The 56,685-nt window shown below is 72.1% G+C and carries 51 protein-coding genes, 1 tRNA gene and 1 riboswitch (2 of these 53 cut by a window edge); of the genes, 20 read left to right on the forward strand and 32 right to left on the reverse strand.

The annotated features are described in order from the left end of the window. Together OG580_RS13855 and OG580_RS13860 are read right to left on the reverse strand one after the other, a co-directional pair. Positions 1-400 carry the 5' portion of an ATP-binding protein gene (locus OG580_RS13855; protein ID WP_267043971.1) on the reverse strand. Its footprint begins 20 nt before the window's first position, so 400 of the gene's 420 nt are visible here — the first part of the coding sequence; its start codon is at positions 398-400; the stop codon falls past the left edge of the window. A 135-nt stretch (positions 401-535) separates the two neighbouring features. Beyond that, on the reverse strand, positions 536-907 hold the full coding sequence (locus OG580_RS13860) for an STAS domain-containing protein (RefSeq protein WP_267043972.1): 372 nt from the start codon (positions 905-907) through the stop codon (positions 536-538). A 221-nt stretch (positions 908-1,128) separates the two neighbouring features. Between OG580_RS13860 and OG580_RS13865 the strand changes: the two genes are divergently transcribed. The 3 genes from OG580_RS13865 to OG580_RS13875 all read left to right on the forward strand — a co-directional run bounded on the left by OG580_RS13865 (position 1,129) and on the right by OG580_RS13875 (position 5,633). Further along, a complete protein-coding gene (locus OG580_RS13865; protein ID WP_267043973.1) occupies positions 1,129-2,004 on the forward strand; it encodes an RNA polymerase sigma factor SigF in 876 nt (291 codons plus the stop codon). Between the two features lie 180 nt (positions 2,005-2,184). Next, positions 2,185-3,399: a DegT/DnrJ/EryC1/StrS family aminotransferase gene (locus OG580_RS13870; RefSeq protein ID WP_267043974.1), complete on the forward strand. Its 1,215-nt coding sequence runs from the start codon at positions 2,185-2,187 to the stop codon at positions 3,397-3,399. A gap of 59 nt (positions 3,400-3,458) precedes the next feature. After that, positions 3,459-5,633, forward strand: a complete 2,175-nt coding sequence (locus tag OG580_RS13875) for a lipopolysaccharide biosynthesis protein (RefSeq protein ID WP_267047998.1) — start codon at positions 3,459-3,461, stop codon at positions 5,631-5,633. Between the two features lie 86 nt (positions 5,634-5,719). On the opposite strand, the gene OG580_RS13880 is transcribed toward OG580_RS13875, so the two are convergent. The 6 genes from OG580_RS13880 to OG580_RS13905 all read right to left on the reverse strand — a co-directional run bounded on the left by OG580_RS13880 (position 5,720) and on the right by OG580_RS13905 (position 12,452). Continuing rightward, on the reverse strand, positions 5,720-6,790 hold the full coding sequence (locus tag OG580_RS13880) for a glycoside hydrolase family 26 protein (protein WP_267043975.1): 1,071 nt from the start codon (positions 6,788-6,790) through the stop codon (positions 5,720-5,722). Next, positions 6,787-7,209: a hypothetical protein gene (locus OG580_RS13885; protein ID WP_267043976.1), complete on the reverse strand. Its 423-nt coding sequence runs from the start codon at positions 7,207-7,209 to the stop codon at positions 6,787-6,789. The genes OG580_RS13880 and OG580_RS13885 overlap by 4 nt, the downstream gene beginning before the upstream one ends. After that, positions 7,206-9,122: a hypothetical protein gene (locus tag OG580_RS13890; RefSeq protein ID WP_267043977.1), complete on the reverse strand. Its 1,917-nt coding sequence runs from the start codon at positions 9,120-9,122 to the stop codon at positions 7,206-7,208. Before OG580_RS13890 ends, OG580_RS13885 begins: the two co-directional genes overlap by 4 nt. Next, positions 9,119-9,928 (reverse strand): polysaccharide deacetylase family protein, encoded by an 810-nt coding sequence (locus OG580_RS13895; protein ID WP_267043978.1) that lies wholly within the window; start codon positions 9,926-9,928, stop codon positions 9,119-9,121. The genes OG580_RS13890 and OG580_RS13895 overlap by 4 nt, the downstream gene beginning before the upstream one ends. After that, positions 9,925-11,265 carry a glycosyltransferase family 2 protein gene (locus tag OG580_RS13900; protein ID WP_267043979.1) on the reverse strand — a complete coding sequence of 447 codons (1,341 nt, stop codon included), beginning with the start codon at positions 11,263-11,265 and terminating at the stop codon, positions 9,925-9,927. Before OG580_RS13900 ends, OG580_RS13895 begins: the two co-directional genes overlap by 4 nt. 95 nt (positions 11,266-11,360) lie before the next feature. Beyond that, on the reverse strand, positions 11,361-12,452 hold the full coding sequence (locus OG580_RS13905) for a GNAT family N-acetyltransferase (RefSeq protein WP_267043980.1): 1,092 nt from the start codon (positions 12,450-12,452) through the stop codon (positions 11,361-11,363). A gap of 157 nt (positions 12,453-12,609) precedes the next feature. On the opposite strand from OG580_RS13905, the gene OG580_RS13910 reads away from it, so the two are divergent. Then, on the forward strand, positions 12,610-13,269 hold the full coding sequence (locus OG580_RS13910; protein ID WP_267043982.1) for a phosphotransferase: 660 nt from the start codon (positions 12,610-12,612) through the stop codon (positions 13,267-13,269). Between the two features lie 90 nt (positions 13,270-13,359). On the opposite strand, the gene OG580_RS13915 is transcribed toward OG580_RS13910, so the two are convergent. After that, on the reverse strand, positions 13,360-14,079 hold the full coding sequence (locus tag OG580_RS13915) for a hypothetical protein (RefSeq protein WP_267043983.1): 720 nt from the start codon (positions 14,077-14,079) through the stop codon (positions 13,360-13,362). A 190-nt stretch (positions 14,080-14,269) separates the two neighbouring features. Between OG580_RS13915 and OG580_RS13920 the strand changes: the two genes are divergently transcribed. After that, a complete protein-coding gene (locus OG580_RS13920) occupies positions 14,270-15,883 on the forward strand; it encodes a phospholipase A2 (protein WP_267043984.1) in 1,614 nt (537 codons plus the stop codon). Between the two features lie 142 nt (positions 15,884-16,025). After that, positions 16,026-18,086, forward strand: a complete 2,061-nt coding sequence (locus OG580_RS13925) for a S8 family serine peptidase (protein WP_267043985.1) — start codon at positions 16,026-16,028, stop codon at positions 18,084-18,086. Between the two features lie 90 nt (positions 18,087-18,176). Here OG580_RS13925 and hutI read toward each other — a convergent pair whose 3' ends face one another. From hutI to hutU, 4 genes are read right to left on the reverse strand one after another with little or no spacing between them, the layout of a single operon-like run. Further along, positions 18,177-19,424: an imidazolonepropionase gene (hutI, locus tag OG580_RS13930; protein ID WP_267043986.1), complete on the reverse strand. Its 1,248-nt coding sequence runs from the start codon at positions 19,422-19,424 to the stop codon at positions 18,177-18,179. A gap of 17 nt (positions 19,425-19,441) precedes the next feature. Next, positions 19,442-20,779, reverse strand: a complete 1,338-nt coding sequence (locus tag OG580_RS13935; RefSeq protein ID WP_267043987.1) for a formimidoylglutamate deiminase — start codon at positions 20,777-20,779, stop codon at positions 19,442-19,444. Then, positions 20,770-21,966, reverse strand: coding sequence for an allantoate amidohydrolase (locus OG580_RS13940; RefSeq protein ID WP_267047999.1), 1,197 nt, complete (start codon positions 21,964-21,966; stop codon positions 20,770-20,772). The genes OG580_RS13935 and OG580_RS13940 overlap by 10 nt, the downstream gene beginning before the upstream one ends. Positions 21,967-21,983: 17 nt before the next feature. Then, complete coding sequence (gene hutU, locus OG580_RS13945; RefSeq protein WP_267043988.1) at positions 21,984-23,666, reverse strand: urocanate hydratase; 1,683 nt, start codon at positions 23,664-23,666, stop codon at positions 21,984-21,986. 105 nt (positions 23,667-23,771) lie between these two features. On the opposite strand from hutU, the gene OG580_RS13950 reads away from it, so the two are divergent. The 6 genes from OG580_RS13950 to OG580_RS13975 all read left to right on the forward strand — a co-directional run bounded on the left by OG580_RS13950 (position 23,772) and on the right by OG580_RS13975 (position 27,931). Next, positions 23,772-25,097 (forward strand): diaminopimelate decarboxylase, encoded by a 1,326-nt coding sequence (locus OG580_RS13950; protein ID WP_267043989.1) that lies wholly within the window; start codon positions 23,772-23,774, stop codon positions 25,095-25,097. Positions 25,098-25,239: 142 nt separating this feature from the next. Then, positions 25,240-25,719: an SRPBCC family protein gene (locus OG580_RS13955; protein ID WP_267043990.1), complete on the forward strand. Its 480-nt coding sequence runs from the start codon at positions 25,240-25,242 to the stop codon at positions 25,717-25,719. A 140-nt stretch (positions 25,720-25,859) separates the two neighbouring features. Next, positions 25,860-26,255, forward strand: a complete 396-nt coding sequence (locus OG580_RS13960) for a hypothetical protein (RefSeq protein ID WP_267043991.1) — start codon at positions 25,860-25,862, stop codon at positions 26,253-26,255. After that, on the forward strand, positions 26,252-27,058 hold the full coding sequence (locus OG580_RS13965) for a transcriptional regulator (RefSeq protein WP_267043992.1): 807 nt from the start codon (positions 26,252-26,254) through the stop codon (positions 27,056-27,058). The genes OG580_RS13960 and OG580_RS13965 overlap by 4 nt, the downstream gene beginning before the upstream one ends. A 41-nt stretch (positions 27,059-27,099) precedes the next feature. Next, positions 27,100-27,492: a roadblock/LC7 domain-containing protein gene (locus OG580_RS13970; RefSeq protein ID WP_267043993.1), complete on the forward strand. Its 393-nt coding sequence runs from the start codon at positions 27,100-27,102 to the stop codon at positions 27,490-27,492. A gap of 67 nt (positions 27,493-27,559) precedes the next feature. Continuing rightward, positions 27,560-27,931 carry a hypothetical protein gene (locus tag OG580_RS13975; protein ID WP_267043994.1) on the forward strand — a complete coding sequence of 124 codons (372 nt, stop codon included), beginning with the start codon at positions 27,560-27,562 and terminating at the stop codon, positions 27,929-27,931. Positions 27,932-28,007: 76 nt separating this feature from the next. Here the strand turns inward: OG580_RS13975 and OG580_RS13980 are convergent, their stop codons facing one another. Further along, a complete protein-coding gene (locus OG580_RS13980) occupies positions 28,008-28,853 on the reverse strand; it encodes a MurR/RpiR family transcriptional regulator (protein ID WP_267043995.1) in 846 nt (281 codons plus the stop codon). Positions 28,854-29,186: 333 nt separating this feature from the next. Continuing rightward, the gene (locus OG580_RS13985) at positions 29,187-30,575 is read right to left on the reverse strand and encodes a cystathionine beta-synthase (RefSeq protein WP_267043996.1); all 1,389 of its coding nucleotides are present in this window, start codon (positions 30,573-30,575) and stop codon (positions 29,187-29,189) included. A 103-nt stretch (positions 30,576-30,678) separates the two neighbouring features. Here OG580_RS13985 and OG580_RS13990 point away from each other — a divergent pair, with 103 nt between their 5' ends. The 3 genes from OG580_RS13990 (at position 30,679) to OG580_RS14000 (ending at position 34,282) form a co-directional block, all read left to right on the forward strand. Continuing rightward, the gene (locus OG580_RS13990) at positions 30,679-31,677 is read left to right on the forward strand and encodes an SGNH/GDSL hydrolase family protein (protein WP_267043997.1); all 999 of its coding nucleotides are present in this window, start codon (positions 30,679-30,681) and stop codon (positions 31,675-31,677) included. A gap of 196 nt (positions 31,678-31,873) precedes the next feature. Further along, positions 31,874-33,094 (forward strand): acetyl-CoA C-acetyltransferase, encoded by a 1,221-nt coding sequence (locus OG580_RS13995; RefSeq protein ID WP_267043998.1) that lies wholly within the window; start codon positions 31,874-31,876, stop codon positions 33,092-33,094. Positions 33,095-33,436: 342 nt separating this feature from the next. Then, positions 33,437-34,282 (forward strand): hypothetical protein, encoded by an 846-nt coding sequence (locus OG580_RS14000; RefSeq protein WP_267043999.1) that lies wholly within the window; start codon positions 33,437-33,439, stop codon positions 34,280-34,282. A 77-nt stretch (positions 34,283-34,359) separates the two neighbouring features. Here the strand turns inward: OG580_RS14000 and OG580_RS14005 are convergent, their stop codons facing one another. Together OG580_RS14005 and OG580_RS14010 are read right to left on the reverse strand one after the other, a co-directional pair. Then, entirely contained in the window at positions 34,360-34,689 is a 330-nt protein-coding gene (locus tag OG580_RS14005; RefSeq protein ID WP_267044000.1) for a hypothetical protein, read from the reverse strand. A 63-nt stretch (positions 34,690-34,752) separates the two neighbouring features. Further along, on the reverse strand, positions 34,753-35,625 hold the full coding sequence (locus OG580_RS14010; RefSeq protein ID WP_267044001.1) for an alpha/beta fold hydrolase: 873 nt from the start codon (positions 35,623-35,625) through the stop codon (positions 34,753-34,755). A 109-nt stretch (positions 35,626-35,734) separates the two neighbouring features. Here OG580_RS14010 and OG580_RS14015 point away from each other — a divergent pair, with 109 nt between their 5' ends. Further along, positions 35,735-36,292 carry a TetR/AcrR family transcriptional regulator gene (locus OG580_RS14015; RefSeq protein ID WP_267044002.1) on the forward strand — a complete coding sequence of 186 codons (558 nt, stop codon included), beginning with the start codon at positions 35,735-35,737 and terminating at the stop codon, positions 36,290-36,292. A 72-nt stretch (positions 36,293-36,364) separates the two neighbouring features. Here the strand turns inward: OG580_RS14015 and OG580_RS14020 are convergent, their stop codons facing one another. Then, positions 36,365-37,267, reverse strand: coding sequence for a Bax inhibitor-1/YccA family protein (locus OG580_RS14020; protein ID WP_267044003.1), 903 nt, complete (start codon positions 37,265-37,267; stop codon positions 36,365-36,367). A 182-nt stretch (positions 37,268-37,449) separates the two neighbouring features. Between OG580_RS14020 and OG580_RS14025 the strand changes: the two genes are divergently transcribed. After that, positions 37,450-38,073, forward strand: coding sequence for a hypothetical protein (locus OG580_RS14025; protein ID WP_267044004.1), 624 nt, complete (start codon positions 37,450-37,452; stop codon positions 38,071-38,073). Between the two features lie 47 nt (positions 38,074-38,120). Here OG580_RS14025 and OG580_RS14030 read toward each other — a convergent pair. Further along, positions 38,121-38,207, reverse strand: a tRNA-Leu gene (locus tag OG580_RS14030). A gap of 390 nt (positions 38,208-38,597) precedes the next feature. On the opposite strand from OG580_RS14030, the gene OG580_RS14035 reads away from it, so the two are divergent. Continuing rightward, a complete protein-coding gene (locus OG580_RS14035; RefSeq protein WP_267044005.1) occupies positions 38,598-39,368 on the forward strand; it encodes an ABC transporter ATP-binding protein in 771 nt (256 codons plus the stop codon). A 59-nt stretch (positions 39,369-39,427) separates the two neighbouring features. After that, positions 39,428-41,959, forward strand: coding sequence for an ABC transporter permease (locus OG580_RS14040; RefSeq protein WP_267044006.1), 2,532 nt, complete (start codon positions 39,428-39,430; stop codon positions 41,957-41,959). Between the two features lie 62 nt (positions 41,960-42,021). Here OG580_RS14040 and OG580_RS14045 read toward each other — a convergent pair whose 3' ends face one another. From OG580_RS14045 to OG580_RS14085, 9 genes are all read right to left on the reverse strand, one after another. After that, positions 42,022-43,335, reverse strand: coding sequence for a cyclopropane-fatty-acyl-phospholipid synthase family protein (locus OG580_RS14045; protein WP_267044007.1), 1,314 nt, complete (start codon positions 43,333-43,335; stop codon positions 42,022-42,024). A 171-nt stretch (positions 43,336-43,506) separates the two neighbouring features. Further along, positions 43,507-44,886, reverse strand: coding sequence for an NAD(P)/FAD-dependent oxidoreductase (locus tag OG580_RS14050; RefSeq protein WP_267044008.1), 1,380 nt, complete (start codon positions 44,884-44,886; stop codon positions 43,507-43,509). Between the two features lie 380 nt (positions 44,887-45,266). Beyond that, positions 45,267-46,205, reverse strand: a complete 939-nt coding sequence (locus tag OG580_RS14055) for a Ppx/GppA phosphatase family protein (RefSeq protein ID WP_267044009.1) — start codon at positions 46,203-46,205, stop codon at positions 45,267-45,269. Further along, positions 46,202-46,747 carry a DUF501 domain-containing protein gene (locus tag OG580_RS14060; protein WP_267044010.1) on the reverse strand — a complete coding sequence of 182 codons (546 nt, stop codon included), beginning with the start codon at positions 46,745-46,747 and terminating at the stop codon, positions 46,202-46,204. Before OG580_RS14060 ends, OG580_RS14055 begins: the two co-directional genes overlap by 4 nt. A 41-nt stretch (positions 46,748-46,788) precedes the next feature. Further along, complete coding sequence (locus OG580_RS14065; RefSeq protein WP_267044011.1) at positions 46,789-47,259, reverse strand: septum formation initiator family protein; 471 nt, start codon at positions 47,257-47,259, stop codon at positions 46,789-46,791. A 106-nt stretch (positions 47,260-47,365) separates the two neighbouring features. Next, a complete protein-coding gene (gene eno / locus OG580_RS14070) occupies positions 47,366-48,652 on the reverse strand; it encodes a phosphopyruvate hydratase (RefSeq protein ID WP_267044012.1) in 1,287 nt (428 codons plus the stop codon). Positions 48,653-48,961: 309 nt separating this feature from the next. After that, complete coding sequence (locus OG580_RS14075; protein ID WP_267044013.1) at positions 48,962-49,687, reverse strand: transglycosylase family protein; 726 nt, start codon at positions 49,685-49,687, stop codon at positions 48,962-48,964. A gap of 2 nt (positions 49,688-49,689) precedes the next feature. Next, positions 49,690-49,863, reverse strand: a riboswitch (cyclic di-AMP (ydaO/yuaA leader). A gap of 258 nt (positions 49,864-50,121) precedes the next feature. Then, a complete protein-coding gene (locus tag OG580_RS14080) occupies positions 50,122-51,267 on the reverse strand; it encodes a transglycosylase family protein (protein WP_267044014.1) in 1,146 nt (381 codons plus the stop codon). A gap of 118 nt (positions 51,268-51,385) precedes the next feature. Beyond that, positions 51,386-52,633: a cytochrome P450 gene (locus OG580_RS14085; RefSeq protein WP_267044015.1), complete on the reverse strand. Its 1,248-nt coding sequence runs from the start codon at positions 52,631-52,633 to the stop codon at positions 51,386-51,388. Between the two features lie 86 nt (positions 52,634-52,719). On the opposite strand from OG580_RS14085, the gene OG580_RS14090 reads away from it, so the two are divergent. Then, entirely contained in the window at positions 52,720-53,931 is a 1,212-nt protein-coding gene (locus OG580_RS14090) for a globin domain-containing protein (protein WP_267044016.1), read from the forward strand. A 9-nt stretch (positions 53,932-53,940) separates the two neighbouring features. On the opposite strand, the gene OG580_RS14095 is transcribed toward OG580_RS14090, so the two are convergent. From OG580_RS14095 to OG580_RS14110, 4 genes are all read right to left on the reverse strand, one after another. Continuing rightward, a complete protein-coding gene (locus OG580_RS14095; protein ID WP_267044017.1) occupies positions 53,941-54,153 on the reverse strand; it encodes a hypothetical protein in 213 nt (70 codons plus the stop codon). Continuing rightward, complete coding sequence (locus tag OG580_RS14100; RefSeq protein WP_267044018.1) at positions 54,150-55,109, reverse strand: nucleoside triphosphate pyrophosphohydrolase; 960 nt, start codon at positions 55,107-55,109, stop codon at positions 54,150-54,152. The genes OG580_RS14095 and OG580_RS14100 overlap by 4 nt, the downstream gene beginning before the upstream one ends. A gap of 37 nt (positions 55,110-55,146) precedes the next feature. After that, entirely contained in the window at positions 55,147-55,797 is a 651-nt protein-coding gene (locus OG580_RS14105; protein ID WP_267044019.1) for a SurA N-terminal domain-containing protein, read from the reverse strand. Positions 55,798-55,877: 80 nt separating this feature from the next. Next, positions 55,878-56,685 carry the 3' portion of a glycosyltransferase family 2 protein gene (locus OG580_RS14110; protein WP_267044020.1) on the reverse strand. It continues 188 nt past the right edge of the window, so only the last 808 of its 996 coding nucleotides appear in the window; its start codon lies off the right edge, out of view; the stop codon is at positions 55,878-55,880.

Here is a 56,685-nt window from a genome sequence, read left to right on the forward strand (position 1 = left end):
CGGCCCAGACCGTCTTTCCGGGGGCGCCGGGGGTGCGGTCGATGCCCCAGTCCAGGCAGAGCCGCTGCACGATGAACATGCCGTGGCCGCCCGGGCGGCCGGACCGGTGCGGGGTGCGGGGCGCGGGCTGTCCGGCGCCGCGGTCGGTGACTTCGAGGCGCAGGACGTGGGGCATCCGCAGGACGCGCAGGCGCTCGGGGCCCTCGGCGTGCAGGCAGGCGTTGGTGACGAGTTCGGACACGACGAGCAGGACGTCCTCGGCGGCGGCCCTGCGGTCGGCGGTGGCGGCCGGCAGCCAGCCCCACTCGTGGAGCGCCGACCGTGTGAAGTCACGGGCGAGCGGGACGGTGCCGCTGGTCTCGCCGAGGGCGAGCGTACGGACGTCGGAAGCTTGGTCCATCAGCGCTTCACCTCACCGATCGACGGGACAGAGGGGCGGGACGTGCGGTCCGCGCGGGGCGGGGCGTTACGGGGCGGGCGGGGCGGGCCCGGGCGGATGCCGGACGGCCGGCTTCGACGCCGGGTCCGGCCGGACTCAACCCGGGAGGGCCGTACCGAGCGTGTCGTGCAGCGTGAAGACGGCGTCCGCCCCGGTGATCCGGAAGACCCGGGCGACCGCGGGCCGCATCCCGACGAGATGGACCCCGCCGCCGGCGGCGTCCGCGCCCAGCCGGGCACCCAGCAGCACGTTGAGCCCGGTCGAGTCGCAGAAGTCGAGCGCCGAGCAGTCGACGACGAGCCGTGCCCGGCCCGCGTCGAGCGCGGCCTCCAGTGGCGTACGCAACAGTTCGGCGGTGTGGTGATCGAGCTCACCCGCCAGAGTGAGGAGTTCGCTTCCCGCGTCCACGGTCCGGACCCCGACCCGCAGCCGCGCGGGCGGCGCGCTGCCGATGTGCTGGCGGTCCATGGCCGTGCCTCTTCTCGCTCTCGCGGATGCCGACTGACGTGCGTCGAACCCTACAAGCGGGGCACCCTCCGACGCACACACGGGCCCTCATAAATAGGTGCAAAGCGGAATATTGGCACTTGCAACCATCGCCGTCGACCAGGTAGGGCTAGAAGGGAACACCCGACACGACCGGCTTGGAGGCGCCGCAAACCGCAGCAGAAGAACGACGAAGGAGACCCATGTCACCCCGGCTCGACGCCCCGCGTACCCCCGACGCGCCGTCGGCAGCAGTCCCCCTCGACCGCCTGCCCGCCCACCCCCTCGACCAACCGCACCGGGCTGGACCGGTCGACGCGCGCGCCCTGTCGAAGCAGCTCTTCGCCCGGCTCGCCGTACTGGAGGAGGGCACCCACGACCACGCCTACGTCCGCAACACCCTCGTCGAACTCAACCTGGCCCTGGTGAGGTTCGCCGCCGCCCGGTTCGGCAGCCGCAGCGAGCCGATGGAGGACATCGTCCAGGTCGGCACCATCGGCCTCATCAAGGCGATCGACCGCTTCGAGCTCTCCCGCGGCGTCGAGTTCCCCACCTTCGCGATGCCGACGATCATCGGCGAGATCAAGCGGTTCTTCCGGGACACCTCGTGGTCCGTGCACGTGCCCCGCAGGCTCCAGGAGCTCCGGCTCGACCTCGCCAAGGCCGGCGACGCGCTCGCCCAGCGCCTCGACCGCTCCCCCACCGTCGCCGAACTCGCGGAGGAGCTCGGGATCTCCGCGGAGGAGGTCGTCGAGGGCATGGCCGCGAGCAACGCGTACACCGCGAGTTCGCTCGACGCCAGGACCGACGAGGACGACGCCGGCAGCGGCGAGAGCACACTCGCCGACCGGCTCGGCTACGAGGACGACGGCCTCACCGGGATCGAGTACGTCGCCTCCCTCAAGCCGATGATCGCCTCACTGCCCGCCCGCGAGCGGCACATCCTCTCCCTCCGCTTCGTCTGCGGCATGACCCAGTCGGAGATCGGCGCGGAGCTCGGCCTCTCGCAGATGCACGTGTCCCGGCTGCTCTCCCGCACCCTCGCCAGGCTGCGCCGGGGCCTCACTCTGGAGGAATGACCTCCGCAGGCTTCCCCGAGCCGCCAAGATGGCTGCGGAAAGGGCCCGTTCACGGTCTCACGACCTGGAACGGGCCCTTCCGCACGAGCGGGCGGACCACCGACCGCGCAGCCGGAAGGCCTTGTTGACGCGCCGTCCGGATTGGGCCACATTGAGCCCGGGGATTCAGGGGGGAATCACATGGTTTCTGCGTACGCGGAACTGGAAGGGCGCATGCGTGACCGGCTCGGGGGCAGAGAGTGCCTCTACGTGCCGTCGTGCCGCCTCGGCCTCTACCTCGCACTGCGCCACTGGTGCGCGCCGGGCGGCCGGGTACTGATGTCGCCGGTCAACGACGACGTCATCTTCTTCGTCGTGCTCGCCGCCGGGCTCCGCCCCGTACAGGCGCCGCTCGACCCCCGGGACGGCTCGATCGACACCGCGGCCGTCCCCGAGTCCGTCTGGCGCGGCCTGTCCGCCGTCCTCACGACCAATCTGTACGGGAACCCCGACCCGGCCCCCGAGCTGCGGGCCCACTGCGACCGGCTCGGCATCCCGCTGATCGAGGACGCGGCCCACGCGATCGGCTCCACCGTCGGCGGGCGCCCGGTCGGCACGTACGGCGAGGCCTCCGTCTTCAGCCTGTCGAAGCACACCGCCGCCAAGACCGGCGGCTTCCTCGCCCTCGCCGACCCGGCGCTGCGCGAGGAACTCGCCGCCGCGCGCGACGCGCTGCTCCTGCCGACCCGGACGGCCGCCGAACTCGCCTATCGCGTACGGCCGTACGCGGAGGCCGCCGTGCGCGGGATGCGCCTGACGCGGGCCGCGCACGCGCTCGCGCGGCGGATCGGCGCGGAGGAGCGGGAGGAGATCCGGATGCCGCTCCGCGCCGAGGAGCTGGCGCGGGCCCTGCCGGCCGCGCCCGCGCTCGCGCCCTTCCACTCCTGGATCCGCGTCGACATGCACGACTACCGGCTCCGGCCGGGACCCGGCCGGCTCCGCCGCACCACCCACAAGCTGGCCCGGCTCGACGACGTCCTCGCCGCCCACCGTGAGGGCACGGCCCGGCTCCTGGCCAGCGAGTACGGCACGCCCGGGGCGCCCACGGAACAGGCGGGCCCCGCGCAGCAGGCGCAGCCGCTGTTCCGGGTGCCGCTGCTCGTCGAGGACCGGGACGCCGCGATCGCCGCCCTCGCCCGGCACCGGATCACCACCGGCTATCTGTACGACCCGCCGCTCGACAGCTACGCGGGCGAGCGCTTCACCGACCTCTCGCCCACGCCGGAGCCGGCCGCCCGGTTCGCCCGGCACGCCCTGCCCGTGGACCCGCGCCGCGCGGAGGAGGTCCTCGCTGTGCTGCGGGCGGCCGGGGCCCGGCCCGCGCGCCTGTCGGAGGCTCCCGGCGGCGCCCGGTGACCGAGACCGTACGGCTGCGGGCGGCGGACCACCCGGCGGCCGAGGAGCCCTCGGCCGCCGTGCCGGAACCCGTCGGCGAGAAGGGCGACTCCGGCGACAGCTCCATGTTCCGCAACGCCTACGCGCTGATGCTCTCCACCGGCGTCTCCGCCGCCCTCGGCCTCGGCTTCTGGCTGGTCGCCGCCCGCTACTACACGGAGGAGGCGGTCGGTCAGGGCTCCGCCGCCATCGCCGCCCAGCGGATGCTCGCCTCCCTGACCGCGACGACGCTGACCGGCGCGGTCGTCCGGTACGTGCCCCGGGCCGGCCGCGCGACCGGGCCGCTCGTGGTGCGCCTCTACGTGGTCAGCACCGTGGTCGTGGCCGTCGCCTGCGGCGTCTTCCTGCTCACGCTGGACTGGTGGGGACCCTCGTACGCCCCGCTCGGCACCGTGTCCGCCGGGATCTTCTTCACCGCCGCCAGCATCGGCTGGGCCCTGCTCACCCTCCAGGACGCGGTCCTCACCGGGCTCAGACGGGCCGTCTGGGTGCCCGTCGGCAACGCCGTCTTCTCGCTCGGCAAGCTCGTCCTGCTCGTCGTCCTCGCCGTCGGCCTGCCGGTGCTCGGCGTCTTCGTCTCCTGGGCGGCGGCCATCGCGCTCTCCGTGCTGCCGGTCGGCTGGCTCGTCTTCCGGCGCCTGATCCCCCGGCAGGCGCACGCCGACCGGGACCGTGAGCCGCCCACCCTGCGCGAGATCGGCCGCTTCCTCGCCGGGGACTCCGTCGGCTCGGTCTTCAGCCTCCTCATGATCAGCCTGCTGCCGATGATGGTCGCCGTCCGCTTCGACGCCGCCCACAACGCCTTCTTCTACACGGCCTACACCGTCGGCGGCACGATGGAGTTCATGGCCATCAACATGGCCTCCTCGCTCACCGCGCACGCCTCGCACAGCCCCGAGTCCCTCGCCGAGGGGGTCAGGGGCGCGCTGCGCCGCATGACGCTGCTGCTCGTCCCGGTCGTCCTCGTCCTCGTCGTGTTCGCACCACTGATCCTCGCGCCCTTCGGCGGGGACTACGCCCGGAACGGCACGACCGTCCTGCGGCTGCTCGCCGCCGCCGCGCTCCCCCGCGTCGCCGTCGAGCTGTACATCGGGGTGCTGCGCGTCCAGGGCCGTACGGGGATGCTCGCCGCCCTCCAGGGCGTGATGTGCGTCCTGGTGCTCGGCAGCGCGGTCTTCCTCCTCGGGCCCTTCGGCATCGCCGGCGCCGGATACGCCGTCCTCGGCTCCATGACCCTGATGGCGGTGGTGTCCGTGCCGGGCCTGCGGGCCACCCTCAAGGGCCGGGTACCGCCCGAGGGGGACCGGGCGGCGGCGCGGGTGAAGGAGCGCGCGGAGGACGGCTACGGCACGAACTGGGCGCGGGAGAGTGCCTATCTGCGCGGCACGCACGACTCGGTGACGCCCGCGTTCGGGATCCCCGTGTACGTACCCCGGCAGCGTGACGACGAGCCCGCGGGCTCCCTCGGGACGCCGGGGCCGGGGCCGAGGCCGGGGTGGGAGTCGGGGCCGGGGTGGGAGTCGGAGCCGGGGTGGGAGTCGGGGCCTGGGACGGGGTCACGCGGCGCGGGCGCGGCCGACAAGAGGGCGGCCGAGGCGGTCGAGGCGGGCTCGGCGCCGAAGGGGGCCGAGCGGTCGGTGATCCTGCTCTGGTCGGCCCTCGGCCTCTCCGCCGGGCTCTTCTGGCTGCCGCTCGCCCGCTCCGGCGCGCTCGACGTGGAGCGGCTCTCCGGCACCGGTCTGCTGACCGCGCTGCCGCCCGTCACGCTCCTCGCCGGGCTGCTGCTCGTCGCCCTCCAGGGCGCAGCCGTCGGACTCCGGCGCTTCCGACGGGCGTTCGCCGGAACGGTCCTGCTCGCCACCTTCCTCGCCCTGCACACCGCGCCGCCCCTGCTGGGCCTGCGGCCGGCGACGGCGGGCGGCCCCGGTGCGGAGCTCCTCGGCGCGCCCGACGGCCCGGCGGCGGTGGTGGTCCCGATCGCGCTCCAGGCGGTGTGCCTGCTGCTCGTGGCCCTGCTGCTGCGGGTGCTCGGCACGGGCGACCGGGTCACGGCCGGGGTGGTGTGGGTGCTGGTCTGGGCCGGTTGGGCGGGGCAGCAGGCCTTCGCCGCCGCCCCGCTCCCGCTCTTCCTCGGCCTGGCCGGGGCGACGATGGCGGCCTGCGCCTACCGCGGACTGACGGCGGGCCGCCGCTGAGACCTCCGGGCGGTCTGGGGCCTGTCCGGCGCCGCGGCCCCGGTCATGATCCGCCGGACACGACCCAGGCGGCCCGGAGCCCCGGTTCAGCGCCCCGGGACGTCCCGTACGTCCTGCCGGAAGTACGGGTCCCGCCCGGCGATCCGGTATCCCTCCAGCCCCGGACCGGAGTCGATCGTGAGGTCGCAGCCCGGCCCGGGCACGGCACGGTTCCAGTGCACGTACGCCTTCGCCTTCGGCAGCGTCGGCGCCACCTCCGGGATCGCGGTGTACCAGTCACGCTGCCGCTCGGGCCGCTTCGGATCGGGAGCGGTGGAGAACTCGGAGAGCATGATCGGCTTGTCGGCGGAGATGTTCTTCCGGAGCCAGTCGTAGCTGGGGCGCTGGCTCTCGTCGAAGTCGAGCCAGTTCGGCGTCCGGTGGCAGAGGTAGTAGTTGTACTGGTCCATGCCGATCCAGTCGACGTAGGCGTCGCCGGGGTAGAGCTGTTTCATCGAGTCCGCGCTGCCCAGATAGCCGGAGACCGTCCACACCCAGACCACGTTGTCCACCCCGAGCCGCCTGAACCGGTCGTGCAGGTGGCGATAGGCGGCGACGTACTCGGCGGGGGTGCCGGCGCCCTCCTTGATCCGGGCGTCGGCCTCCTGGTCGAAGGAGAGGAAGACCCGCTTGCCGTAGGCCTTGATACGGCGGATCTGCGGGTCGAGGATCTCGGCGTCGTACTGCCCGGAGGCGATGTTCTTCCAGCCGAGCTGGGTCTCGGTGTATCCGGCGTGGTGCGGCTCCTTCCACACCGTGGACTCCCAGGCGAGCATCAGCAACCGGTCCCGGCCGAGGGCCTGTTCGTCGGGGGTGAGGAGGGTTCCGTCGAGCTCGTTGCCCGACATGTCGTGGTACGTGTAGACGAGATCGAGGCGGCGGCCGATCTTCTTCTCGAAGGCGTGCACCGGCCGGGTGAGCGAACTGTCGCCGTCGTACGGGATGTACGCGCCCCACCACGCCCCGCAGGGGGCGACGAGCCGGGTGTCGGGGGCGCACGGGTCGTCGCCCTCGGCGACGGTCGCCCACACGCCTATGCCGGCGGTCAGCGCGCCGACGGCGGCGAGCGCGATCACGAGCCGCGTCCAGGGGTCGGCCTTGGAGTGCCGTCCGGTCATCGGCCTCCACCGGGCCCTCGTTTGCGGAAGCGGAAGGATCCGGCGCCCTCGGGTTCGACCGCGCCGCGGGTGGCGGCGGGCAGTGGCAGGCCTGGGAGGAGGGCGACGACGGTGGTGAACACGGCGAGCGGGGCGAGGAACGCGGTCACGGAGAACCCTTCGATCAGGAAGAGGAGGGTGGCGGTGAGCGAGGCGAGGGAGAGGCTGATGGGCGCGGCCAGCGCGAACGCCTCCAGGCGGGCGCCGGGCCGCAGCCCGTGCGGCTGCGGATGGAGCAGGGCGAGGCCGGGGCCGCAGCAGACGAAGAGCAGTACGGGCACCCAGCGCAGGGGCGAGCCGCCGGGCAGCAGGGTGGCCGCGAGGGCCACCCACCCGGAGGCGGCGAGGGCTGCTCTGATCCGGTTCTGGGGCGTGTTCACGGTGTACCGCCTGAGCTGGCCGGGGTCCTTGCGGGAGCCGAGGTGTAGGAGAGGACGATTCCGTACGGATGTTCCTCGACGGTCGTGAAGAGCGGGGAGGCCTTCAGCCGGGTACGCAGGACCGCGAAGCCACCGGGCGGCAGCAGGCCCTCGCCCGCCGTGTAGACGTCCTGGGTGCGGGTGAGGACGACACGGGCCGTGGTGCCGGGCGGGATCCGGTCGGCGAGGTAGCGGGCCGGGTCGACGAGCATCTTCTCGTTCTCGGGCAGCTCCTGCTCGGCGAAGAACCAGTGCTCGACCTGGTCGTAGCGGTGCAGCGCCTGCGGGAAGGAACCGGAGGTGGCGAGGATCAGACCGCCCTCGGGCAGCTGGTCGATGGCCCGGGTGACCAGCTCCGTCTCGGCGGGCGGCGTGTAGTACATCGTCTCCTTGCCGTAGTACGCGGGCAGGAACCCGGCCGTCAGGACGACGAGGACGAGCGGCAGGGCGACGGCCGCGGTACGGCGCCGGGCGACACCGCCGCGGCTCCGGCGGGCGCCCGCGGCGGTGGGCACCAGCGCCGCAGCGGCGAAGAACGCGGCGCCGGGCAGCCCGAACAGGTAGACCCGGAACAGCATTTCGCCGCCGTAGTCGTTGACGGCGAACAGGGGGACCGGGGCGATCGAGACGAGGAGCAGCGGGAGTGCGCTGCGGGTCAGCCGGCGGCGGACGAGTACGGCGATCCCGGCGAGCACGACGGCGGCGAGGGCCATGAGGATGCCGGCCCGGCCGGCCAGCTCGGGCCCGGGGCCGGTGAGCTGTCCCGCGTACCCGGCGCGGGAGTTCTCGGTGAGCTGGCCGATCGACTCGCGCAGCGTGCCGAGCGTCTCCAGGAACAGGGGCCTGCCCATGGTGAGGTCCCAGGCCAGCATCAGCAGCCCGGCGACGACCAGCAGACCGTAGTTGCGGTAGCGGCGGGTGAGGGTGAGGGCGAAGAGGGCGGCGCAGAGCATGACCGGGGTGAGCTGGTGGGCGGCGTTGATCGCGACGATCAGCGGGGCCAGGATCAGCACGCAGACCGCGCGCTGGCGCGGGGTCGTGGGCGGCGGCACGGCGGACGCCGCCGGATCGAGATACGCCCGGTCGCGCAGCCGCCCGGCCGAGCCGGGCCGCACGAAGTGCCGCAGGACGACGGCGAGTACGGTCAGATGCAGGACGTACGCGAAGCCCTGCGGCGCCAGGTAGTCCTGGCCGACCCAGTTGGCGAGCTGGAAGATCCAGACGGCGGTCCACACCAGCCGCCAGTCCTCGGTGAAGGTGCGGTAGATCAGCACGAGCACGGGCAGGGTGATCAGGCCCAGGACGATCGGCGCCCAGTTGAGGTAGACGGCGGTGCTCTCGACGCCGAAGGTCCGGACGAGCGCCGCGTTCAGGGTGAAGAAGCCCGGCCACTGGTCGTACGCGGACATGTTCCCGGACAGGGCGGCGTTCGGGCGGAGTTCGCCGGCGCCGAGGATGGTGTTGACGACGGCGTCGTGCTTGGAGGCCCAGGGGTAGCGCACGGAGTCGTACAGCACGGCCGGCGGTGCCTTGAGCGCGAACAGCAGCGCGACGCAGTGGGCGAGCGGCCAGCCCGGCGAGGTCCCGGCGCGCCGCAGCGACACCAGGAACCCGGCGGTCAGCACCAGCAGGGACCCGTAGAACACGGCGGGCAGCCGGTCCAGGAGGCCGTAGTCGTCCATGGTGCGGATGTCGATCAGGGGCAGGGAGAGCCCCCACAGGCCGAGGCCGAGGACCAGGAGGGCGGGCGGCAGCCAGGTCAGGTCGGGCACGGCGGTGCGTCGCGCGGGCGGCGCGGCGGTGCCGCCGTGGTCCGGGGCGGGGACCGTCCCGGTGCCGCTCGCCGGCGTCGGTGTGAACACGTTCTCCGTCATCCCGCGAACTCCGCTCCGCGCACCAGCGCGCGCGTCCGCCGGTACATGCGCCACCCGACCGTGGGCAGCGAGTCCGGGTACGGAGCGGTCTTCGCGCCCCGCCCCTCCATCCACCGCGCCACGTCGGCGACGGTGTGGGTGCGGCGCACGATGAGCCGGGCGATGCGGTAGACCTCGTCGCTCGCGGAGCTCAGCGCGTGCCGGACGGCGACGGCCGAGGTGTAGCCGGCGGCCTCGGCGGCCCGGCGCACGGCGGGGCTGTTGTAGCCGTGCGGGTAGGCGAGGTGGCGTACCTCGTGGCCGAGGGTGTCCTCCAGGACCGCCTTAGACTCGCGCAGTTCGCGCCGGAGGACGGCCGGGGCGAGCGTGTCGAGCTGTGCGTGGGTGGCGGTGTGGGCGCCGACCTCCATCCCGTACTCCTCCAGGCGCGGGGCCTGCCCGAGGGTCATCATCGGCGCGGGCGGCAGCAGACAGGGCCGGCCCCGGGTGATGGCCCCGGTGGTGAGGTACGCCGTGGCCGGCAGGTCCCGGGCGGCGAGCGCCTCCGCCGTCGGACCGACGAGGTCGGCGAAGCCGTCGTCGAAGGTGACGGCGACGGGCCGGTCCGGCAGCGGGGCCCCGGAGGCGAGGTGCGCGGCCAGGGTGCCGACGGTGACCGGGGTGCGGCCGCTGGCGACGATCGCGTCGAGCTGGGCGGCGAACTCCGTGGGAGTGACGGTGAATTCGGCGATCCAGTCCGGGGGATCCTCCATCACGGCGTGGTAGAGGAGGACGGGGATCCGGGTGTGCGCGGGGGCGCTGCTCATCGGGCGCCCGCCTTCCGGAAGGCGCCGCGCGCCCGCGCTCTGGCGTAGCCGATGGGTCCGTACAACATGCCGCGTCGCTCCAGTCGGGAGAGGTTGCGAGGCCAGGGATGGTGCTGGGCGCCGTGCTCGCCGGGGACGCCGTCGTGCCCGTCGCCGGGGACGCCGTCGTCGCCCTCGCCGCGTCGGGCGGTCATGGTCCTGGCGTGGGCGAGGCCGCGCGGCAGCCGGGTGAGCAGCGCGGGCAGCAGCCGGGGATGGCGCACCAGGGTCGCGGTGAGGTAGGCGGTGAGGCCGGCGCCGTAGCCGTACGCCTGGTTCCGCAGGTCCTGCCAGGTGTCGCGGTGGTGGTGCCAGACGAGCGCCTCGGCGGTGTAGCGGAGCCGGAAGCCGGCGGAGAGGACGGCGACGAAGGCGTACAGGTCGTCGCCGCCCCTGGCCGGGGTCCCGGTGCCGGTCGCCGGGTCGAAGCCGCCGGCCTGCCGGAGGGCGGCGGCCCGGAAGGCCATGTTGGCGCCGGAGCCGAAGCTGCCCGCGGTGAACGGGAAGAGCGGTTCGTCCGCGGGCGGCTGCGCCGGGTCGTACAGGCGGGGCGCGAAGCCCTTGGCGAAGCCGCCGTGCGATTCGAGGAGGATCTGCGCGGAGGTGCCGAGTCGCGCGGGCAGGATCAGTCCGGTGACGCAGCCGAGCCCGGGGTCGGTGGCGAAGGGCTCGGTGAGGGCGGTCAGCCAGTGCGGGTCGGCGATGACGTCGTCGTCGGTGAAGGCGAGGACCTCCCCGTCGGCGGCGGCCGCGCCGGTGTTGTGGGCGACGGCGAGCCCGGGGGTGTCCTCGCGGACGTACCGCACGCGGCCCGCGTACTTCCGGGTGACCAGGTCGTGGGTGTCGGTGGTGCGGGGCGCGTTGTCGACGACGACGAGCTCGTGGTCGGGGTGGTCCTGGACGAGCAGCGAGTCGAGGGCGCGGGCGAGGGATGCGGGGCGCTCGCGGGTGGCGACGATCACGGAGGTACGGGGCGGGGCGGGGGCTGCCCCGGTCGGCGGCAACGGCCTTCCGGCGGCCAGGTGTTCGGCCTCGGTGCGGGGCGCGGCCGCGGCGGCGGCGAGCCGCTCCCGGGCGAGGCCGGCGAGCACCCGGATCGCGTCCTCGCCTTCCGCGACGGTCCCGATGACGGTGGCGGCGGGGCGCCCGTCGACGCGCACGAGCGCGTAGACCTCGCCGCGGGCGATCGCCGGGGCGCCGGGTGCGGGGTGGAGGCCGACGGCGGCGCCGGACGGGTCGAGCTCCAGCTCGGCCACGGACATGGCGCGTGACGGTGCACCGGACTGCTGCTGGTTCATCGGGATCCCCCCGGAGTCGTACGGGTGCGGTCCGGTGGGGTTCGCGCCCACCCGCGTTCCGCCCTTGCGGATCGGCTGCCCACGGAAATCCGCGGCTAGCGGTTGCCCCGCAGTCGGGCGACCGTGTTCAGGGCCTCGCGGGCGCGGGCCGCCAGTGCCGGGCGGCCGCGGACGTAGGCGTGGGCCATCCGCACGGGCTCGCGGCGCAGCCAGTGGAGGGCGGCCCGTGCGCCGGGGACGAAGACGGCCCCCTCGTGCACCGTCAGCTCCCCCGTCTTCAGGGCGTCCTTGTACTCGGCGTCGCCGCGCCCCAGGTCGAGCATCCCGATGCCGGCGGCGGTCGCGGCCTCGGCCATCCGGAGGTGGAGGACGAGACCGGGCGAGTACTTGGCGAACTCGGGGTCGTACGAAGGGAACCAGCAGGACAGCACGGTTCCGGACCGCAGCCCGAAGTGCGCGGCGATCGGCCGCTCGCCCACGTACAGCACGGACAGCACTCCGGAGCAGCCGGGCGTGCGCTGCTCGTGGAGGCGCCGGACGAGGGTGGTGATCCACTCCTTGGCGAAGCGGTCGCCGCGGCCGGTCCTGCGGTACTGGGCGGACTTCCACTCCATGAGGGTGCGCAGGGCCGCCGGGTCGCGCTCGTCGAAGACGAACCGCACCTCGCCGTCGGCCTGGCGGCCGAGCTTGCGCTCCTTGGCCAGGGTGGTCCTGAGGAACTTGGGCGACTGGACGCGCAGAAGCGCCTCGTACGCCGCGTACCCCTCGCCGACGTCGATGACGGGCGAGGCGAAGGACTCGGTGGCGGCGCCCTCGAAGACGGGCTGGCCGTCCTCCAGGTTGTCGAACTCCCACATCGTGATCCCGCAGGCCCGCAGCACGGCGCGGGCGCGGGGCCGCAGCCCGGCGCGCAGAACGGCGCCCTGACTGTCCGAGACGCCGAAGCCGATCGCCCGGCCCTGCCCCAACAGCCCCTTCTCGTACGGGAAGAAGCCGACGGGCTCGCCGTCCTCCGACCACACGGCGACCCGCGAGCGGGGTCGCACCTCGGCGACCGCCCGCGTGAACTCCGGTTCCATGAAGGGGTTCGCGGGCGAGCCGGACTTGGCCCGGAGCTCCCGCCACACCTCGATCTCGCGCTCGCTCAGCTCCCCAGGCTTCACGATCCGCACACGAAAAGCGCTCACCCTGCCGACCCCCCGGTCTGCCCCCAGTACTGCCTGGACAGGACGGTACCGGTCCGAACCCCTCCCCGGCAGGCATACTCGACCATTCCGCGACCTCTCCGCGAAGCCGCGGTCACACGGGGACGAAGATGAACAAGAGGCGGACGGTGCAGTCGAGTTGAAGATCATCGGGCAGGGCAGGACGGCGGACGTCTACGCGCTGGACGAGGTCGGGGAGCGGGTCCTGCGGAGGTACCGGGACGGCTCCGACGCGACCCGCGAGGCCGGGGTGATGACACGGCTGGCGGACCACGGCTATCCGGTGCCGGCGGTGCTGCACGCCGAGGGCGCCGACCTGGTGATGGAGCGCCTCACGGGGCCGTCGCTCCTGGACGCGCTCCTGGACGGTACGTACGAGCCGGAACCGGCCGGCGAGCTGATCGCGGGGCTCCTCGACCGCCTGCACGCGCTGCCGGAGACGCGCCCCATCCGCCCGCACGGCCCGCGCCTCCTGCACCTGGACCTGCATCCGGGGAACGTGGTGCTCACGCCCCGGGGCCCGGTCGTCATCGACTGGCAGACGGCCGAGGAGGGCCCGCCGGGCCTGGACCACGCCATGTCGGCGCTGATCCTCGCGGAGGTCGCGGTCTCCCCGGCCCCGTACGCCCCCGGCGCCCGCACGGGTCTCGCCGCGCTCCTGTCGGCCGTCCACGCCCCGCTGCTCCCCCACCTCCCGGCGGCCCGCACGCGCCGGGCCGCCGACCCGAACCTGACTCCCGGCGAGGTGGCGACCCTGGGTGCGGCGGAGTCCCTCGTGAGGTCCCTGGCCGTCACCTGACGGTCGGGACGTCGGGACGTCGGGACGTCGGGACGTCGGGACGTCGGGACGTCGGGACCGGCCTGATCGGCCTGATCGGCCGGACAGGTCCTAGCGCTTGACGTCCGTGATCTTCAGGTTCGGGTGCGCCACCGCCGCGAACGGCTCGATGGCCAGGGCGCCGGAGGTACCGACGATCTCCAGCGCCGCCTGGGAGTCGATCCGCAGGTCCAGGCGGACGCGCGGCGAGCCGCCCCGGTCGGGCATGGCGTGGACGCGCGACGCCGGGTAGTCCAGCTTCAGCAGCGCCTCGCGCAGGACCTCGGCGCTGGTGGCGCCCTTGCCGCCGAAGCCCTCGCGGATGCGCTCCGCGTGCTTGTCGGCGATGCACCGGTCCTCCGCGTCCAGCGGGACCGCGCCGAAGTCCCGGGGCTCGAGCTCGCGGACGAAGTCCTGCGGAGGGCCCTCGGACGAGTTCGGGTCCGGGCCGATGCCGTCCTTCGTCGGCGGCGGGTTGTCCGGCCCGTACCCCTCCACCGGCTGCTCCTCGTACCCGGGAAGGTCCTCCGGGCGGGGAATCGGCTTGCCGTTCGCGTCGGTCGGCGCCGGCAGCACCTTCCGGCACTCCGCGTTGACGGTGCGCACGAGCTTCGAGAACCGCTTCGTGGACGCGCTGTCGTCCGCGGCGGTCGGGGCGCTCACCGGACGGACGCTGCTGCCCGCGGAGGCGGGGGCGGCGCCGGCGCCGGACTTCTCCGTGCCGCATCCGACGAGGACGAGCGAGCTGAGGCCGGCCGCGATCAGCGCGGCGGAGATACGTGAGATTCGCATGGCCTCATCCTGTCCGGCGCCCGGGCGGGCCCACATGAGTACGCGTACTCACCTACCCCCCTACGGGGTCAACACCCCTGCGACTAGGGGCCCTTGAGTGGTCGGCGAGGCCATTGCCCACCGATCTCGGGCGTCCATAAAGTCCGTGACCATCAAGCACCTCGGACTGACCCGAACGGGAGAGAAAACCGTGCGAAGAACCGTCTTCCCCATCGTCGCCGCCGTTTCCATGGCGCTGCTTCTTCCGCAGCAGGCCTCGGCCGACGAGGCGCCGCCGGAACAGCCTTTGTCCGCCGGTGAATTCAACGCCATCGGCCCCGGCACCTACCAGTCGGAGTACGACCGGTATCAGATCACCGAGAACGACGTTCCGATCAGCCTGATGACCCGCAGCCACGCCGTCACGGGGCAGGGCGCCGGGGTGGCGCAGGCACTGGACGCGCCCGCCGACCGCAGCGACCTCGCCGTGTTCGGGCCGAGTTGGACGGCCGAGTTCCTCGGCGGTCAGCTCAACCGTGAGCTGACCCAGGGCTCCGGCTTCATCAGCACCAAGGACCTCGCGGTCAACGAGTCCGTGCGCTACGACCTGACCGACTCGCTGGAGCGTCCCGACGGCGGCAGCGTCAGCACGTACACCGCCGCCGACGGCTCCACCGTGGTGGCGAACAGCGTCTGGGACGACCTCACGGGCCAGCTGACCACCACGATCACCGAGACGGCCAACGTCGACCTCACCACGGCGCCCGCGGGGGACGACGTCCCCGTGAACGCGCTCGGTGCGGCCTACTCCGCCGCCGACCTGAAGCCGAAGTTCACCTGGAAGCAGGTCGGCACCGGCAGCGACGACTGGCGCGTGACCGGCGTGGGCACCACGGCGTTCAAGGTGACCACGGTCAACTACGACGCCCAGGGCCGCGTCAAGCAGATCAACGAGCCGGCGCGGGGCGAGAACGCGGCGCAGACGGTGAAGGTCGCCTACGCGTCGGCCACCACCGCCGCCGGCAGCACGCTCGGCGACGTGGCCGGCCAGGTCAAGGAGATCAGCGTCACCTCCGGGGCGACGGTGGAGACGCTGGCCCGCTACTCGTACGACGCTTCGGGCCTGCTGCGGAAGGTGGCCAACCCGGCCGCCGGCGCCGACCTGAACACGTACGCCTACGACGCCGCCGACCGCGTGTCCGCGGCCACCACCGACGAAGGCGCCCGCTGGGAGCTGTCCTACGCCGGTGACGAGGTCGCGCCGCAGGCGAGCGAGACCACCGGCACGGTGCCCGAGCCGGGCAGCTCGGTCACGGGCGCCCCGAGCCAGAACGACCCCGAGGGCGTGGCCCCGGCGGCCGAGGACTTCACGGGTTCCGAGATCAACGACCCGTACGCCTACCCGAGTTACTGCAGCAACGCCGGCACGTGGATGTACTACACGTACTCGGGCTGCTCGACGAAGGTCGCGCACTACGGCTGGCGCAACCCGTTCTGGACGAAGACGCCGAACGGCTCGTGGGTGCGGGGCATCTACTACGACCACTGCACCACCGCGCCCGACAAGCCCGCGGGCTTCGACTTCCGCGCGGCCTGCGACTCGCACGACTACAGCTACGGGACGATCGGCAACGCCTACAAGGGCTACCGCTACTACCTGGACAAGTACAAGGGCTGGCAGTCCGACGCCGAGTTCTGGAACATGCTCTACAACAAGACCTGCACCGCCTATTGGTTCAAGGGCACCTGCCGCAAGCTCGCGAATGTCTACTACGGGGCCGTGGCGATAGTGGGCCGCGCCAAGAACGGCGCCAACGCGACCTGATCGGTTAATCCACCGGGCCGCCCATGAAATACGGGGGCAGGTGGCGGTAATGCACCGCCACCCGCCCCCATTCTGCTTAATTCCGCTTGATTTCCCGTTCGATTCCTGGCTGATTCCTGCCTGATTCTTCTTGGAGCATGAAGTGAAGAGACCCGTATGGGGTGCGGTGATCGCTGCCGCGGCAGCCCTGGTGATCACCGCCCTGCCGACACCCGGCGGCCTGCTCCCCGGCACCGCCGAGGCGTCAGCGGCGGAGCCCGGCCCCGTCGCACCGGCCCTGTTCGACGAGGTCCCGGCCGGCACCGGCACCACCCTCCGCGTCAACGTCCTCACCGACCAGCGCGCCGACCTGGCCTCCGCGTCCGAAGCGGGCTCGACCCTCGTCTCCTACGACACCCTGCCCCTGGTCACCCTCCGCGTGGACAGCGCGGGCCTCCAGGAACTCAACTCCACGCCGGGCGTCGTCAGCGTCACCGAGGACGTTCCGGTGCCCCCCACCCTGAACGAGTCCACCGTCACGATCGGCAGCGACAAGACCGCGGTCGCCGGGAAGACCGGCGCCGGCACCTCCGTGGCGATCCTCGACACCGGCGTCGCCACCCAGCACCCCTTCCTCGCGGGCCGCGTCACGACCGAGGCGTGCTTCTCCGTCAACGACGAGACCTACGAGGCCACCAGCCTCTGCCCCAACGGCACCCCCCAGCAGGAAGGCACCGGCAGCGCCGACGCCGGATCCGGCCCCTGCGCCACCCTGGGCGCCGCGTGCTCCCACGGAACGCACGTCGCCGGCATCGCCGCCGGCAACGGAGCCGGCGTCAGCGGCGCACCCACCCGGGGCGTCGCCCCCGGGGCGAACGTCATCGCCCTCCAGGTGTTCTCCCGCGTCGACTCGGAGACCTACTGCGGGTCGGCCGCGAACACCCCGTGCGTGCTCAGCTTCACCAGCTCCCAGATCAAGGCACTGGAGAAGGTCCACGCGCTGAAGAAGGCCGGCACCAACATCGTCGCCGCCAACATGAGCCTGGGCGCGGGCCGTTACTACACCGCCTGCGCCGGCGACCTCCGCAAGCCGATCATCGACAGCCTGCTCGCCGAGGGCGTCGCCACGGTCGTCGCGGCCGGCAACAGCGGCTTCGCCGACTCGGTCAGCACCCCCGGCTGCATACCCTCGGCCCTCACGGTGGGCTCCACGACCGACGACGACCAGCTGTCCACCTTCTCCAACCGCGGCGCGCTGCTCGACGTCCTCGCCCCCGGCACCGGCATCGTGTCCTCCGTGCCCGGCGGCGGCTTCGCCTCGAAGAACGGCACCTCGATGGCCGCCCCGCACGTGACCGGCGCGCTGGCGGTCCTCCGTCAGACGTTCCCGGAGAAGTCGGTGACGGAGCTCGAAGCGCTCCTGAAGTCCACCGGCAAGCCCGTCTCGTACGGCACGACCGTCACGACCACCACCCCGCGGATCCAGCTCGACACGGCGGCGCTCGGCGGCGGCGGGGGCGGCACGGAGCCCGACCCGGAGCTGGTCGAGTGGAACAACTGGACCAACGTCCCCATCCCCGACTCCGGCATCGCCGAGTCGTCGATCGACATCAACCAGAACCGGCCCGCACCCTCCCGGGTCCAGGTGTACATCTCCGTCTACCACGAGTGGACCGGCGACCTGGAGATCGACCTCGTCTTCCCCGACGGCACCTCGACCCCGCTGCGACGGGTCCCCGGGTCCGACAACGTCACGAACATCCGCCAGCTGTACGAGGTGGACGCGAGCGCCAAGCACGCGCTGGGCGTGTGGAAGCTCCGCGTCAACGACACCTCGCCCGGTTCGGACGGCGAGATCGTCGGCTGGGACCTGCGCTTCCCCTGGTTCGACAACTGGACCGAGACGCAGATCCCCGACCTGGGAACGGTCGAGTCGCCGGTCGTCGTCGGCAGCGACCTCCCCGGCAACGCCCCGAGGCTGACCCGGGTCTACGCCGACATCCACCACGCCTGGCGCGGTGACCTGAAGCTGGACCTGGTCGCCCCGGACGGCCGGGTGTACCCGCTGCGCGCGGCGGCGCCCAAGGACTCGGGCGACACCATCCACGAGAGCTACGTGGTGGACGCGAGCGCCTCGCTCGCGAGGGGCACCTGGAAGCTCCGCGTCCAGGACACGGCGGCGGAGAGCACGGGCTCGATCAGCGGCTGGATGCTGACGCTCTGACGGTCCTCCGCGTCCGACCCTGCTCCGGACGGCCCGAAGGCCGGTCCGCCTGAACCTCGGCGGACCGGCCTTCGGGCGTGGTGCGCACGCTCAGGCCACGCGGACACCCTTGCGCCAGACCTCCGTCACCAGCGGGACGCCCGGGCGGTACGCCAGGTGGACGTGGGACGGGGCGTCCAGGAAGGTCAGGTCCGCGCGGGCGCCGACCGTCAGGCGGCCGACGTCCGTGCGGCGGAGGGCCGCGGCACCGCCGGCCGTGGCGGACCAGACGGCTTCGTCGGGGGTCATGCCCATGTCCCGTACCGCGAGGGCGATGCAGAACGGGACGGAGGACGTGAAGGACGAGCCCGGGTTGCAGTCCGTGGAGAGGGCGACGGTCACGCCCGCGTCCAGGAGGCGGCGGGCGTTCGGCCACTGGGCGCGGGTGGAGAACTCGGCGCCGGGAAGGAGCGTGGCGACCGTGTTGCCGGAGGCCAGGGCGTCGACGTCCGCGTCCGTGAGGTGCGTGCAGTGGTCGGCGCTCGCCGCGTCGAGCTCGACCGCCAGCTGGACGCCGGGGCCGTACGTGAGCTGGTTGGCGTGCACCCGGGGGTGCAGGCCCTTCGCCTTGCCGGCGGTGAGGATCGCGCGGGCCTGGTCGCCGTCGAAGGCGCCCTTCTCGCAGAAGACGTCGACCCAACGGGCGTACGGGGCGCAGGCGTCCAGCATCTCGCCGGTCACCAGCTCCACGTACGCCGCCGGGTCGTCCGCGTAGTCCGGGGAGACGATGTGCGCGCCGAGGTACGTCACCTCGTCGGTGTGCTCGGCCGCGATCCGCAGGGCGCGGGCCTCGTCCTCGACCGTCAGGCCGTAGCCGGACTTCGTCTCGAAGGTGGTCGTGCCCTGGCGGAGGGCCTCCGCCATGAAACGGGCCACGTTCGCGGACAGCGCCTCGTCGGAGGCGGCGCGGGTCGCCGCGACCGTGGTGCGGATGCCGCCCGCCGCGTACGCCTGGCCCGACATGCGGGCGTTGAACTCGGCGGTGCGGTCGCCGGCGAAGACGAGGTGCGAGTGGGAGTCGACGAAGCCGGGGACGACCGCCCGGCCGGCCGCGTCGACCCGGTTGTCAGTGGCGGGTGTTTTGCTGGATTCACCGACCCAGACGACACGGTCGCCTTCGATGACGACGGCCGCGTCCTGGATCAGGCCCAGGGGGGTTCCATCACCGAGAGAGGGGTCATTGGTGACGAGACTGGCGATGTTGACGATGGCGGTGGCGGCCGTCGCCACGGCGCTGTTCGCGCTCGTGGGGGCCGAGGTCGCCGCCGGGTTGTTCGTCGCCGCGGGGCCGGTGTTCATGATGAGGGGTGTCTCCTTCAGCCGCGCAGGGCGGCGATCGAGTCCGCGAGGGCGCCGGCCACGTCCGGTACGGAGTGGTGGACCCCGTCCCGTACGACATGGCGGCCGGCCACGACCGTATGACGCACGTCCGCGGCCGACGCGGCGAATACCGCCGTCTCGACTGCCAGACGCGGTACCGGTCCCGCTGTCCTGACGGTGTCCAGGGCGATCGTCGTGAAGTCGGCGAGGGCGCCCGTCTCCAGGGTGCCCGCGTCCGCCCAGCCGAGGGCCGCGTGGCCGTCGGCGGTGGCGGCCCGGAGCAGCGCGGCGGCCGTCCAGTGGCCGCGGGTGCGGGTGCGCAGGCGCTCGTTCAGCTCCATGGCCCGCGCCTCCTCCAGGAGGTCGATGACCGCGTGGCTGTCGCTGCCCAGGGAGAGCGGCGAGCCCGCGCCCTGGAGGGCGACGGCCGGGCCGATGCCGTCCGCGAGGTCGCGTTCGGTCGTCGGGCACATGCAGGTGCCGGTGGTCGAGGAGCCGAGGAGCGTGATGTCGCCGGCCGTCAGATGGGTGTTGTGGACGCCCGTCGTGCGGGGGCCCAGGACGCCGTGCTCGGCGAGGAGCTGCGTCGGGGTGAGGCCGTGCGCCGCGAGGCAGGCGTCGTTCTCGGCGGTCTGCTCCGAGAGGTGGACGTGGAGGGGGGCCTCCCTGTCCTGCGCCCACCGGGCGACCGTGGCGAGCTGGTCCGCCGGGACGGCCCGTACGGAGTGGATCGCCGCTCCGACGCGTACGCCGTCCCGCTCCTTGAGCGCCGACACCCGCTCGGCCCACCGCTCGGCGGTGCCGTCGGTGAAGCGGAGCTGGTGCTGCTCGGGGGCCGCGCCGAAACCGGCGGAGAGGTAGGCGGTGTCGAGGAGGGTGATGCGGATGCCCGCCTCGGCCGCCGCCGCGATGAGCGCCTCGCCCATCGCGTTGGGGTCGGCGTACGGCGTGCCGCCGGGTGCGTGGTGGAGGTAGTGGAACTCGCCCACGGAGGTGATGCCGGCGAGCGCCATCTCCGCGTACACGGCACGGGCGAGCGTGAAGTAGCTGTCGGGGGTCAGGCGTTGGGCGACGGTGTACATCACCTCGCGCCAGGTCCAGAAGGTGCCCGAGCCGACCTGGACCGTGCCGCGCAGGGCGCGGTGGAAGGCGTGCGAGTGGGCGTTGGAGAGGCCGGGGATCGTCAGGCCGCGCAGGACGACCGCGCCCGGGGGCGGGGTGTCGACCCCGGTGCGGACGGCGGTGATGCGGCCGTCGCTCACCTCCAGGGCCACGCCCGGCTCGACGTTCGTGTCGAGCCAGGCGTGCTCCAGCCAGTACGTCGTCAGCGACACGCCAGGCCCTCCAGTACGTCGGCGAGTGCGAGGACACCGGCAGCGCAGTCGTCCTCGGCCGCGAACTCGGCCGGGGAGTGCGAGACACCGGTGGGGTTCCGCACGAACAGCATGGCGGTCGGGATCGACTCGGAGAGGATTCCGGCGTCGTGTCCCGCGCCCGTGCCGAGGACCGGCACCTTCCCCGACGGGCCCAGGAGCCGGGACAGCTCGTCGCGCAGGGCGTGCGAGAAGTCCACGATCGGGGTGAAGGACTCCTGGACGACGGTGAGGTCGATGCCGTGGCGGTCGGCGTAGGCGCGGGCCTCCGCCTCGATGCCGGTGACGACCTTGTCCAGGGCGCCCTGGTCGGCGGCGCGGGCGTCGAGCCAGCCGCGGACGAGGGACGGGATGGCGTTGACGCCGTTCGGCTCGACCGCGATCTTGCCGAAGGTGGCGACTGCGCCCGCGAGTTCGGCCTCGCGGCGAGCCGCGAGCACCGTCTCCGCGTAGGTGAGCATCGGGTCGCGGCGGTCGACCAGCCGGGTGGTGCCGGCGTGGTTGGCCTCGCCGGCGAAGTCGTACCGCCAGCGGCCGTGCGGCCAGATCGCGGAGGCGAGGCCGACGGCGTCCCCGGACAGGTCCAGGGCGCGGCCCTGCTCGACGTGGAGCTCGACGAAGGCGCCGATCCGGGAGAGCCGCTCCGGGTCCGGACCGATGGCGTCCGGGTCGTAGCCGGCGGCCTCCATGGCCTGCGGGAGGCTGATGCCGTCGGCGTCGCGGAGCTCGTACGCCTGCTCCTTCGTCAGCCGGCCCGCGGTGAGGCGGGAGCCGACGCAGGCCAGGCCGAAGCGGGCTCCCTCCTCGTCGCCGAAGTTGACGATGGCGAGCGGCTTCTTGAACACCACGCCACGGGAGCGCAGTTCGTCGAGCGCGGCGAAGGCCGAGACGACGCCGAGGGGGCCGTCGAAGGCGCCGCCGTCCGGGACGGAGTCCAGGTGCGAGCCGGTGACGACCGCGTCACCGGCGGTCGGGTCGCCGAGCCAGGCCCACTGGTTGCCGTTCCGGTCGGTCTCGACGTCGAGGCGGCGGGCCTCGGCCTGCATCCGGAACCAGAGGCGGCAGTCCGCGTCGGCGTCGGTCCAGGCGTAGCGGCGGTAGCCGCCCGAGGCGTCGCTGCGGCCGATGGGCCGCAGCGACTGCCACATGGCGTGGAAGCGGGCACTCACGCGGAGTCGCCCTGGCTCGCGTCGTCGCCCTCGCGCATCGGGACGCGGACGCCCTTCTCGTCCGCGACCCGCTCCGCGATGTCGTAGCCCGCGTCGACGTGGCGGATGACGCCCATGCCCGGGTCGTTCGTGAGCACGCGGCGGATCTTCTCGCCGGCGAGCGGGGTGCCGTCGGCGACCGTGACCTGGCCCGCGTGGATGGAGCGGCCCATGCCGACGCCGCCACCGTGGTGGATCGAGACCCAGGAGGCGCCGGAGGCGACGTTGACCATGGCGTTGAGGAGCGGCCAGTCGGCGATGGCGTCGGAGCCGTCGAGCATGGCCTCGGTCTCGCGGTACGGGGAGGCCACCGAGCCGCAGTCGAGGTGGTCGCGGCCGATCGCGAGCGGCGCGGCGAGGGTGCCGTTGCCGACCATGTCGTTGAACATGTCGCCGGCCTTGTCGCGCTCGCCCTGGCCGAGCCAGCAGATGCGCGCCGGGAGGCCCTGGAAGTGGACGCGCTCGCCCGCCATCTTGATCCAGCGGTGCAGGGACTCGTTCTCCGGGAAGAGGTCGAGGAGCGCCTTGTCCGTCTTGTGGATGTCGCTCGCCTCGCCGGAGAGCGCGGCCCAGCGGAAGGGGCCCTTGCCCTCGCAGAAGAGCGGGCGGATGTAGGCGGGGACGAAGCCGGGGAAGGCGAAGGCGCGGTCGTAGCCGGCGAGCTGCGCCTCGCCGCGGATCGAGTTGCCGTAGTCGAAGACCTCGGCGCCGGCGTCCATGAAGCCGACCATGGCCTCGACGTGCTTCGCCATCGACTCGCGGGCGCGGGTGGTGAAGCCGGCCGGGTCCTTGGCGGCGGCGTCGGCCATGTCCTCGAAGGCGACACCGACGGGCAGGTAGGCGAGCGGGTCGTGGGCCGAGGTCTGGTCGGTCACGATGTCGATCGGGGCGCCCTCGGCGAGCATCTGCGGGAGCAGTTCGGCCGCGTTGCCGAGGAGGCCGATGGAGAGCGGGCGGCGGGCGTCGCGGGCCTCGGTCGCCAGGGCGAGGGCGTGGGCGAGGTTGTCGGCCTTCACGTCCAGGTAGCGGTGCTCGATGCGGCGCTCGATGGCGCGCGGGTCGACGTCGATGCAGATCGCGACGCCGTCGTTCATCGTCACGGCGAGCGGCTGGGCGCCGCCCATGCCGCCGAGGCCGGCGGTGAGGGTGATGGTGCCGGCCAGGGTGCCGCCGAACTTCTTGGCGGCGACGGCGGCGAAGGTCTCGTACGTGCCCTGGAGGATGCCCTGGGTGCCGATGTAGATCCAGGAGCCGGCGGTCATCTGGCCGTACATGGTGAGGCCGAGCTGCTCCAGGCGCCGGAACTCCTCCCAGTTCGCCCAGTCGCCGACCAGGTTGGAGTTGGCGATGAGGACGCGCGGGGCCCACTCGTGGGTCTGCATGACGCCGACGGGGCGGCCGGACTGGACGAGCATCGTCTCGTCCTGCTTCAGGGTCCGCAGCGTGCGGACCATGGCGTCGTACGAGCGCCAGTCGCGGGCGGCCTTGCCGGTGCCGCCGTAGACGACGAGCTTGTCGGGGTGCTCGGCGACCTCGGGGTCGAGGTTGTTCTGGAGCATCCGGAGGGCGGCTTCCTGCTGCCATCCCAGGGCGCTCAGTTCCGTACCGCGTGCTGCTCGGACGGGGCGGGGTCCTGACATGGGGGTGCCTCCTCGAATGTCGATCAGATATTCACATCTTGGCGCGCTGAATAGTTGTAGTCAACAGGGCGGGTGTCCCCCGTCCAAGTGAGCCGGAATGGTGGGATGGGCCGTATGGCCTCCTACCGTCGTGATCTCGCCGTCCGAGCCTCCGTCGACCAAGGACTCCTCTCGCCCGCCGAGCCGGTCGTCGCACTCCTCGACACCACCGGCATCCGCGCCTCCGCCGCCGCTCTGACCAGCGCTTTCGCCGCCGTCACCGATGCCCACGTCCTCCACGCCTTCGCCGTCAAGGCCGCCCCGCTCGTCCCCGTCCTGCGCCTCCTCCACGACGCGGGGCTCGGCGTCGAGGTCGCCAGCCCCGGCGAGCTCGCCCTCGCCCGCGCCGCCGGAATCCCGCCCACCCACACCGTGCTCGACTCCCCCGCCAAGACCCCGGCCGAACTCCGCCAGGCCCTCGCGCTGGGCATCGCCGTCAACGCCGACAACCTCCAGGAACTGGACCGCCTCGACGCGCTCGTCGCCTCCGCGCCCACCGCCTCCCCCCTCGGGATCCGGGTGAACCCGCAGGTCGGAGCCGGTTCCATCGGCGCCCTCTCGACCGCGACCGCCACCTCCAAGTTCGGCGTGGCACTCCGCGACGAGGGCGCCCGCGAGAGCGTCGTCCAGGCCTACCTGGACCGCCCCTGGCTCACCCGGCTGCACACCCACACCGGCTCCCAGGGCGTCCCCCTCGCCCTGATGGCGGACGGCGTCGGAGAGACCTACGCGCTCGCCGAGGAGATCAACCACAAGGCGGGCCGGCAGCAGATCGACACCGTCGACATCGGCGGCGGCCTGCCGGTCAACTTCACCTCCGACGAGGAGACGCCGACGTACGCCGAGTACGCCCGGCTGCTCGCCGACACCGCCCCCGGGCTCCTCGACGGCCGCTACCGCCTCGTCACCGAGTTCGGCCGCTCCCTGCTCGCCAAGCACGGCACGGTCCTCGCCCGGGTGGAGTACACGAAGACCTCCGGGGGCCGCCCGATCGCCGTCACCCACGCGGGCGTCCAGCTCGCCACCCGTACGGTCTACGCCCCCGACTCCTGGCCGCTGCGGATCCTCGCGTACGACGCCGAGGGCCGCCCCCGCGCCGGGGACGTCACCGTCCAGGACGTGGCCGGGCCCGCCTGCTTCGCCGGGGACCTGCTCGCCACCGGCCGGGCGCTGCCACTGCTGCACCCGGGCGACGTCGTGGCCGTCCCGGACACCGGCGCGTACTACTTCGCCCACCACTACGGGTACAACAGCCTGCCCCGGCCCGGGATCCACGGCTTCACGGTGGCCGAGGACGGCGCGGTGACGTTCTCGACGGTACGGAAGGCGCAGACGCTCGCCGAGATCGTCGCGGAGGCGGGCGGGGCACAGGCGAACGCGCTCGTCGGGTAGCGCGGGAGCGGCGGCCGGTCAGCGCGGGAGCGCCCGCCGGTCAGCGCGGGAGCGGCGGCCGGGTAGCGCGGGAGCGGCGGCCGGGTAGCGCGTGCGGGCCCTCTGGGTAGCGCGGGAGCGGCGGCCCGGCTTCGATGAGGACATGACTGGAACGGGTACGGACACCACCTCCGTCGTCGTCGAGCGCCGGGTCGCCGCCTCCCCCGGGCGCGTCTGGGAGGCGATCACCGACCTGCGGGACATGCCCCGCGTCCTCTCGGGCGTCGAGAAGGTCGAGGTGCTCACCGAGGGCGGCTTCGCGGTCGGCACGCGCTGGCGCGAGACGCGCCGGATGCTGGGCAAGGAGGCCACGGAGGAGATGACCGTGACCGAGTGCGAGCCGCCCGACCGGTACGTCACGGTCGCCGACTCGCACGGCATGCACTACGTCTCCGAGCTCACCCTGACGGCCTACGGCGAGGGAGGCACGACCCTGCGGATGACCTTCTCCGCCACCCCCGCGAGCGGCCGCACCCCCGGCTTCGTCACCCGGCTGCTCGCCCGCTTCGGCGCGAAGGCCGTCGCCAGGGCGCTCGCGAAGGACCTGGCCGAGATCGCGACCGCCGTGGAGTCACGCGCCTGAGGGCAACGGATCGGTCAATTCCCGCCACCCTCTGGCATGTTCCGATGGAAAATGCCAGAACGCCTCCCCAGAGCCGGAACGTTCAGTAGCGTCACCGTCACTGCCGTTCGCTCGCGCACCGTATCGGGAGGGGAACCCGCGTGCCCGGAATCGACGAGTGCCTACTGGAGGCCATGGCCCTGCCAGGCGCTCGCGGAGCCTCCCTGGTCGACTGGACCAGTGGGCTCGCCCTCGGGACGGCGGGCGAGTCCCCGACCGGCGACCACGAGACGACGGCCGCCGAGACCGCCGAACTCGCCCGCGCCGCAGCGGAGTTCGACTCCTTCGCGGCGGCGGGGGAACCGGAATCCCCGGAGGGCCCGCCCGTCGAGGACCTGATCGTCACCACCCGCGCCGGCTACCACGTCCTCCGCTTCGTCGAGACCTCCTTCGACAGCAGCGTCTTCCTCCATCTCTGGCTCGACCGCGACACCGGAAACCTCGCCCTCGCCCGCATCCGCCTCCGCGACCTCGCCGAGAGGCTGATCCTGGGATGAGCCCCACCGCCACCGCTCCCGCCACCGCCAACGCACCGGTCTCCCCGATGCTGGTCCGGCTCGCCGCCGAGAAGGCGACCGGCGCACTGCTGCGCGACCACGGCACGCTCTACCTGGTCGACGGCCGGGTCGTCCACGCCGAGAGCCCCGCCGCCCCGGGCGTCGACGTCCTCCTGACCACCGGCGGACGACTGCCCCGCGAGGGCTGGGACGAGGCCGTCGACCGGGCCGGTGCCCACCGCGCGGTCGGCCGCTTCCTCGTCGACAGCGGCCGGCTGCACGACGGCGAGCTGGAGATCTGCCACCTCGGCGCCGTCTTCGACGCGGCCTTCTTCGCCCTCTCCCCCACCAGCGGGCCGACCCGCTTCCGGTACGGGGTCGGCCACTGGTTCGGCACGGTGCGGCCGGTCTCCGCCGAGGCCGTCGAGCGCGAGACCGTCCGCCGCCGCGAACTCCTCGACGCCGTCTGGCCGTACGCCTCCGTCGACACCGCCCCCGTCGTGCCCCGGCCCGCCGCACCCGGCCAGACCGTCGGGGCCCGGCAGCGCGCCCTGCTCGGCGCCGCCGACGGGGAGCGGACCCCGGCGGAGCTCGCCCGGCTGCTCGGCCGCCCCGCCTTCCACACGCTCCTCGACATCCGGCGGCTCGCGGCCGCGGGACTCGTCGAGACCCCACCGGAGCCCCACCCCGACTCCGTACCGCCCTCCCCGCCACCGCTGCCGCTGCTCGCGGCCCCCGAGGTGGCCGACCCCGACATCGCCCTGCTGCGCCGGCTCCGTGACGCCCTGGAGGCACATCTGTGATGAGGCGTGCCCTGCGCCTGCGCGCCGAAAGGAAACAGCTCATGACCGCAGAAACCGAGGTGCTCGGCGAACTCAGACGGCTGCGAGCCCGGTTGCCCCAGCTGACCGGAGCCCTCGCGGCCAGCGCCGACGGCCTCGTCCTCGCCCACGACACCGTGGACGGCGAGGCGGAGAGCGTGGCCGCGCTGACGGCGGCGGCACTCGGCGTCGGCCAGCGGCTCACCGACTGCACGGGCCAGGGCCGCTTCCGCGAGCTGCTCGTCCGCGGCGAGAGCGGTTACGTGGCCACGTACGCGGCGGGCGGCGCTGCTGTCCTGACGCTGCTCGCGGAGCCCCGGATCAACGTGGGCCGGCTCCACCTGGAGGCCCGCAGGTCCAGCGCCCGGATAGGCGAGCTCGTCGACGGGGCGCTGGAGCGCAAGGACCTGAACTGACCTGAACCGAAGTCCGTAAAGAAGATCACGAAGAGCACGCAGAACACGAAAAGGAAGTGCGACACCCATGGCGAACACCGAGACCTCCCTCAAGGAAGCCGCCTCGATCGAAGGCGCCATCGGCGCGGCACTCGTCGACTACACGAGCGGCATGGCCCTCGGCACCGTCGGCGGTGGCAAGGAGCTCGACCTGAACGTGGCCGCGGCGGGCAACACCGACGTGGTCCGGGCCAAGGTCCGGGCGATGGAGATGCTCGGCCTCGGCGACGAGATCGAGGACATCCTGATCACCCTCGGCCGGCAGTACCACCTGATCCGGCTACTCAGGGCCCAGGGCACGAACGGCCTGTTCATGTACCTGGCCCTGGACAAGGAACGCGCGAACCTGGCGATGGCCCGCCACCAGCTCAAGAAGATCGCGACCGACCTCCAGGTCTGACCCAGGCCCCGCGAGCCCGGCCTGATCGGCAAGACACCCCCCAGGGCCCGTCCGGCGGATCAAGGCCGGACAGGCCCTACCCGACGAACAGCCCCCGCGCGACCGCCTTCGCGTCGAACTCCTCCAGGCGCGCCTGCGCGTCCGGGAGTTCGTCCGCCATGGCCTCCAGGAGGACCCGGCCGAGCATCATCGGCGCGCAGGCGGTGTCGAAGGCGAGCCCGGTGCCGACGGCGGCCGGGATCAGCAGGTCGCTGTGGGCGGCGACGGGCGCGAACGCCGAGTCGGCGACGGCCACGACCGTGAGCCCGGCCGCCCGCGCGTACTCCAGGGCCTCGACGACCTCCCGGGGGTGCCGGGGCAGGGCGAAGCAGAGCAGCGCCGTGGCCCCGGCCCGTACGGCCGCGTCGACGCGGTCCGTGAGCATCGAGCCGCCCTCGTCGAGGAGCCGGACGTCGGGGTGCACCTTCGCGGCGAAGTAGGCGAAGCCGCGCGCCTGCGAGGAGGCGGCCCGCAGGCCGAGCACGAGGAGTGGACGCGAGGAGGCGAGGAGGCGGCCCGCCCGTTCGACGGGCTTCGGGTCGGCGAGCAGCCCTGCGAGGTGCCGGAGGTTCTCGATCTCGGCGAGCACGGCCTGCTGGTACTCGTTGTGCCCCTCGCTCTCGCCCTCGGCACCGCCGGGCTCCGGGGGCGCGACCTCCCGCAGGTGCCGGCGCAGCGCCGGGTACCCGTCGAAGCCGAGGGCGACGGCGAAGCGGGTGACGGAGGGCTGGCTGACCCCGGCGAGCTCGGCGAGCTCGACACTGGACAGGAACGGCACGTCGGCGGCGCGCCGCACCATGCAGTGCGCGATCCGCCGCTGCGTCGGCGTCAGCCGGTGCCCCTCGAAGAGCGCCTGCAGCCGACCGGCCGGGCTGTCGCTCATGCCGTCCCCCTTCCACTTATTCACCCATGACTATCTCTGCATAAGGATATGCAGCCGGGTGGAGCGAGGGAACGGGGGAGGCCGGGAAGAGTAGCGCGGGGACCGCCGCACCCCCGGTGAAGGGGGGCGGGACGACGGCGGTCCCCGCGAGGGACACGGGCCCGGGTCAGGACCGGTCTCCGCGTCCGCGACGTCTGTGGAGGCCCGGGAGCCGCTCCGGAAGTCCGTGACGCCGACAACCACCAATGTGCCGGACGCGTGTTAAGTCGGTGCTGCGCGAACGTGTCGCCCTCGTACCAGTTGCACGAACGACTCCACGCGCCCGGCCGCGTCCTACTTGGTGCCGCCGTTGGCCAGGAAGGCCAGCAGGTCCTGGCGGCTGACGACACCGGTCGGCTTGCCCTCGACCAGCACGATCGCCGCGTCGGAGGCCTCGCCGAGGACGGACATCAGGTCGGCGACGGGCTCGCCGGATCCGACCTGCGGAAGCGGCGTGCTCATGTGGTGCTCCAGCGAGTCCTCCAGGGAGGCGCGCTTCGTGAAGAGCGCGTCGAGGAGCTCGCGCTCGACGACCGAGCCGACGACCTCGGCGGCCATGACGTCGGGGTGGCCGGCGCCGGGCTTGACGATGGGCATCTGGGAGACGCCGTACTCGCGCAGCACCTCGATGGCCTGGCCGACGGTCTCGTCCGGGTGCATGTGGACGAGCGAGGGCATGACGCCCTCCTTGTGGCGCAGGACGTCGGCGACGGTGGCCGTGGAGGTGTCCTCCAGGAAGCCGTGGCCGGCCATCCACTCGTCGCTGAAGATCTTGGACATGTAGCCGCGTCCGGAGTCCGGAAGCAGCACGACCACGACGTCCTCGGGGCCGAGGTCCTTGGCGACCTCCAGGGCGGCCACGACCGCCATGCCGCAGGAACCGCCGACGAGGAGGCCCTCCTCCTTGGCGAGGCGGCGGGTCATCTGGAACGAGTCCTTGTCGGACACGGCGACGATCCGGTCCGTGACGTTCTGGTCGTAAGCGGTCGGCCAGAAGTCCTCGCCGACGCCCTCGACCAGGTACGGGCGGCCGGAGCCGCCGGAGTAGACGGAGCCCTCGGGGTCGGCGCCGACGACCTTCACGGAGCCGCCGCTGACCTCCTTGAGGTAGTTGCCGGTGCCGGAGATGGTGCCGCCGGTGCCGACGCCCGCCACGAAGTGGGTGATCTTCCCGTCCGTCTGCTCCCAGAGCTCGGGACCGGTGGTCTCGTAGTGGGAGCGCGGGTTGTTCGGGTTGGAGTACTGGTCGGGCTTCCAGGCTCCGGGCGTCTCCCGCACGAGCCGGTCCGAGACGTTGTAGTACGAGTCCGGGTGCTCGGGATCCACGGCGGTGGGGCAGACGACGACCTCCGCGCCGTACGCCCGCAGCACGTTGATCTTGTCGAGGGACACCTTGTCGGGGCAGACGAAGATGCACTTGTAGCCCTTCGTCTGGGCCACGATCGCGAGGCCGACGCCGGTGTTGCCGGACGTGGGCTCGACGATGGTGCCGCCGGGCTTGAGCTCGCCGCTCTGCTCGGCCGCCTCGATCATGCGGAGGGCGATGCGGTCCTTGACCGAGCCCCCCGGGTTGAAGTACTCGACCTTGGCCAGGACGGTTGCCTGGATTCCCGCCGTGACGCTGTTGAGCTTCACCAGCGGGGTGTTGCCGACGAGGCTGATCATCGAGTCGTGGAATTGCACCGTAATCTCCGGGGTCTCCGTAATGGTGTGGCCAGCGTATGCGTAGTCGGAGCGGCTTACGGGGCAGTTAGACCCTGAACGGCTTGAAGGAGGTGACGGCCTCATGTCGAGGGCGAGGGTGGCGCGGCGGATCGCGGCGGGCGCGGCGTACGGCGGCGGGAGCATCGGGCTGCTGGGCGTGGCGGCGGTCGGGCTCCTGCTGACCGAGATGCAGTTGGCGAAGAGGACGGTGGGGAACGGGACGGCGCCCCTGCCACCGGTGACGGACGGCCTCTACGGCCGGTCCTTCGGTACGGAGGCCCCGCTGCGGCTGGCCCTTCTGGGTGATTCCACGGCGGCGGGCCAGGGGGTGCGCCGTGCGGGTCAGACGCCGGGCGCGCTGCTCGCCTCGGGGCTCGCGGCGGTGGCGGAGCGGCCGGTGGTCCTGCGGAACGTGGCGCTGTCGGGGGCGCGCTCGGACGACCTGGAGCGCCAGGTGTCGCTCCTGCTCGCCCAGCCGGTGGGGCCGCCGGACGTGTGCGTGATCATGATCGGGGCGAACGACGTGACGCACCGGATGTCGCCCACGGAGTCGGTACGGCTCCTGGCGGCGGCGGTGCGCCGACTGCGGACGGCGGGCGCGGAGGTGGTCGTCGGGACCTGCCCGGACCTGGGCACGATCGAGCCGGTCTACCAGCCGCTGCGCTGGCTGGCCCGGCGGGCCTCGCGGCAGCTGGCGGCGGCGCAGACGATCGTGGCGGTGGAGCAGGGCGGGCGGACGGTGTCGCTCGGCGACCTGCTCGGCCCGGAGTTCGCGGCGAATCCGCGCGAGATGTTCGGGGTGGACAACTTCCACCCGTCGGCGGAGGGGTACGCGACGGCGGCGATGGCGGTCCTGCCGACGCTGTGCGTGTCGCTGGGCGTGTGGCCGGAAACGGACCGGCTGGAGCCCTCGGGACGGGAGAACATCCTGCCGGTGGCGAAGGCGGCGGCCGAGGCGGTGAAGGAGGCGGGCACGGAGGTGACGGGCGCGCGGGCGCCGTGGGCGCTGCTCAAGTACCGGCGGAGACGGCGGCTGCCGGTCGACGCGGAGACCCCGGCCCCGGAGGACGCCCAGGCGTGACCCACCCCGGTGTGGGCATTCGTTCCGCTGGGCTGAGGGTCCCCCTCTGCGGGACGATTGCCCACACGGGAGGGGTGCCGACTGAGCGTACGCTTAGAAAAGAGGTCCGCGTCACACCGTCAGGGCGGTGACCCCTGCGGTACGTACGGGTAACTTCCCTTTCAGTCCGCTCACTCCGCACCCTCATGGAGCCGTGATGCCCGAAGCCGTGATCGTCTCGACCGCCCGCTCGCCCATCGGCCGGGCCTTCAAGGGCTCCCTCAAGGACCTGCGGCCGGACGACCTCACCGCGACCATCATCCAGGCCGCCCTGGCCAAGGTGCCCGAGCTCGACCCCCGGGACATCGACGACCTGATGCTGGGCTGTGGTCTGCCCGGCGGCGAGCAGGGCAACAACCTGGGCCGGATCGTCGCCGTGCAGATGGGCATGGACCACCTGCCGGGCTGCACGGTCACCCGCTACTGCTCCTCCTCGCTCCAGACCTCCCGCATGGCGCTGCACGCCATCAAGGCCGGCGAGGGCGACGTCTTCATCTCGGCCGGTGTCGAGATGGTCTCCAGCTTCGCGAAGGGCAACTCGGACTCCTGGCCCGACACGCACAACCCGTTCTTCGCCGAGGCCGAGGCCCGTACCGCCGAGGTCGCCGCCTCCGAGGGCTCGACGTGGCACGACCCGCGCGAGGACGGCATCGTCCCGGACGCGTACATCGCGATGGGCCAGACCGCCGAGAACCTGGCCCGCTGGAAGGGCATCAGCCGCCAGGAGATGGACGAGTTCGGCGTACGCTCGCAGAACCTCGCCGAGCAGGCCATCAAGAACGGCTTCTGGGAGCGCGAGATCACCCCGGTGACGCTGCCGGACGGCACCGTCGTCTCCACCGACGACGGCCCGCGCGCCGGCGTCACCCTGGAGGGCGTGCAGGGCCTCAAGCCGGTCTTCCGCCCCGACGGTCTGGTCACCGCCGCCAACTGCTGCCCGCTGAACGACGGCGCCGCCGCCCTCGTGATCATGTCGGACACGAAGGCCCGCGAGCTCGGCCTGACCCCGCTCGCCCGCATCGTCTCCACCGGCGTCTCCGGCCTCTCGCCCGAGATCATGGGCCTCGGCCCGGTCGAGGCGTCGAAGCAGGCCCTCAAGCGCGCCGGCCTGACCATCGGCGACATCGACCTGGCCGAGATCAACGAGGCCTTCGCCGCCCAGGTCATCCCCTCCTACCAGGACCTCGGCCTGGACCTGGACAAGGTGAACGTCAACGGTGGCGCCATCGCCGTCGGCCACCCCTTCGGCATGACGGGCGCCCGGATCACCGGCACCCTGATCAACGGCCTCCAGTTCCACGACAAGCAGTTCGGCCTGGAGACCATGTGCGTCGGCGGCGGCCAGGGCATGGCCATGGTGATCGAGCGGCTGAGCTGAGCCGTAGCGGAGGGTAGGGGTCGCCTGAGGAACGAAGGCGGCACCTGCCCGCAGCGGTGGCGAGGCTCAGCGCGACCAAAAGAGCGAGCGGCTGAGCTGATGCGGCGCCTGTCCTGACAGGCCCTGGCTAACCCCACCGCGTCCGAGCCGTGACCGAATCTCCCCCAGGATGTGACCTACGTCCCGGGGGAGTTCGTTTTCGCAGGTCAGGGCCGCCTTGGGACTAAACACCCGGCCGAAATACCTGTCCAATTCGTGACGTAATGCACTGACAGCGAGCACCACCCCAGGACAAGCTGATGTAGGAAGTCGGGGGATCGACTCGGAATCGGGAGTACGTCAGTGAGCGCCATGTCTCTTGCCCTGCTGCTGACCACGGCCGCTGCCACGGCCGTGGGCGCTGCTGCCCTGCACGCCGTCCACGGTCTTCGCAAGGAGGTCACGTCCCTCCGCGGCGAGCTGGCGGCCGCCCGCGGCGTCACGGTCCCCGCGGCCCGCGCCACTCCGGCCGCGGAGATACGAGCCGCGGTCGCCGAGGCGCTGGCCGAGGAGCGCGAGCGCGAGCTCGCGGAGGCCCGTGCCTTCTGGGCCGCGCAGGAGGCCCGTGACGCGGCCGACGCCCCGTCCCTGCTCGGCGGGCTCGGCTCCCCGGTCGAGGACGGCACGTTCTTCGTCCCGCGCCAGGCCGACTTCGCCGGCCTGGAGGCGATGGCCCTGGAGGCCATGGAGGCGGAGGCGGCCGCGCTCGACGGCGTCGCCGACCTCGGTGACCTGGCCGACGCGCTGGACGAGTACCCGGAGGACTCGGCGGAGCTGGCCGCGGCCCGTCGCCGCCACCCCTCGCACCCGGACTTCGTGCCGGTGCAGACCCCGGTCGTCACCGACCACGAGCGGACGGTGGCCCGCCTGGAGGAGCTCGCGGACACCCGTACGGCACTGACCGACGTGCGCCCCGGCCCGCTCGGCACCCTGGACGTGTACGTCTTCGCGGACGGTACGACGCTCTGCATGACCCCCGGTCACCGCGAGACCGCGGAGCGCCTCGCGGAGGCCCTGCGCTCCGGCCGCACCCCGGTGCTGCTCGGCGGCTCGGGCGTCTCGGGCGCCTTCGCGCTCACCTTCTCGTACGGCGACACGGACGAGGAGAACGTCTACATCCTGGCGGACCGCGTCATCGCCTCGCTGTAACCCACACCGCACAGCGGGGGCGTGCGACCCCCACAGCAAGGCGGCGTAGGCCACTGGAGCGCCACAGCCCAGAGGCCTCAGAGCCCCGAGCGCTCCGCCGCCTCCCGTACCAGTCTCACGGCCTCGCCCAGTTCCCCCTCGCGGGAATCGGCCGGGGCCGTTCGCAGAATCTCCGCCAGGTCGTTCCCGGCGACGACGAGCTGGTCGGCGACGGTGAAGACGCCCGCGTCCGGGATGGTCAGCGGCTCCCGCTCCGGGTTCTCGGCGCGCTGGGCGCGCACCGCGAGCTCCCGGGCGAGCGCGAGCCCCTCGGTCGCGGCCCCGCGCTGGAGGCGGCTCTGCGGGGCGGCCCGCAGCCGGTCGGCGAACCGCTCGACGGCGGCGGTCAGGTCACTCGTATCAAGCACCCCGCGACCCTACGCGCCGCCCGGCGGCCCTGACCAACGAGCCGTCCCGCCCCGGCCCCCGCCTCACGTCGCGTTCCGCCCGAGGAAGTCGCGGACGAGCGCGGCGATCTCCTCGCCGTGCGTCTCCAGGGCGAAGTGGCCCGCGTCCAGGAGGTGGATCTCGGCGTCCGGCAGGTCCCGCGCGAAGGCCTCCGCGCCCGCGGGCCCGAAGATCTCGTCACCGCGGCCCCAGGCCGCGAGGAGCGGCGGCCGGTGGGTCCGGAAGTACTCCTGGAAGGCCGGGTAGCCGTCCAGGTTGAACTGGTAGTCCCAGAAGAGCTGGAGCTGGATCTCCTTGTTGCCGGGCCGGTCCAGGCCCGCCTGGTCCAGGGTCCAGGCCTCCGGGCCGATCCGGTCGAGCCGGTCCGCCGGCACGCCGTGGGTGTACTGCCAGCGGGTGGCCTCGGCGGTCAGCAGCTCGCGTACCCCGGCCTCGTGGGTCTCGCGGTCCTTGGCATGGGCGAAGAGCACGTCCCAGAAGGGCGTGAAGCCCTCCAGGTAGGCGTTGCCGCTCTGGCTGACGATCGCGGTGACCCGCTCGGGGTGGCGGGAGGCGATCCGCAGTCCGATGGGCGCCCCGTAGTCCTGGATGTAGAGCGCGAACCGCTCGACGCCGAGCTCGTCGAGCAGCCCCAGGGTGACCTCGGTGAGCTTCTCGAAGCCGTAGGGGAAGTCCTCGACGGCCGGCGCGGCCGAGGCGCCGAAGCCGATGTGGTCGGGGGCGACGAGGTGGTACGAGTCGGCCAGCTCGGCCATGAGCCCGCGGTACATGTGCGAGCTGGACGGGAAGCCGTGCAGCAGGACGAGGGTGGGGTTCGCCGGGTCACCGGCCTCCCGGTAGAAGACGTCGAGTCCGTCGACGGTGACGGTGCGGGCGCGCAGGGCGAAGGCGGACATGGGAACTCCCCGTTTCCGGTGTCAGGTTTCCGACCGGGAGAACGATCGTTCCCCCGATGCCTTGTAGACTACGAGAACGATGGTTCTCTACGCAAGGGGTGATCGGTCGATGGACGCGGAAACCGCCGAACTGAAGCTGCTCGACACCGCCGAACGGCTCTTCGACGAGCGCGGGGTGCAGGCGGTCGGCATGGACGCGATCCGCACCGCTTCCGGGGTCTCGCTCAAGCGGCTCTACCAGGTCTTCCCCTCCAAGGACCTCCTCGTCGAGGCGGTCCTGCGGCGCCGCGACAGCGCCGTACGGGAGGCCCTGGCGGCCCACGGCGCACGGGTCGCCGACGGGCCGTACGAGCGGGCGCTCGCGGTCTTCGACTGGCTCGCCGGCTGGTTCGCCGAGCCCGCGTTCCGGGGGTGCGCGTTCATCAACGCCTTCGGCGAGCTCGGCGGGGTCTCCCCGAACGTCGCCGCCCTCGCCCGCGACCACAAGGAGGCCCTGCGGGCGTACTTCGCCGAGCAGACGGACGCCCTGGACGCACCTGCCCTCCTCGCCGACCAGCTCGCCCTCCTCGCCAACGGGGCCATGGCCGTCGCGGGCATCACCGGCTCCCCCGAGCCCGCCGCGCAGGCGAAGGCCGCGGCCCGCGTCCTGATCGACGCGGCACGGTAGCGGGGTCCGGGAACGCGGAAAGGGCCCGCCCGGCACGAAGCCGGACGGGCCCTTCCCCCGAGCTCGGAGGCGTCAGTCGTCGCCCTGCAGGATCGACAGCAGACGCAGCATCTCCAGGTAGATCCACACCAGGGTCATGGTGAGACCGAAGGCGGCCAGCCAGGCCTCCTCGCGCGGCGCGCCGTAGTTCACGCCGTCCTCGACCTGCTTGAAGTCGAGGGCGAGGAAGCAGGCGCCCAGGATGACGCCGATGACGCCGAAGAGGATGCCGAGGCCACCGCTGCGGAAGCCCAGGCCGTCACCGCCGGCGAAGACGGCGAACAGCATGTTGACCACCATGAGCAGCATGAAGCCCATGGCCGCGGCCATCACGAAGCCGTAGAAGCGTCGGTTGACGCGGATCCAGCCCATCTTGTAGGCGATCAGGACACCGGCGAAGACCGCCATCGTGCCCAGGACCGCCTGGATGACCACGCCGTCGGCGATGTACGTCGAGACGGCGGCCGAGATCACGCCGAGGAAGACGCCCTCGAAGGCCGCGTAGCCCAGGATCAGCGCGGGAGACGGCTTGCGCTTGAAGGACTGCACCATCGCCAGGACGAACGCGACCAGCGCGGCGCCGATGGCGATGCCGTAGGACTTGCCCAGGTTGGCCGAGTCGACCGGCAGCAGGAACCAGGACAGGACGGCGGTGAGCACGACCGTGCCGAGCGTCATGGCCGTACGGCTCACGACGTCGTCGATCGTCATCACGTTGCCGCGGACCTGCTGCGGGGCGCCGAGCTGCGCGTCCTGCGGGGCGTACGGGTTGGTGGCGTACGGATTCGTCGCACCCTCGGCGGCATACGGGTTGCCGGTGGCGTACGGGTTGGTTCCGACGGCGGGGCCCCCGGCCTGCGGCTGCTGCGCGTTCACCGCGTAGCCGTTGTCGCGGCTGAACCCCCGTCGCGAGAAGACCGGGTTGCTGCTCCTCATCTCACTCCTCCATGGCAGACCGCACGGCGCGGCCTTGCGTCAAGGGTAATGCGTAGGCAAAAGAAACTCCCTAGTGCTCGGGGAGGATCTTTTCCCGGAAGATTTCGATCTTCCCCCACGCCACGGCCCACCGCTCCGCGACGCTCGCCCTGTCGGAACCACCCCCCTCCACAGGAGAGCTGATGACCACTGCACCGACCACCGAATGGCACCTGCGCGACGGCAAGGCCCGGGTCTTCCTGGCGCCGGGCCGCCGGGGCATCCAGAGGCCGGTGATCCTCGTCGGGGACGCCGGCACGGACCTCGACACGCTGACCACGAGCCTGGAGGACGGCTCGTACGCACTTCTCGCGGAGCTGCACGCGAGCGGCCGCGACCTGGTCCTCGTCGGCCTCACCGCCGACGGCGCCCTGGGCGGTCAGGGCGAGACCGTCCAGGAGGTCATCATGCGCACGATCGGGGAGCGCGTGGGCAGCGTCCCGCTGGCCGTCGGCGGCACCGGCCGCGGCGCCCTGGTCACCCGCTACGCGCTCGCCAGGTCGGAGAACCAGGCAGTGGACCTCCAGACCTCGGTCCACTTCTCCCACAACGGCACCGCTCCCGCCGGCGAGGCGGAGGTCGACCTGCTGGACCGGATGGGCAACTGGCCGATGCGGCCCCTCAAGCTCGGCCTGATCGGCGGCGGCGCCACGAGCGAGATCGACGTCGAGGCGTTCGACGACTCGAAGAGCGACTCGACCGACCCCGGCTCCGCCCTGCTCTCCAAGGAGCTCGGCACCTGGCTGCTGGAGCGTCTGCCGAGCTGACCGGGTAGGGACTGCGCCGGGCCCCAGGCACTCGCCTGCGGCCCGGTTGGTGCCCGGAACCGGACTTGAACCGGTACGGCCCGAAGGCCAGCGAGGTTTAAGCTCGCCGTGTCTGCGTATTCCACCATCCGGGCGTGGCGCGATGCCCCGCGTTGGCACAGGAGCCTATCGGGGGCCCCTCGGACGCACTTCCCCCGTTCAGCGGAGCAGCGGCCCGATGTTGTCTTATTTTATTGACGCCTGAGGGTGCGTCAGTGCAGGTGGGGGCCTTTTCCCCGAACTGTGACGGGGGTCGCAGGCGCAAAGCCACGGGCGAGGGAATGACGGAAAGTCGTCGCACGTCTGTCACCTCGGCCGAGAGGCGACTCTCAGGGTCGCCGTCATACCTCAGGAGGACGGCCGGGGGCTCCGGTCCGACTCGAGGCTGCCCCCGGAACGGGCACGTGGACGGACGCTTCGGGCCGGAACGCTCGACACGATGGAGGGGTTCCCGCAGCAGCCCCGCAGTGACAGGAGTCCTCCTCGTGACCACCACCCCCACCGTGTCCCGTGCCACCGCGGTGGCCGCCCGCGCCATGGATCTGTCGAAGGTCTACGGCCACGGCGAGACCCAGGTGGTCGCGCTCGACCACGTCACCGTCGACTTCCGGCAGGGCGAGTTCACCGCGATCATGGGCCCCTCCGGCTCCGGCAAGTCGACGCTGATGCACTGCGTCGCCGGCCTGGACTCCTTCTCCTCCGGCTCGGTACGGATCGGCGAGACGGAGCTCTCCACCCTCAAGGACAAGCAGCTCACCCAGCTGCGCCGGGACAAGATCGGCTTCATCTTCCAGGCCTTCAACCTGCTGCCGACGCTGACGGCCCTGGAGAACATCACGCTGCCGATGGACATCGCGGGCCGCAAGCCCGACAAGCAGTGGGTCCAGCAGGTCATCGACATGCTCGGTCTCTCCGCCCGGCTCAGCCACCGGCCCACCGAGCTCTCCGGCGGCCAGCAGCAGCGCGTGGCCGTGGCCCGCGCCCTGGCCTCCCGCCCCGAGATCATCTTCGGCGACGAGCCGACCGGAAACCTGGACTCGCGCTCCGGCGCCGAGGTCCTGGGCTTCCTGCGCAACTCGGTCCGCGAGCTGGGCCAGACCGTCGTCATGGTCACCCACGACCCGGTGGCCGCCTCCTACGCGGACCGCGTGATCTTCCTCGCCGACGGCCGGATCGTCGACGAGATGCCGAACCCGACGGCCGACGGGGTGCTCGACCGCATGAAGGCCTTCGACGCCAAGGGCCGTACGAGCTGAGACGGCGACACCGCCGCACCCCTGCCCGCCGTCCTCCCCCTTTCCTTCAGGACACACCCATGTTCCGTACCGCCCTGCGCAACGTCCTCGCGCACAAGGCGAGACTGCTGATGACCGTCCTCGCCGTGATGCTCGGCGTGGCCTTCGTCTCCGGCACCCTCGTCTTCACCGACACCCTCTCCCAGGCCCTGCGCGGCCAGTCGGCCAAGAGCTACGACGATGTCGCCGTCGCCGTCGAGATGTACCCGAGCCCCGAGGAGGCCCGGAAGACCCCCGGTCTCTCCGAGGCCGTCGTCGACAAGGTCGCCGCGCTCGACGGGGTCACCTCCGTCTCCGCCCGCGTCGACGGCTTCGCCGGCGTGCCCGACGAGAACGGCAAGCTGATCGGCCTCGGCTGGGCCAACAAGGGCACCAACTTCGCCCCCGGCAAGGACGGCAAGGACGGCGCGTACGCCTTCACCACGGGCACCGGACCGGCCGAAGCCCGCCAGGTCGCCCTGGACAAGGACACCGCGGACAAGGGTGGCTACAAGGTCGGCGACACCGTCCGCGTGGCCACCAACGGCCCGGTACAGGAGTACACCCTCTCCGGTGTCTTCACGACCGACGACGGCGCCGTCAACGCGGGCGGCAGCCTCGTCCTCTTCGACACCCCCGTCGCCCAGAAGCTCTACCTGAAGCCCGGGTACTTCAAGAACCTGACCGTCACCGCCCCCGGCGCCGACGCGGACAAGCTCCTCGACCAGGTCCTGAAGGTCGTCCCGAAGGCGGCCACCGCCCAGACCGGCCAGGCCCTCGCCGACCAGCAGGCCAAGGACATCGAGAGCGGGCTCGGCGCCTTCAACCAGATGCTGCTCGGCTTCGCCGGCATCGCGCTCTTCGTCGGCGTCTTCCTGATCTCCAACACCTTCACGATGCTGGTCGCCCAGCGCACGAAGGAACTCGCGCTGATGCGCGCCGTCGGCGCCTCGCGCAAGCAGATCACCCGGTCCGTCCTCGCCGAGGCGGGTCTGGTCGGCCTGGTCGCCTCCGCCGTCGGCTACGTCCTCGGCATCGGCCTCGCGGTCGGTCTCCGCTCCGCGATGGCCGCCTTCGAACTGAAGGTGCCGGACGGCCCGCTGGTCCTCGAAGCCACCCCGGTCCTCTCGGCCTTCGGCGTCGGCATCCTGATCACCATGCTCGCCGCCTGGCTGCCCGGCCGCCGCGCCGCGAAGATCCCGCCGGTCGCCGCCATGAACAGCGTGCACGCGACCCCCAACACCAAGTCCCTCGTCGTACGGAACGCGATCGGCGCGGCCCTCACCGCGCTCGGCGCCGTGCTCATCGTGCTCGGCGCGGGGCAGGGCGGCGACGACGGCCGGATGCTCATCGCGGGCGGAGCCTTCGTCACCCTCATCGGCGTGATCGTCCTGATCCCGTTCCTGTCCCGGCCCGTGATCGCCGTGATCCGCCCGTTCTTCGTGACGGCCTTCGGCGTCTCCGGCAGGCTCGCCGGCCTGAACGCGGTCCGCAACCCGCGCCGCACCGGCGCCACCGCCTCCGCACTCGCCATCGGCCTCACCCTGGTCACCGGCCTCTCGGTGCTCGGTGTGAGCGCGGGCACGGCCCTCGACAAGATGACGGTCGACCAGATCAAGGCCGACTACATGGTCACCATGGCCGGCGGCGGCCAGGGCCTCAGCAACGAGGCGCTCGCCGCCCTGGAGAAGGCCCCGGGCGTCACCGCGGTCTCCCCGCAGCAGGCCGGTGCCCTGGAGATCAAGGGCGACTACGCCTCGGCCTCCGGCGTCACCCCCGGCGACGTCGAGAAGGTCCTCAACCTGAACGTCGTGAACGGCTCCCTGGCCTCCCTCGGCGAGGGCATGATCGCCGTCGACGACAAGACCGCCGCGAAGCGCGGTCTGAAGGTCGGCACCGCGGTCCCCGTCGCCTACATGGACAAGCAGAAGAGCACCCTGACCGTCGGCGCGATCTACGAGCAGAGCGAGTTCGTCTCGCCGGTGCTCATCGACAAGAAGCTCCTCGACGCGCACGAGCAGCAGGCGTACATCGGCCAGATCTTCGTCTCGACGGACGGCGGACCCACCGACGCCAACGAGCAGGCCCTGGCCAAGGCGATGGGCGACAACCCGGCGATCACCGTCCTGGACAAGAAGGACATCCGCGACGAGTTCGGCGGCCAGATCAACCTGATGCTCAACATCATGTACGGCCTGCTCGGCATGGCCCTGATCATCGCGGTCCTGGGCGTCGTCAACACCCTCGCGATGTCCGTCTTCGAGCGCCAGCAGGAGATCGGGATGCTGCGGGCGATCGGTCTCGACCGGCGCCGTGTGAAGCGGATGGTCCGTCTGGAGGCCGTGGTCATCTCGGTGTTCGGAGCGGTCGTCGGCATCGGTCTCGGCTCGTTCCTCGGCTGGGCGATCGGCCAGACGTTCAAGAACAGCCTGCCGGGCTACACCCTGGTCCTGCCCTGGGACCGGATCGGTGTCTTCCTGGTCCTGGCCGCCCTGGTCGGCGTCCTCGCCTCCCTGTGGCCGGCCCGGAGCGCGGCGAAGCTGAACATGCTCTCCGCCATCAAGGCCGAGTAGGCACGGATACGACTGAAGGGCCGGCCTCCCACCCGGGAGGCCGGCCCTTCGCCGTACGCGCGTCAGTCCGTCTTCTCGTTCCAGACCCGCGGCCGCAGCGCCGTCCCGCCGGTCCCCGCGACCGGGGTCTTCACGGCGAGGAACTGGTTCACGCCGATCCGGTTGCGCTCGAAGGAGACGGCGGACGCCGCCATGTAGAGCCGCCAGATCCGGGCCCGGCCGGGTGAGGTGAGCCGGACCGCGCGGCCCCACTCCCGCTCCAGGTTGGCCACCCACCGGCGGAGCGTCAGCGCGTAGTGCTCGCGGAGCGCCTCGACGTCGCGGACCTCGAAGCCGGCGTCCTCCAGGGTGGACAGCGTCCGTCCCATGGGGGCGAGTTCGCCGTCGGGGAAGACGTACGCGTCGATGAAGGGGTCGACCTCGTAGGCCTGCTCGTCGGGCTCGGGGCGGCGGGAGATCTGGTGGTTCAGGAGCCGTCCGCCCGGCTTGAGGAGCCCGTACAGGGTGTCGGCGTACTCCCGGTACTTCACGGCCCCGACGTGCTCGGCCATGCCGATCGAGGAGATCGCGTCGTACGGGCCGTCCGGGACGTCCCGGTAGTCCTGGACGCGGATCTCGACGAGGTCGGTGAGGCCCTCGTCGGCGACGCGCTTGCGGGCGTAGGCGGCCTGCTCGCGGGAGAGGGTGATGCCGACGACCCGGGCGCCGTACTCGCGGGCGGCGTGCAGGGCCATGGAGCCCCAGCCGCAGCCCACGTCGAGGAGCCGGTCGCCCTCCTTGAGGTTCAGCTTGCGGGCGACGAGGTCCAGCTTGTCGCGCTGGGCGTCCTCCAGGGTGCCGCCCTCGGTCCAGTACGCGCAGGAGTAGACCATGGAGGGGCCGAGGACGATCGTGTAGAAGTCGTTGCCCACGTCGTAGTGGTGACTGATCGCCTGTTTGTCGCGGCGCCTGGTGTGCCGGCTGCCGCTGCGGCCGCGCATCTCCTCGACGGGCGGGGGCGGGGGCGGCAGGGGGCCGGCGAGCCGCATCAGGGCGCGGGCGGCGGAGCGGAGCCGGGGGTCCTTCACCGAGTCGCGTACGGCGGCGAGGCGGCTCCTGGTGTCCTCGGGGCGCTCCCAGAGGAGACCCGAGATCCGGTCCAGGACGTCGTACAGGTCCCCTTCGACGTCGAGCTCCCCGGCCACCCAGGCACGGGCCAGGCCCAGTTCGCCGGGCTTCCAGATCATCCTCCGCAGGGCCCGGCGGTCGCGGACGATCAGGACGGGGGCGCCTGCGGGGCCGGCCTCGCTGCCGTCCCAGGCTCGCAGACGGACCGGGAGCGGTCCGCCGAGGAGTTCCTCTGCGAGAGTCGTCAGCCGCGACGCGGCGTCGGCCATGGTGCACACCTCCGTGATCTCGTGCCCCAGAAATGCTCGTCACCAAGGGAACACCCTCCGTAGGCTTTTCCCATCCCGGCGCAGCGCAACGAGTCGGCAAAACACGCGAAGGGCCGTCCGCACCACGGATGGCGGACGGCCCTTGCGGGGTACTGCGGGTACTGCGGTGCCTTAGGAGGCCTTGGCCTTCTCCTGAGCCGGCGCGGCCGGGGCGGGGGCGGGCTTGGCGGCCTCGTAGAACTCCTCGCGCGGCGTCTCGATGGCGCCGAGGGAGACGACCTCACGCTTGAGGAACATCGCGAGGGTCCAGTCGGCGAAGACGCGGATCTTGCGGTTCCAGGTCGGCATCGCCATGCCGTGGTAGCCACGGTGCATGTACCAGGCGAGACGGCCCTTGAGCTTGATCTTCACCTTGCCCATGACGATCATCGCGACGCCCTTGTGGAGGCCGAGGCCGGCCACGGCGCCCTTGTTGGCGTGGCTGTACTCGGCCTGCGGGAAGCCGCGCATGCCGGCCACCACGTTGTCACCGAGGATCTTCGCCTGACGCAGCGCGTGCTGGGCGTTCGGCGGGCACCAGGCGTTCGGGTTGCCGGCCTTGCGGCCGACCATGTCCGGCACCTGGGCGTTGTCGCCCGCGGCCCACGCGTAGTCGAGGCCGTTGATCTGGAGCTTCTCGTTGCAGTCCACGTGGCCGCGGGGGCCGAGCGGCAGACCGAAGCGGGAGAGCGCCGGGTTCGGCTTCACACCGGCGGTCCACACGATCGTGTTGGAGTCGACCTCGAGGCCGTTCTTCAGCACGACGTGGCCGTCGACGCAGGAGTCCATCGAGGTCTCGAGGTAGATCTCGATACCGCGGCCCTCGAGGTGCTCCTTGCCGTACTGGCCGAGCTTCGGGCCCACCTCGGGGAGGATCTTGTCGGCCGCGTCGACCAGGACGAAGCGCATGTCCTCGCGCTTGACGTTCTGGTAGTACTTCGACGCGTCACGGGCCAGGTCCTCGACCTCACCGATGGTCTCCGCGCCGGCGAAGCCGCCGCCCACGAAGACGAAGGTCAGCGCCTTGCGGCGGACCTCCTCGTCGGTGGTCGAGTCGGCCTTGTCCAGCTGCTCGAGGACGTGGTTGCGCAGGCCGATGGCCTCCTCGATGCCCTTCATGCCGATGCCCTGCTCGGCGAGGCCGGGGATCGGGAAGGTGCGGGAGACCGCGCCCATCGCGATGACCAGGTAGTCGAAGGGCAGCTCGTACGCCTCGCCGACGAGCGGCGCGACGGTGGCGACCTTGCGGTCCTGGTCGATGGTGGTGACCCGACCGGTGAGCACCTCGGCCTTGGGGAGGACGCGTCGCAGCGGGACGACGACGTGCCTCGGCGAGATGCTGCCGGCGGCGGCTTCGGGCAGGAAGGGCTGGTAGGTCATGTACGACCGCGGGTCGACGACCGTGACGGTCGCCTCCGCGTAGCGCATCTTCTTGAGGATGCGCCGAGCTGCGTACAGGCCTACGTACCCGCCGCCTACTACGAGGATCCTGGGACGCTCCGTGGTGCTCATGAGATCGAGTATCCACCCCGTCCGGGGGGGTTGCTCGTGCGCCCCTTCACAAGGTCCTGGCGCACCTCTGCTACACTCCGCCGCCCACGTGATCCATGTCATGGCACTGCAAAGGAACCGGGGTGCAACGGCGAACGTTGTTCACCCCTTGTGAACTGGCCTGGAGAGGCCTCGTTAACGCTGAACCACCGGGTGCGTTCACACGATGGAAACAACGAGCGAAGAGGCCTCCGCGCCTGCGAAAGGGCCCTGAGACGCCCCCCGGAGGGCCCAAAGACCCTCCTCGAACCTCTCTCGGACGCCATCAGGGCCCTTTTCCTTGTGAAGAACTTCACGAACTTTCCCGACGGTATGTCGCCGGATGGCTCGATAGCTGCCCGCTATGCCACGGATAGGGCGATCCCATCGAGGATGTCGTGCTCGCTGACGACCACCTCGCTCGCTCCGACGCGCTCCACGATCTCCCTCAGGACGAGCGCCCCGGCGATGATCACGTCGACCCGGCCCGGGTGGATGACGGGGATCGCGGCCCGCTCGTCGTGGGTGGAGGCGAGGAGCCGGTCGGTGACCTCGGCGACCTGGGCGGCGGAGATCCGGGCGTGGTGGATCTTCTCGGAGTCGTACTCCGGGAGCCCCAGCGCGATCGCGGCGACCGTGGTGACCGAGCCGGCGAGCCCGACGAGGGTCTCCGCCGTGCCGATCGGCACGGTCTCGGCGGCCAGGTCGAGCGCGGCCCGGACGTCGGCGCGGATCGCGGCGACCTCCTCGGCGGTCGGCGGGTCGTGCCGGACGTGCCGCTCGGTCAGCCGGACACAGCCGATGTCGACGGAGCGGGCGGCCTCGACGTGCTTGTTTCCGGTGACGAACTCGGTCGAGCCGCCGCCGATGTCCACGACGAGGTACGTCTCCGAGCCGTGCAGCTCACCGGTGGCACCGGTGAAGGAGAACGCGGCCTCCTGGTCGCCGGTGATCACCTCGGGCTCGACGCCCAGGATCTCCATGACCCCGTTCACGAACTCGTCGCGGTTCTCGGCGTCGCGCGAGGCGGAGGTGGCGACGAAGCGGAGCCTCTCGGCGCCCAGCTCCTTGATGACCTCCGCGTACTCGCGGCAGGCGGCGAAGGTCCGCTCCAGCGCCTCGGGGGCGAGCCGGCCCGTCCTGTCGACGCCCTGCCCGAGCCGGACGATCGTCATCCGCCGGTCCAGCTCGACGAGGTCACCCGTCGAGCCCGCGCCGGAGGCGCTGTCGGACACCGTGACGTCGGCGACGAGGAGGCGGATGGAGTTCGTACCGCAGTCGATTCCGGCGACCCGGGTCACTTCTCCTCCCCGTCCTTCTCCTTGTCCGCGCACGGGGAGACGCAGGGGCCCTTCGCCCACCACTCCGGCAGCATCGCGAGCGCCTCGTCACCGAACGGGTTGACCCCGGGGCCGGCGGCCAGCGAGTGGCCGACGAGGACGTGCAGGCACTTGACCCGGTCCGGCATGCCGCCGGCGCTCGGGAAGCCCTCCAGGACCTCGATCGCGTCACGGCGCGCGATGTAGTCCTCGTGCGCGGCGCGGTAGGCGGCGGCGAGCTCCGGGTCGGTGGCGAGCCGGGCCTGCATCTCCTTCATGACCCCGTTGGCCTCCAGGGTGCCGATGGCCGAGGCCGCCCGGGGACAGGTCAGGTAGTACGTCGTCGGGAACGGCGTGCCGTCGGGGAGCCGGGGCGCGGTCTCGACGACGTCCGGGTTCCCGCACGGGCAGCGGTGCGCGATGGCGCGCAGGCCGCGGGGCGGCCGGCCGAGCTGCTGCTCGAAGGCGGCGATGTCCGCCTCGGTGGGCTCGGTGCGTTCGGTCTGCGGAGGGGGCGTTTCCATGTCTGCCTTGATCGTGTGTCGGGGCCACCAAGAGGGCCTGGTCAGGGGCGGTCGGCGTGGTCGACGCCGTCCCAGAGGTTGTCGTACCAGGGGCGTTCCGCCGTCCCCTGGTCGGCGCGGGGCCGCTGCTCCGCGTCGGGGTCGTTCACGGTGAAGCCGGTCTCGCCGGGCAGCACGTAGTGCAGGTGCTCGCGGGCGAGGCGGCGGACGTAGGCCGGGTCCTGGAGGCGGGCCTTCTCGTCCCGCAGCCCCTCGACCCGCTCGGCGGCCTCGGCGGCCCGGCGCTCCTGGTCGGCGATCTCGCCCTGCTGGGAGACGTAGCTCCGTATCGGGTAGGCGAGCGCCACGACGAGGGAGCAGACCACGAGGGCGAGGAAGGCCGCACGGCCGGTGAGCCGGGAGCGGCGGGCCTGGCGGCGGGTCTGGGAGCGGTAGACACGGGCGGCGGTCTGCTCGCCGAGCAGCCTGATCCGGGTCGCGGTCGAGAACCGGTCCCGGTCCTTCGCGGCCATGTCGTGTCGCCTCCCCTGTTCATACGTACGTCCCCGCACACGGTACGGGACCGAGTGCGGGGACGTCCGGAGGCGGCTTCAGAGAGAAGGGCCTTTGATCAGCTGATCAGCCCTTGAAGCGCGGGAAGGCGCTGCGGCCGGCGTAGACCGCGGCGTCGTCGAGGATCTCCTCGATGCGCAGCAGCTGGTTGTACTTGGCGACGCGGTCCGAGCGGGCCGGGGCGCCGGTCTTGATCTGACCGCAGTTCACGGCGACCGCGAGGTCGGCGATGGTGACGTCCTCGGTCTCGCCGGAGCGGTGGGACATCATGCACTTGAAGCCGTTGCGCTGGGCCAGCTCGACGGCGTCCAGGGTCTCGGTGAGCGAGCCGATCTGGTTCACCTTGACCAGGAGGGCGTTCGCGGTGCCCTCCTCGATGCCGCGGGCGAGGCGCTCCGGGTTGGTGACGAAGAGGTCGTCGCCGACGATCTGGACCTTGGAGCCCAGCTTGTCGGTGAGGACCTTCCAGCCCGCCCAGTCGTCCTCGTACAGCGGGTCCTCGATGGAGACCATCGGGTACGCGGAGACGAGCTCCTCGTAGTACTCGGTCATCTCGGCGGCCGAGCGGGACTTGCCCTCGAACTCGTACGTGCCGTCCTTGTAGAACTCGGACGCGGCCACGTCGAGCGCGAGCGCGACGTCGGAGCCCGGGGTGTAGCCGGCCTCCTTGATGGCCTCGACGATGAGGTCCAGGGCGGCGCGGTTCGACTCGAGGTTCGGCGCGAAGCCGCCCTCGTCGCCGAGGCCGGTGGAGAGGCCCTTGCGCTTCAGCACGGCCTTGAGGGTGTGGTAGATCTCCGCACCCCAGCGAAGGGCCTCGGAGAAGGACTCCGCGCCGATCGGGGCGATCATGAACTCCTGGATGTCCACGTTGGAGTCGGCGTGCGACCCACCGTTGAGGATGTTCATCATCGGAACGGGCAGCAGGTGCGCGTTCGGGCCGCCGAGGTAGCGGAAGAGCGGGAGGTCCGAGGCCTCGGCCGCGGCGTGCGCGACGGCGAGGGAGACGCCGAGGATGGCGTTGGCGCCGAGGGAGCCCTTGTTCTCGGTGGCGTCCAGGTCGAACATGGCCTGGTCGATCAGGCGCTGCTCGGTGGCGTCGTAGCCGACGAGCTCCGGGCCGATCTGCTCGATGACGGCGAGGACGGCCTTCTCGACACCCTTGCCGAGGTAGCGGTTGGGGTCACCGTCGCGAAGCTCGATGGCCTCGAACGCACCGGTGGAGGCACCGGACGGAACAGCAGCACGGCCGGTGCTGCCGTCGTCGAGGCCGACCTCGACCTCGACCGTGGGGTTGCCTCGGGAGTCCAGGATTTCCCGGGCTACGACGACGTCGATGGACGGCACGAGCATCTCCTTCTGGGATGTGACGCTGGATGTGACGCAAGGTCGGTGCAGGGTCGCTTGGCCTTGCGACAAGAGCCTAACCGGCTCCGGGGGTCCGGCCGGCCGTGCGCCCGCCCCCTGGGACGAAAAAGGACCCAAGGGCATGCATCCCGGGACGAACGACCCCGGATCTACTGGACAGTAACCGTCAATTCCCCGTGAAACGCGGAAACCCCGGTCCGGCGCGCACGGGGGAGAGTGCGCCGGACCGGGGTGGTCACCGCGGGAGGGTCGTCGGGGCCGGGTGAGCCGCCGGACTCACACGGGCCGCCGGCCTCACTTGAGGTGGAGCTGCTGACCCACGTAGATGAGGTCGGCGTTGTCCACGACGTCCTCGTTCAGGTCGAAGAGCTTGACCCAGCCGCCCGTGACGCCCTGCGCCTGAGCGATCTTGCCGAGGGTGTCGCCGGCCTTGACCCGGTACTCGCCGTCACCCTTCTTGACCGTCTTGCCGGTCGGGGTGGTGAGGGTCTTCTTGGTGGCGGCCTTCGGCGCGGCGTGCTGCTGCGTGGTCTTCTTCGGGGCCTGGCGCTGCTCGCTGCGGGTGGTCGGCTGCTCGGCCGTGCGCTCCTGCCGCGGCTGCTTGACGGTCCGCTGCGGCGCGCTCTCGGTGGCTTCGCCGCTGTACGAGGTGCCGGAGAGGCCCACGCCACAGCTCGGCCAGGCACCCTTGCCCTGGCCCGCGAGGACCTTCTCGGCGATGGTGATCTGCTGGGACTTCGACGCCTGGTTGGCGTTCGGGGCGTAGGCGGTACCGCCGTACGCGGCCCAGGTGGAGCTCGAGAACTGCAGGCCGCCGTAGTAGCCGTTGCCGGTGTTGATGGACCAGTTGCCACCGGACTCGCACTGGGCGACGCGGTCCCACTCGGAGGACGTCGCGGCCGAGGCGGTGCCCGCGGTCATCAGCGGGGCGGCGACGGCGACACCGGTGACGCCGACGAGCGTGACGACCTGGGTGGCCTTGGAGGGACGACGGTGTTTGCCCTTGGCGGAAAACAGCATGGAATTCTCCTCACCGACGCCTACGAGGTGAGCTGTCGGGTTCGGGCCAATGAGTTGCCCGGCCACGTGTCCTTGCACGTGGCTTCACCCCAAGCCGATCGTCGGCCGTCTGTCTCAACGGCCGGGGTCGGCACTTACCTTGGGTCCCCCGCTCCTGCCTTCGGCGCTTACGCGACGACTGTTCCCATCAACCGACGGCAGGATTCGGCGTTTCGGTCGACGGGGCCCGCGGTGGCGAGCGGTTACGACCGTAGACACAGACCCACCGGAAGTTCAAAGAGGCGTATTGCGGAAATATCGCCCCTACTTGCCCTCCGGTGGGGGCTGTTTGCGCAGGTGGGAGGTGACGGGAGCAAAGTTCGCGGACGTGACACGCCAGTTGGGGCGAAGAGACCCATGTCTCACTTGCCCAGAACTGGACATAAGCCCCTGAACTACCCCGCCTGCTCGGCCGAACCGTTCGTCAGGTCAAGGCTCTGACCAGGGACGATGAGGTTCGGATCGGCGCCCACGGTCCCGCGGTTGGCGTCATAGAGGGCGTTCCAGCCCCCGGGGAGTTCGTTTTCCTGTGCAATCTCGGACAGGTTGTCACCGGGCCGCACCGTGTAAGCGCCCGAAGCGTCCTGACTGTCCGTTGCGCCCGCATTCGTCACCCCGTCAGGCGTGGACGCCGTGGCGGAGCTTTCCGCCGACTTGTCCGCCTCCGAAGCGTGTCGTCCGGATTCGGGCGATGTGCCCGTTGCGCCCGTTGCGCCGGTTTCATCCGGAGCCGCCTCGCCCCGGTGCTTGCCGGTTCCGGGCGTGGCCGACGAGGTGTCACCCGTCGACGTTCCGGGCGTTCCGGGCGTAAGGGACGCATCGGGCGTCGCCGGGGTGGTCGGCGACGTCGTCGAGCCCGGGTCCGACGGCGTACCGGGAGTGACCGGCACCACGGGAGCGGTCGGGCTGACCGGCGTCGCGGGGGTGACGGGCACGACGGTCGCGGCGGGGTCCTTCGACGCCTGGCCGGACCCGACGGAGCCGACGGTCCCGGGGGACGCGGCGGATCCGGTCGGCGCGGTGGTCACGGCCGACTCGGCGGCCCTGGCCGCGGCGGAGACCTCCTCGGGGGTGACCGGGACGCCCGCGGTCCGGTTCGACTCCGCGACGGGCCCGGTGGGCGCCTTCGTCGCGGTGGCCGGGCCGGGGTCCACGCCCGTGGCCTTGCCGTCGTTCCTCAGGCCGGCGATCGGCGCGCAGGTGGCCCAGTCGGTGCTGCCGGCGGCGAGCGCCCTGTCGGCGACCGCGATCTGCTGGGCGCGGCTGGCGAGGTCGGGGCTGGGCGCGTAGGCGAGGCCGCCGTTCCGCTCCCAGCTGTCCTGCGTGAACTGCAGGCCGCCGTACATCCCGTTGCCGAAGTTCGCACTCCACTGGCCACCGGACTCGCACTCGGCGACCCGGTCCCAGGTGGCGGAGTCGGCGGCGGAGGCGGAGCCGGTGGCGAGCAGCGGCAGCGCCATCGCCGAACCGGTCACGCCCGCGGCGACGACGATGGCGGGGGCCTGACGGGGGCGACGGTGTCTTCCGTTCCCGGAGCGCATAGGAACGCCTTTCGCGTGGCGGCTGAGACTGCCGGGAAACGTAGCGGCATTCGAACGCTCATCACAAGTCGATGGACCCCCGATCACGCGAAGATCACAGTTCTGACGCTCCGTCAGTTCACTGCAGTCGTACGGAAGGGGAGAATTCCACCGGAAGCGTTCGCAATCCCCGCATGATGAGCCCCCCGCGCCACCGCAGTTCGGCCGGATCGGCCGCAAGTCGCAGGTCCGGCAGCCGAGTCAGCAGCGTCGCGAGCGCGGCCTGTCCCTCCAGCCGGGCGAGCGGCGCCCCCAGGCAGTAGTGGATGCCGTGCCCGTACCCGAGGTGCTGGTTGTCGCGCCGGGACAGGTCCAGCGTGTCCGCGTCCGCGAACCGCTCCGGGTCCCGGTTCGCGGCGGCGAGCACCACGAGCACCGGGTCGCCCGCCGGGATCTCCTGCCCGCCGATGGTCAGCGGCTCCGTCGCGTACCGCCAGGTGGCCATCTCCACCGGCCCGTCGTACCGCAGCAGCTCCTCGACCCCGGTCTCCAGGAGTCCCGTCTCCCCGGCGGCGATCGAGGCCTGGAGCCGCTCCCGCTGCCCGGGGTGGCCCAGCAGCTGGTAGACGCCGTTCCCGATGAGGTTCACGGTCGTCTCGAAACCGGCGAAGAGGATGATGAAGGCCATCGCGGCGGCCTCGTTCTCCGTGAGGTGCTCGCCGTGGTCCGAGGCCCGGATGAGCCCCGAGATGAGGTCCTCGCCGGGCTCCTCGCGCTTGCGGTGGATGAGCTCCGCGAGATAGCCGCGCATCTTCTTCACCGACCGGGCGACCCCGCCGCGCGGCCCGCCGCCGTGCCGGATCATCATCCCGGCCCAGTCCCGGAAGTCGTCCTGGTCCTCCGGCGGGACACCGAGCAGGTCACAGATCGCGTAGATGGGGAGCGGGAAGGCGAAGCCGTGGATGAGGTCCGCGCTCCCCTTCTCCACGAAGCCGTCGATGAGCCGGTCGGTCAGCTCCTGCACGCGCGGTGCGAACTCCGCGACCCGGCGCGGGGTGAAGGCCTTCGAGACGAGCCGCCGCAGCCGGGTGTGGTCGGGCGGGTCGATGTTGAGCAGATGCGTCATCAGCTCGGCCTTGCGCTCCCCCGGGATGCCCGTCTTCCCCTTCGCGTGCGGGGACTCGTCGTGGTGCGCGGGGTTCTTGGACAGCCGCTGGTCCGCGAGGGCCTGCCGGGCGTCCCCGTACCGGGTCACGAGCCAGGCCTCGACCCCGCTGGGCAGCTTCGTCCGGTGCACGGGCGCGTGCTCCCGGAGCCAGGCGTAGGAGGGGTACGGATCGCTGGCGAACTCCCAGGTGAAGAGCTCGGGGACGGGGGTAGTGCTCACCCTCCGACGGTACAGGGCGGCCTCGGGGGAACAATCATGGAGAACCCGTGATCAAGAGGTGTGCGCCGTGCCTTAGATTCTTGCCAGTGGATCCCCAGCTGATCAGAAGCACGTTCGCGATCGTCGAGAGACGGGCCGAGCATGCCGTCACCTTCTTCTACTCGCACCTCTTCTGGCACAACCCGGCCGTACGCGAGCTCTTCCCCCCGGACATGGTCCCGCAGCGGGACCGGCTCTTCGCCGCGCTCACCCATGTGGTGACGCATCTGGAGGATCCCGCGCTCGCCGGCTACCTGGGGCACCTGGGCCGCGACCACCGCAAGTTCCTGGCCTCACCCGCGCTGTACGCCGCCGTCGGGGAGAGCCTGATCGCCGCGTTCGCGCACGCGGCCGGCTCCGCCTGGACGATCGAGGCGGAGAAGGCCTGGACCGAGGCGTACGGGCTCGTGGCCGACCTGATGCTCGCGGGCGCCGACGAGGCCTCCGGGACCGGGGAGCCCGCCTGGTGGGACGCGGACGTCGTCCGCCACGAGCGGTACGGCGACAGCCTGGCCGTCCTGACCCTGCGGCCCCGGCAGCCCTTCCCGTACGCCGCCGGCCAGTACGTCAGCGTCAGCTCGCTCCGGGTCCCGCGCGTCTGGCGCACCTACTCCCTCGCGAACGCGCCCCGCCCGGACGGCACGCTCGACCTCCACGTGAGCCGGATCCCCGGCGGCGCGATGAGCACGGCGCTCGTCGGCGAGACGGGGCCCGGCGAGGTCCTGCGGCTCAGCGCCCCGGGCGGCGGCCTCGCCGCGCGTCCGCCCTCGGGCGGACCCCGCACGTATATATGCGGGGGTACGGGCTGGGCCCCGGTGAAGGCCCTCCTGGAGGCGGCCGCCGAGTCCGAGCCGGAGCTGGAGGGCCGGCTGTTCGTCGTGGCCCGCGCCAAGGACCACCTGTACGGACGCCCGGACGCCGAGGCCCTGAAGGAACGTCTCCCCGGACTGAACGTCACCTACATCACCGCGGCCCCCGGACGCCGCCGCGACCAGGCGACCGAGCGGCTGCTCCAGGCACTCCGGGCCTGCGAGCAGTGGCCGGCGCACGACGTCTACCTCGCGGGGCCGCCCGGCTTCCTGACGGAGGTCGTCGAGGCCCTGGAGGACCTGGGCACCGACCCGGACCGGATCCACCACGACACCCTGCCGTCCGTCGGCCGCTTCACGGCCCGCCCGAGCTCCGCGGCCGAACGCCTCCTCGGCCCGCCCCAGCTCCACTGGCACGACCCGGACGCCCGCGCACCGCGCGAGGACTGAGCCGGGGCCTCAGGCGCGGGCGTGGGCGCGCGTGCGCAGGCGCCACACGACGACCCGCACCAGCCTTGTCACGGCCCACAGTGCGAGCAGCCCGAACATGGTCCGCCACCACCAGGCCGAGTCGTCGCCCGCCGCCTCCCACAGGGCGAACAGGGCAAGCATGACCGTCCCGCCCAGATCGCCGACGGCAACCGGCCGTCGGAGCTCCTTCCGCTCCGTCACAGCCCTTCCACCGCGCGGATCGCGTCGCGGTACGTACGGGCCGCCGCGCGCAGGGCCGCCTCCGGGTCCACGCCCGCCGCCTCCGCCCGTGCGGCGAGGCCGAGCAGCTCGTACCCGATGCCCTCGCCCTCCGGCAGGGGCACGTCGAGCCCCGCCGTCCGCACCCGGCCCGCGAGCTTCGCGGCGAGCGCGAGTCCCGGCTGGCCGAGCGGCACCCCGTCGGTCACGGACTCCCGCTGCTTCTCGACGGCCTTGGTCCGCAGCCAGAGGGCCTTGACCTCCTCGGGCGTCTCGGCGGTCGCGTCCCCGAAGACGTGCGGGTGCCGGTGGATCAGCTTCTCCACGATCGTCGCGGCGACGTCGTCCACGGAGAACGGCTCCTCCGGGTCGTCCTCGGCGACGCGGGCGTGGAAGATCACCTGGAGCAGGACGTCCCCGAGCTCCTCGCGCAGCTCCTCGCGGTCGCCGACCTCGATCGCCTCGACGAGTTCGTACGCCTCCTCGATGCCGTACTTGGCGAGGCCGTCGTGCGTCTGCCGGGAGGACCACGGGCACTCGCGCCGGATGCGGTCCATGACCTGCACCAGGTCCAGGAGGCGGGAGCCGGGCAGGTCGTACGAGCCGGGGAGCAGCTCCAGGTCGGGCATGGAGACCCGGCCGGAGCCGGCGAGCCGGGCGAGCCCGTCGGTCAGCGCGCGGTCGCCCTCGCCGGAGGGGAGCAGCACGACGGTCCGGCCGCCGGCGCACTCCTCGACGAGCTCCTGCGCGGTGGGCCGGACGTGCTCGACGGCGACCCCGGCCTCCTTCAGGTACGGCAGCTGGGGGTGGTGCTCGTCGGAACAGAGCACCCGGTCCGCGCCGTGCAGCGCCTGCCACGCGGGCCAGGACAGCAGTCCGGGCGCCACGCGGTGGCTGGCGGTGAGCAGAACGATGCGGCCGGGGCTCTCAGATGTCACCCCTCGAACCTACCGGGAGCCGGACACCGGTCCGGACTCAGGCACCGGCCTGAGCCGCGCCGGGGTCCCTGCTGATCTGCCGCAGCCACGGGCTGGTCGCGGCGGCGAGCTGGACCTGGGAGTCGTCCCAGGCGCCGAAGCGCGGGTTCACGTCGATGTCGAGGGACTTCGAGGCGGCGGTGAAGACGTCCGTGAGCTTCTTCTGGCCGTCGGGGGTCTCGGTGATCCCCAGCTTCTCGGCGATCTTGTTCATGAGGACGTTGCGGCGGACGACGTCGTCGATCTGGTCGGGTGCCACGCCCTGCTCCTGGAGCAGGACGGCGGCCAGCCGGTCCTCGCCGCCGCTCTGCTGGACGAAGGCGGTGCGGGTCTGCTGGAGCTCGGCGCGGGTGGCGGTGACGCCGTTCTCCTTCGCGACGGCGGCCACGACCCGGTCGAAGATCAGGCCGTTGAGCTTGCGGCGGCTGAGGTCACCGCTGGTGCCGAGCAGCTGGGCGGCCTGCGGGGAGGCGGCCTGCGCGGCCCGCGCGTCCTTGACCTGCGCCTGGAGGGTGGAGACCTCGATCCGCTCGCCGCCGACGACGGCCGCCGCTCCTGGATGGGCGTCACTCCCGCAGGCGGTGAGCAACGGCGCCGCGAGGAGCGCGGCGGAGACGGAGAGAGCAATGCGGCGATCGCGGCGGTGCACAGGAGCCTCCCGGGCGGGTCGTGCGTCAGTTGAACGACCTTGCGGTGATCGATGGTAGGGAGTCGCCGGGGCCGTAGCCACTACTTCGGAGCGACTGTTTCCCACAACGAGTCACCGGTCCGCCTGGTGTCGGCCCGCATCTCGCTCTCCTTGGGCCCCGTCTCCGTCTCCTGCACCAGGTAGTGGGGGCGCCGTTTCACCTCGTAGTAGATGCGGCCGACGTACTCGCCGATGAGTCCGACCATCACCATCTGGACGCCGGCGAGTGCGGTGACGGCGACGAGGAGGGTGACGTAGCCGGGTGTGTCGACGCCGTTGACCAGGGCGTCTCCGACGATCCAGGCGGAGTAGAGGAAGGCGAGGGAGACGAGGAGCAGGCCGAGGTAGACGGCGGCCCGCAGGGGCTTGTTGTTGAAGGAGAGGAGTCCGTCGAGCCCGTAGTTGAGGAGCTTGCCGAAGGTCCACTTGGAGCGGCCCTGTTCGCGGACGGCGTTCTCGTAGGAGAACGTCGTCGTCCGGAAACCGACCCAGGCGAAGAGGCCCTTGGAGAAGCGGTTGTACTCGCCGAGGCCGAGGAGGGCGTCGACGGTACGGCGGGAGAGCAGCCGGAAGTCGCCGACGCCGTCGACGAGCTCGACGTCCACGAGCCGGTTGATGGCCCGGTAGTACAGCCGGGCGGTCAGGGTGCGGGTGACGCGGTCTCCCTCGCGGGTGCGGCGGGCGACGACCTGGTCGTACCCCTCGGCGTGCAGGGCGACCATGCGGTGCACGAGCTCGGGCGGGTGCTGGAGGTCGGCGTCCATGATCACCACGGCGTCGCCGGCGGCGTGGCGGAGGCCGGCGAGCATCGCGGCCTCCTTGCCGAAGTTGCGGCTGAAGGAGACGTAG

The sequence above is a fragment of the Streptomyces sp. NBC_00094 genome, assembly GCF_026343125.1.
GTDB lineage: Bacteria > Actinomycetota > Actinomycetes > Streptomycetales > Streptomycetaceae > Streptomyces.

Bases quoted from the DNA above. Each gene is read 5' to 3' on its own strand.
- OG580_RS13860 (WP_267043972.1), bottom strand. From the start codon at position 907: ATGGACCGCCAGCACATCGGCAGCGCGCCGCCCGCGCGGCTGCGGGTC.
- OG580_RS13895 (WP_267043978.1), bottom strand. From the start codon at position 9,928: ATGAGCAGCGCCCCCGCGCACACCCGGATCCCCGTCCTCCTCTACCAC.
- OG580_RS14045 (WP_267044007.1), bottom strand. From the start codon at position 43,335: ATGGCCGACGCCGCGTCGCGGCTGACGACTCTCGCAGAGGAACTCCTC.
- OG580_RS14010 (WP_267044001.1), bottom strand. From the start codon at position 35,625: ATGTCCGCCTTCGCCCTGCGCGCCCGCACCGTCACCGTCGACGGACTC.
- OG580_RS14080 (WP_267044014.1), bottom strand. From the start codon at position 51,267: ATGCGCTCCGGGAACGGAAGACACCGTCGCCCCCGTCAGGCCCCCGCC.
- OG580_RS14020 (WP_267044003.1), bottom strand. From the start codon at position 37,267: ATGAGGAGCAGCAACCCGGTCTTCTCGCGACGGGGGTTCAGCCGCGAC.
- OG580_RS14025 (WP_267044004.1), top strand. From the start codon at position 37,450: ATGACCACTGCACCGACCACCGAATGGCACCTGCGCGACGGCAAGGCC.
- OG580_RS13870 (WP_267043974.1), top strand. From the start codon at position 2,185: ATGGTTTCTGCGTACGCGGAACTGGAAGGGCGCATGCGTGACCGGCTC.
- OG580_RS13980 (WP_267043995.1), bottom strand. From the start codon at position 28,853: ATGAGCGACAGCCCGGCCGGTCGGCTGCAGGCGCTCTTCGAGGGGCAC.
- OG580_RS13970 (WP_267043993.1), top strand. From the start codon at position 27,100: ATGACCGCAGAAACCGAGGTGCTCGGCGAACTCAGACGGCTGCGAGCC.
- OG580_RS14065 (WP_267044011.1), bottom strand. From the start codon at position 47,259: ATGGCCGCGAAGGACCGGGACCGGTTCTCGACCGCGACCCGGATCAGG.
- OG580_RS13865 (WP_267043973.1), top strand. From the start codon at position 1,129: ATGTCACCCCGGCTCGACGCCCCGCGTACCCCCGACGCGCCGTCGGCA.
- hutU (WP_267043988.1), bottom strand. From the start codon at position 23,666: ATGTCAGGACCCCGCCCCGTCCGAGCAGCACGCGGTACGGAACTGAGC.
- OG580_RS14060 (WP_267044010.1), bottom strand. From the start codon at position 46,747: ATGGAAACGCCCCCTCCGCAGACCGAACGCACCGAGCCCACCGAGGCG.
- hutI (WP_267043986.1), bottom strand. From the start codon at position 19,424: ATGAACACCGGCCCCGCGGCGACGAACAACCCGGCGGCGACCTCGGCC.
- OG580_RS14075 (WP_267044013.1), bottom strand. From the start codon at position 49,687: ATGCTGTTTTCCGCCAAGGGCAAACACCGTCGTCCCTCCAAGGCCACC.
- OG580_RS13890 (WP_267043977.1), bottom strand. From the start codon at position 9,122: ATGACGGAGAACGTGTTCACACCGACGCCGGCGAGCGGCACCGGGACG.
- OG580_RS13940 (WP_267047999.1), bottom strand. From the start codon at position 21,966: ATGTGGCAGTCGCTGCGGCCCATCGGCCGCAGCGACGCCTCGGGCGGC.
- OG580_RS14040 (WP_267044006.1), top strand. From the start codon at position 39,428: ATGTTCCGTACCGCCCTGCGCAACGTCCTCGCGCACAAGGCGAGACTG.
- OG580_RS13915 (WP_267043983.1), bottom strand. From the start codon at position 14,079: ATGCGAATCTCACGTATCTCCGCCGCGCTGATCGCGGCCGGCCTCAGC.
- OG580_RS13950 (WP_267043989.1), top strand. From the start codon at position 23,772: ATGGGCCGTATGGCCTCCTACCGTCGTGATCTCGCCGTCCGAGCCTCC.
- OG580_RS13965 (WP_267043992.1), top strand. From the start codon at position 26,252: ATGAGCCCCACCGCCACCGCTCCCGCCACCGCCAACGCACCGGTCTCC.
- eno (WP_267044012.1), bottom strand. From the start codon at position 48,652: ATGCTCGTGCCGTCCATCGACGTCGTCGTAGCCCGGGAAATCCTGGAC.
- OG580_RS13995 (WP_267043998.1), top strand. From the start codon at position 31,874: ATGCCCGAAGCCGTGATCGTCTCGACCGCCCGCTCGCCCATCGGCCGG.
- OG580_RS14015 (WP_267044002.1), top strand. From the start codon at position 35,735: ATGGACGCGGAAACCGCCGAACTGAAGCTGCTCGACACCGCCGAACGG.
- OG580_RS13975 (WP_267043994.1), top strand. From the start codon at position 27,560: ATGGCGAACACCGAGACCTCCCTCAAGGAAGCCGCCTCGATCGAAGGC.
- OG580_RS13955 (WP_267043990.1), top strand. From the start codon at position 25,240: ATGACTGGAACGGGTACGGACACCACCTCCGTCGTCGTCGAGCGCCGG.
- OG580_RS13880 (WP_267043975.1), bottom strand. From the start codon at position 6,790: ATGACCGGACGGCACTCCAAGGCCGACCCCTGGACGCGGCTCGTGATC.
- OG580_RS14050 (WP_267044008.1), bottom strand. From the start codon at position 44,886: ATGAGCACCACGGAGCGTCCCAGGATCCTCGTAGTAGGCGGCGGGTAC.
- OG580_RS13900 (WP_267043979.1), bottom strand. From the start codon at position 11,265: ATGAACCAGCAGCAGTCCGGTGCACCGTCACGCGCCATGTCCGTGGCC.
- OG580_RS13990 (WP_267043997.1), top strand. From the start codon at position 30,679: ATGTCGAGGGCGAGGGTGGCGCGGCGGATCGCGGCGGGCGCGGCGTAC.